Origin of the sequence: Pseudomonas sp. o96-267 (assembly GCF_003935465.1) — a bacterium.
In the GTDB taxonomy this organism is placed as follows: Bacteria; Pseudomonadota; Gammaproteobacteria; order Pseudomonadales; family Pseudomonadaceae; genus Aquipseudomonas; species Aquipseudomonas sediminis.
Genome location: NZ_RHQP01000026.1, coordinates 1 through 55,907, shown reverse-complemented (window position 1 = coordinate 55,907; position 55,907 = coordinate 1). Strand labels below are relative to the sequence as shown.

Here is a 55,907-nt window from a genome sequence, read left to right as displayed (position 1 = left end):
TGTCCGGCTGGGTGGTCGAGCTCAAGGTGCGTGACAACCAGCAGGTCAAGGCAGGTGATCTGCTGATGAGCATCGACCGCAATCGCTATCAGGCGGCGGTGGAGAAAGCCAAGGCGGTGGTGGATATTCGCCGCCAGCAGTTGAGCCTGCGCGAGCACGAAGCTTCGCGCCGCTCTCGCCTGGGTGCTCAGGCGATCAGTGCCGAGCTGCTGGAGAACGCGCAGATCAACGCCGAGATGGCGCGCAGCGAATACCGCGAAGCGCAGGCTGATCTGCGTGTAGCCGAGCTGAATCTGGCACGCAGCGAAGTGCATGCCCCGCGCGATGGGCAGATCACCAATCTGGTGTTGGCTCAGGGTAACTACATCAATGCCGGGCAAGCAGTGATGGCGCTGGTCGATACCGAGTCGTTCTACGTGCAGGCGTATTTCGAGGAAACCAAGTTGCCGCGCATACAGGTTGGCGCGCCGGTGGAAGTGTGGCTGATGGGCGGTGATCAGCAGATTCGCGGCGAGGTCGAAAGCATCAGTCGTGGCATCACCGACCGCAACGCCAGCCCGGATGGGCAACTGCTGGCCAATGTCGAGCCGACCTTCAACTGGGTGCGCCTGGCACAGCGCATTCCGGTGCGCATCAAGCTCGATCAGGTTCCCGAGGGCATGGTACTGAGCGCCGGCATGACCGCCAGCGTAAGGGTGGAGTAGGGCGGTTTCACAGTTGTAGGAGCGGCTTCAGCCGCGAGCTCTTCAAGGTGAATCGCGGCTGAAGCCGCTCCTACGGTCACTATTCGCATGAGTTAGTAGGGTGGACAACGCGAAGCTTGTCCTCCGCTTGGACTGACGCAATGGTGGATGAAAAAGCGTCATCCACCCTACGATCTAAAGCCCTTCCCTCGTTTCAGCGTCAGGCGCGCTCGATGCTGGCCGGCGTGCGCCGCATCAACACCTTGCCGTGGCGCACCGACACCAGCGCGTGGCCCTGGCTGCGCACCATCTCGTAATCGTCCGGCGCCGAGAGAATCAGCAGGTTGGCCGGGCGGCCCACTTCCAGCCCATACCCCTCACCCAGGTTCAGCGCGCGCGCCGAGTTGTCGGTGATCAGATCCAGGCTGCGCTTGAGGTCTTCGTAGCCAAGCATATGGCAGATATGCAGACCGGCTTCGAGGATGCGCAGGATGTTGCCGTTGCCCAGCGGGTACCAGGGGTCGACGATGGAATCCTGGCCGAAGCAGACGTTCATCCCCGCTCGATCGATCTCCGCCACGCGGGTCAGGCCACGGCGTTTCGGGTAGGTGTCGAAGCGGCCTTGCAGGTGGATGCTCTCGGTGGGGCAGGAGATGAAGCTGATGCCGCTCATTTTCAGCAGGCGGAACAGCTTGGAGCAGTAGGCGTTGTCGTAGGAGCCCATGGCTGTGGTGTGGCTGGCGGTGACGCGTGCGCCCATGCCGCGCACGCGGGCTTCCTCGGCCAGCACTTCGAGAAAGCGCGACTGCGGATCGTCGGTCTCGTCGCAGTGCACGTCCACCAGGCAGCCCGTGCGTTCCGCCAGGTCCATGAGGAACTTGATCGACGACACGCCCTGGTCGCGGGTGTTCTCGAAGTGCGGGATTCCGCCGACCACGTCGGCGCCCAACTCGATGGCTTGCTCCATCAGCGCGCGACCGTTGGCGTAGGACTCGATGCCCTCCTGCGGAAAGGCGACGATCTGCAGGTCGATCAGATGACGAGTTTCCTTGCGCACTTCGAGCATGGCCTTGAGCGCGGCCAGCGTCGGGTCGGTGACGTCGACGTGGGTTCGTACGTGCTGGATGCCGTGGTCGACCAGCATGTCGATGGTCTTCTTGGCGCGGGTCTTGGTGTCTTCATGGGTGACTAGCGCCTTGCGCTCGGCCCAGCGCTCGATGCCCTCGAACAGGGTGCCGCTCATGTTCCAGGCTGGCTCGCCGGCTGTCAGGGTGGCGTCGAGGTGAATATGTGGCTCGACGAAGGGCGGCACCACGAGGTTGCCGGCTGCGTCCAGATCGCCCTCGGCGATGGGATGCAGGGCGTGCTGGGCGTCGATGGCGGCGATGCGTTCGCCGTCCAGGGTGATGCGGTGCAGGCCGTCGCGGCCGCGCAGGCGGACATTGTGGATGATCATCAGGTTTCCTCTCAGGCAGGCGACGACAGGCGCCGGATCAACAGCGCAACGCTGATGTTCAGGCGGTCGTGCGGATCTTCGAATGAGCAGCCGGTCAGCGCTTCGATGCGCTGTAGACGGTAGCTCAGGGTGTTGCGGTGAACGTTCAGGCGTTGCGCGGCCAGGGCCAGATTGCCGTTTTCCTGGAACCAGGCTTCCAGGGTCGGCATCAGCACCGGCTGGTGACGCGAGTCGTCGCCGATCAGCGGGCCGACCACGCGCTCGACGAAGCGATCGAGCAAGCTGCGGTCGCGGATCGCGCCGAGCAGCTCCAGCACGCCCAATTCATTGAAACTGCACAGGCCCAGGCGCGCGGGAAACCGCTGCGCCACGCTCAAGGCCTGGCGTGCTTCACCCAGGCCCTGGGCGAAACGCGGCGCCTCGCAGCCGGCGCTGCCCAGGCCGAGGAACAGCCGTAGCGGGCCGAGCTGTGGGCGCAGTTCATCGAGCAGCGTGGTCATGGCCTGGCGGTTGCGCGCTTCGGCGTGGGCATCGGGGCAGGGCAGCAGGGCGATCCAGTGGCGGCCCTGGCTGACCAGCGGCAGCGCGTCACCGAGTTCGCCGAGGCTCTGCTCCAGGCGCCGTTGCAGCAGTTGTTGGCGACTCTGCAGTTGGCGCTCGGCGTCTTCGTCGGGCAGATCACCGAACAGTTGCTCGCTGCCGTCGAGGCGCAGCAGTGCCACCTGACGCGGCACATGCAGTGCCAGGCCAAGGCTGTCACCACGTTGCAGCAGCACCTCGAGCGACTGGTAATCGCCGTCGAGCACCTGCTCCAGCACGTGCTGGCGCGAGCGGCCGAGCTGCTGTGCGTGAACCAGGGCGGTGCCGATGGCCTGGGTGACCACTACCATCTTCAGCGCATAGGGCTGCTCGATCAGTGGCAGGTTCAGGCGCTCGGCTTCTGCGATAACGCTGGGCGGGATGGTCTGGATGAACTCGGCGCCGGTGAGGATGACCATGCCGGCGACCACTCGCTCATAGCCTTCGCGCACCAGGCGCAGCAGGTTGGCTTCGTCGCGCGGGGGGTTGATGCCGGTGACGAAAATCAGCTCGCCCCCCATCACCCAATCGGCGATGCCTTCGTTCTCGGCCACGTAGGGCCAGCGCACGGCATTCTCGCGCCCGGCCTGGCCGGCACGCAGCTGCATGCTGGCCAGGTCGGGCAGGGCGAGTACGTCGGCGACGGTCAGACTCACGCGCCGGCGACCTGCTGGCGGCCGACCAGGGCCTTGTTCAGTTCAAACAGCACGACGTAGGCCAGGGCAGCCACGGCGATGCCCACCAGCGGCGCGACCCAGGGCGAGAAGTAGGCGCTCAGCGCACCGATCAGGTAGGCGCCCAGGCCGACCCAGTTGAACGCTGGCAGGCGTACATCGGCCAGTTTCGGATAGCGCGCGCGGTGGCCGTAGAAGAAGTCGGCCATGATCACGCCACCAATCGGCGGGATGACCGAACCGAGCAGGATCAGGAAGGGAATCAGCATCTCGTACATGCCGCCAATGGCCAGCAGCGTGCCGATGCCGGCGCCGACCAGGGTCACGGTCTTGCGCTTGCCGGTGCGCAGCAGGTTGCAGCCGGCGGCGGCGAAGTTGTAGATGGTGTTGTCCTGAGTGGTCCACAGATTGAGGAAGAGCATGACCACAGCGGCCATGGACAGACCCTGCAGCACCAGCACCTCGACCACGTCCGGTTGCTGGTAGACGATGGCGCCGTAGGCCCCGGCGATGATCATCAGGCCGTTGCCGATGAAGAAGCCGAACAGGCTGGCCAGCACCGCGACGCGGCCGCTCTTGGCGAAGCGCGTCCAGTTGGTGGCCTGGGTGGCGCCGCTGACGAAGGTGCCGAACACCAGGGTGATGGCCACGCTCAGGCTCATGCTCTCCTTGGGCTCCACTGCGAGCAGGCCGGCCAGGCCGCCGATATCACGGGTGGCGATCCACAGCGACACCACCAGCAGCACCAGCATGGCCGGCACGGCGACGCGCGAGAGCAGATCCAGGCCCTTGTAGCCGACGAAGGCGGTGAGGCAGAAACCGAAGCCGAACAGCACCATCAACGGGATGGTCAGGCTTTCGGGCAGGCCAAGGATCTTCACCAGGACGATGGCGATGGTCGCCGTGCCCCAGGCGTACCAGCCGATCTGGGTGAAGCCCAGGAGCATGTCGGAAAGCTTGCTGCCTACCTCGCCGAAGCAGAAACGGCCCATCAGCACCGAGTTCAGCCCGCTGCGGCAGGCGATCAGGCCCAGCACGGCGGCATACAGACCGAGCAGCAGGTTACCGATCACTGCAGCCCAGAGCAGAGTGGTGAAGTCGAAGGCCATGCCGATCTTGCCGCCGGCGAACATGGTGGCGGTGAAGAAGGTGAAACCGAACAACAGGATGGCGGTGGAGAACAGCCCTTTGCGTGCGCCGTTGGGCACCTCGCTCAGAGGGTAATCGCTATCGGGGGTGGCGTTGCTCATGGACCTGGCTCCGGTAAGGGTGTGAAGCCTTGGCGATAGCAGGGGACGTGCCAGAAACCAGCGCAGCACGCTGCTTGGCGAGGTAATCAAAGGATTTTGTGCGAAATGCACAACGAAACGCACTTATGCAGTGCCAGGTCGCTCAAGGTTTGTGAGTGTAGAACAAAAGTGGTGCGCGACGCGGCGGGCGCGCACCAGCTTGCAGCGGATTTTTGTCGGCTGCAGGCGTTGGCTCAACGCGCGCTCCTTGTTTGTCTAAAGTGCAAACCTACTGCGCAGAGTCCGGAGTCATCTCAGGCTCTGGTTCTTCCGGCGTATGCAGATCGGCATAGATGCTCTCTGCTAGCGCAATATCCTCATCCGTCAGGTGCTGGAACAAGCTCGTCCGTTTACGCTTGGAGACACGCCCGCTGTTCTCGTAAATCACCGCAATAAGCAGCTCAAGATCCCGGTTCGACAGATCCAGCTCGCGATTCATTTGCTCTTTGAATCTATCGCGGCGGACCAGATGGTTGACCTCATCACGCATGAGTCCATCCAGGACTCGTGCAGCACTTTTATTAATCTCGCCCTGCAGGTCAGTGAAGTCCAGGTGGGCGAACAGATGGGTATGCGCCCCCTCCAGTTCAGGGTCGCTGGTCAAGTCCCTCCGGTGGTACTGCGTGGCGCTGAGTAACCGCCGTGACAACGCGTCGAGCGTACCGATGTAGCTGTCCAGGTTGACCAGAAGGCCGGCGGAGATAGGCAGGATGATGCCCTGCAGCTTGAGACCTTCGTTGGCCAGAATGTCCTGCATGATGAAGCGGGACAACCTGCCGTTTCCATCCATGAAAGGATGGATGTAGATAAAGCTGTGCGCGATCGCGTTTAGCTTCACTAGCGCTGGGGCATCACTGCGCATGACGCGTTCACGCATGACGAACCATTCTTCCATCATCTCAGGCACTGTTTCCGGCGCCGGCGGGATCAGATGGATCAGATCCCCGCGGCCGAGCCAGTTCTGCAGGTGCCTGTATGCACCAATGGACGGATCGGGTCGCCCAGTACCGAGGGCTATCCGGTGGATGTCGAACAGAAACTCCTCATCCAGCGGGCGTTGCCCTGCTTGTTCCAGCACTCTCACGAATCGCAAGATTCGATCGGGAGCTGGCCGCTCGTGCTCGATCTCGTATGAGCTACGAGTCTCGGTCGTCAGCAGGTACTGCGCCGCTCTGGCAATTTCGGTGACCGAGAAATCAACCATCTGGTCATGCATGCGCTCGACTATTTGCGCATTCAACAGGCTGTCGTCTGTCCAGCCCTGGCGGGTAATCAGCGCTGAAAGCTGAGGCGTTCCCAGGAGGTTCATCCGCACGCGATGTCTGCGCGACATCTCCTCTGGGCCGGTGAAATATTTATCCGGTGGGAGCAGGTGCTCATAGGGAATGTTCTGGGCTGCGTCAGGTAGAGGCAACTGGTGGCCTGCAATGTTCTCGCAGATATACCAGAGCCGACGCAGATAGCCGCTGGCTGGCTTCTCAGCGATTGCAGCAGCCAGGTCATCCCGGACAGCGGGAATCTGGAAGGCGCGCTCCAGGACACCCAGATTCACCCCTTCGTACGAGAGCGCAAACAGCATCTGGTCGATGGGGCGATGCTCTCTGGCGTACCCCTTGGCGAAGACCTCTACTTTCACGCCGCCGGCGGACTGAGAGAGCGCTGGGCGCGAGCCTATGACACACTCATGATCAAGCGACATGCAGCGAAGATCGAGGGCGTTGATCAGCCAGCTGTATCCGGCTCGCTCAATGGGTTGCCGCATGACAAATTTCCTATAGGAAGCGCGAGAAAACTATAGTTCACGCAGTTTCATGGGAAAAACTTATAGCTGATTGCCCGTGCTAAGTGAAGGGTAGAAGAGGGGCTGGAGGATTTAACTGCCTCGCCGCATGCGCAGAGGCCAGGCTTCACTTCCCGGCCATGAATACGTCCTACCTACCAATGCAATTGGCTGGCGTACGGATGCGATTGTGCAGGAGCTCGTCAACCGGCCTCTCTTCAGATGCAGACAGCCCTTGAACCGATCCTAAGCCAGTCATGCGATTACCCAGGGGATACCCGGTAGTTCAGCGTTTAAACACTATGCACCGACAGTCACCTGCGGCATCGGTGGCATAGTCACGGTCTGCTCGCTGGCCGGGGCGAGCACTTCGGCTTCGCCGTCGACCACTTGCTTGCCGTCCTGGTTGAACACGCGGGTGGCGATGCGCACGCGGTTCTTCGGCAGTTTTTCCAGCACTTCCAGCTTCACGGTGAGGGTGTCGCCAAGCTTCACCGGGCGGGTGAACTTGAGCTGCTGGCCGAGGTAGATGGTGCCCGGGCCGGGCAGGTTGCAGGCGATGGCGGCGCTGATCAGCGCGCCGGTGAACATGCCGTGGGCGATGCGCTCCTTGAACATGGTCTCGGCGGCGAAGGCGGCGTCCAGGTGTACCGGGTTGTTGTCGCCGGATACCGCAGCGAACAGTTGCACGTCGCGTTCTTCGACCTGTTTCTCGAAGCTCGCCTGCTGGCCGACTTCGAGGGCTTCGTAGGGGATGTTGGTTACCTGGGTCATGGACACTCCTTGATTGGGCTTCGACCATGGCTCAGCGCCTGCTGCAGCCAATCGATCAGGTGGGCGGTGACCTCGTCGCGATTGCTCTCGTTGAGCAGCTCATGACGGGCCTCGGGATAAATCTTCAGTTGCACGTCGCGCACGCCGCCCTCACGCAGGGCTCCTGCCAGATCACCCAGACGCTTGCCGTCGCTGACCGGGTCGCGCGAGCCGCCGATCACCAGCAGCGGCAGGTCGGCATCGATCTGCGCCAGATTGGCCATCGGGGTGATGTATTGCAGGCCATCGAGCAGGTCGCACCACAACTGCGTGGTGCAGACGAAACCGCACAGCGGATCGGTCACGTATTTGTCCACTTCGGCCGGGTCGCGGCTGAGCCAGTCGAAGGCCGTGCGGTTGGGCTTGAAGGCCTTGTTGAACGAGCCGAAGGAGAGAAAATCGATGACTTTGCTGCGGCCTTTGGGGCCCAGACGCCAGCGTTCGAAGCCAGCGATCAGCCGGGCGGCCTTGTACAGCATCACGGGCTGGTAGTTGGAGCCGGACAGCACGGCGCCCTGCAGGCTGCAACTGTGCCCCATCAGATAAGCCATGCCGATGTAGCTGCCCATGCTATGGCCGAACAGGAAGATCGGTGCTTGCGGGTAGCGCTGGCGGATATGGTGATTGAGCGAGGCCAGGTCGCCTACCACCTTGTCCCAGCCGCCTTCGTCGGCGTAGTGGCCGAGCGTGCCCTGAGCGGCGCTCTGGCCGTGGCCGCGCTGGTCCAGTGCATAGAGGTCGAAGCCGGCGGCCACCAGGCTTTCGGCCAGGCGTGCATAGCGCAGACTGTGTTCGGCCATGCCGTGGGACAGCATGACCACCGCGCGCGGTGGCTGATCACCGTGCCAATGGTTGACGTGCAGGTGCAGACCGTCCTGGGTAGCCAGGGGAAAGGCGTTGTGGCGCATGGCGAATCCTTGTGCCGGAAGTTGGCGGCATTGTGCACCTTGGTCATCAACAGGCATAGCTCCCCGGTTTTCTTCGCAGCGGTAAAGATCGGTTACGAATCACTGCATTTATTGCGAAATTCAGCCCATCAATGACGCCTTCGAGCTATTTGCGGCTCGGCCCTAAGCTGCTACTTTCCGGGCAGTCAGATCACTTCAGGGGAAGAGGACAAGAACAATGCAACCTGATTTCTGGAACGACAAACGCGCCCCTGGCGTGCCCAACGATATCGACCTGTCCAGCTACAAGTCGGTGATCGAAGTGTTCGAGCGCTCGTGCAAGCGCTTTGCCGACCGTCCTGCCTTCAGCAATCTCGGCGTTACGCTGACCTATGCCGAGCTGGATCGCCTCTCCGCGACCTTCGCCGCCTACCTGCAAAAGCACACTGACCTCAAGCCGGGCGATCGTATCGCGGTGCAGATGCCCAACGTGCTGCAGTATCCGATCGCGGTATTCGGCGCCATGCGCGCCGGGCTGATCGTGGTCAACACCAACCCGCTGTACACCGCGCGTGAGATGCGCCACCAGTTCAAGGACGCCGGTGTGCGTGCGCTGGTGTACCTGAACATGTTCGGCAAGCTGGTGCAGGAGGTGCTGCCGGATACCGAGATCGACTACCTGATCGAAGCCAAGATGGGCGACCTGCTGCCGAGCCTCAAGGGTTGGCTGGTCAACACCGTGGTGAAGAAGGTCAAGAAGATGGTGCCGGACTACCATCTGCCCCAGGCCATTGCCTTCAAGCAGGTGCTCAAGCAGGGTCATGGCCAGGCACTGGTGCCGGTCAAGGCCAGTCACGACGACATCGCCGTGCTGCAGTACACCGGCGGCACCACCGGCGTAGCCAAGGGCGCGATGCTCACTCACGGCAACCTGGTGGCCAACATGCTGCAGGTCGATGCCTGCCTGTCGCAGCTCGGCCCGGACGGCACGCCGCTGATGAAGCAGGGCCAGGAGATCATGATCGCGCCGCTGCCGCTGTACCACATCTATGCATTCACCGCGAACTGCATGTGCATGATGGTCAACGGCAACCACAACGTACTGATCACCAACCCGCGTGACATCCCCGGCTTCGTCAAGGAGTTGGGCAAGTGGAAGTTCTCCGCACTGCTGGGCCTGAACACCCTGTTCGTCGCGCTGATGGATAACCCCGAGTTCAAGAACCTCGACTTCTCCAACCTCAAGGTCACCAACTCCGGTGGTACCGCGTTGGTCAAAGCCACCGCCGAGCGCTGGCAGCAGATGACCGGTTGCACCGTGGTCGAAGGCTATGGCCTGACCGAAACCTCGCCGGTGGCCAGTACCAACCCCTACGGTGACAAAGCGCGTCTGGGTACCGTCGGCATTCCGGTGCCGGGCACGGCGTTCAAGGTCATCGACGACGACGGCAACGAACTGCCGACGGGTGAGCGCGGCGAGCTGTGCATTAAGGGTCCGCAGGTGATGAAGGGTTACTGGCAGCGTGAAGAAGCCACCGCCGAAGTGCTCGATGCCGAAGGCTGGTTCAAGACCGGCGACATTGCCGTGATCGACCCGGACGGTTTCGTGCGCATCGTCGATCGCAAGAAGGACATGATCATCGTCTCGGGTTTCAACGTGTATCCCAACGAGATCGAAGATGTGGTCATGGCGCATCCGAAAGTCGCCAGCTGCGCGGCCATCGGTGTGCCTGACGAGAAGTCCGGGGAGGCGGTCAAACTGTTCGTGGTGCCGCGTGACGGCGGTGTCACCGCGGAAGAGCTCAAGGCCTACTGCAAGGAAAACTTCACCGGCTACAAGGTGCCCAAGCACATCGTGTTCAAGGACTCGCTGCCGATGACCCCGGTTGGCAAGATCCTGCGTCGCGAGCTGCGCGACATCGCCTGACTCCAGAGTCCCTTCTCGCGGTAGAGAAGGGGCTTCCCGCCTCCCGCTGCCATCGGCAGTCCAATTGTTGTGATTTCGTAACCGCCAAAGCCTGTTGCATGCGCTACCGCACTGCATCGGTCACACTTACGCGCTAGGCTCCAAACGCTGCAATATGCGAGCTAGAGGCTTTTCGCGGATTATCGGCGGAAAATACAGGTCGTGACTTTTTGGTCTTTTTTGGTCACTTTTGCGACTGCGTGGGCCGTGCTTGGTGCTGGTGGGCCTCTGGCAAAGCTGCTACTCTCGGCGCGCTTCCGGGCCCTGGGGTCAGCGGGAAAGCGAGCTATACACACAACAAACAACCGCCTTCGCGCGGTGAAGATCAGCTGTTGCTTAGGAGTGGGCTTCCATGACCGAAAACTTCTGGAAGGACAAGTATCCCGTTGGGGTTGCTGCCGAAATCAATCCCGACCAGTACCTGAACATCCTTGCGGTACTGAAAGAGTCCTGCCAACGCTTCGCCGACAAGCCTGCTTTCAGCAACCTGGGCAAGACGCTCACCTACGGCGAGATGTACAAACTCTCCGGGGACTTCGCCGCCTACCTGCAAAAGCACACCGGTCTCAAGCCCGGCGACCGCATCGCCGTGCAACTGCCCAACGTGTTGCAATACCCCATCGTGGTCTTCGGTGCCATGCGCGCCGGCCTGGTGGTGGTCAACACCAACCCGCTGTATACCGCGCGGGAAATGGAGCACCAGTTCAACGACTCCGGCGCCAAGGCGCTGATCTGCCTGGCCAACATGGCCCACCTGGCCGAGCAGGTCGTACCCAAGACCGGCGTCAAGACCGTGATCGTCACCGAAGTTGGCGACATGCTGCCGACCTTCAAGCGTCTGCTGGTCAACTTCGTGATCAAGCACGTGAAGAAGATGGTGCCGGCCTACAACCTGCCGCAGGCCGTCAAGCTCAACGACGCCCTGGCCAAGGGCCGCGGCCAGGGCTTCAGCGAAGCCAACCCGAGCAACGACGACATCGCCGTGCTGCAGTACACCGGCGGCACCACCGGCGTGGCCAAGGGCGCCATGCTCACCCATCGCAACCTGGTGGCCAACATGCTGCAGGTCAAGGAGCTGATGGGCGCCAACCTCAATGAAGGTTGCGAGGTGCTGATCGCGCCGCTGCCGCTCTATCACATCTACGCCTTCACCTTTCACTGCATGGCGATGATGCTGATCGGCGGCCACAACATCCTGCTGACCAACCCGCGCGATCTGCCGGCCGTGGTCAAGGACCTGGCCAAGTACCGCTTCACCGGCTTCGTCGGCCTCAATACCCTGTTCGTTGCCCTGTGCAACAACGAGGACTTTCGCAAGCTGGACTTCTCCAGTCTGAAGCTCACCGTCTCCGGCGGCATGGCCCTGCAGCTGGCCACGGCCGAGCGCTGGAAGGAAGTCACCGGTTGCGCCATTTGCGAAGGCTTCGGCATGACCGAAACCAGCCCGGTGGCTACGGTCAACCCGTTCAGCGCCATCCAGCTCGGCACCATTGGCATTCCGGTGCCATCGACCCTGTGCCGCATCATCAATGACGACGGCCAGGAGCTGGCCATCGGCGAAATCGGCGAGCTGTGCGTGAAAGGCCCGCAGGTGATGAAGGGCTACTGGCAGCGCCAGGAAGCCACCGATGAAATCCTCGATGCCGATGGCTGGCTGAAGACCGGCGATATCGGCCTGATCCAGGAAGACGGCTACCTGCGTATCGTCGACCGCAAGAAGGACATGATTCTGGTGTCCGGCTTCAACGTCTACCCGAACGAACTGGAAGACGTGCTGGCAACCCTGCCGGGTGTGCTGCAGTGTGCCGCCATCGGCATCCCGGACGAGAAATCCGGCGAGGCGATCAAGGTGTTCGTGGTGGTCAAACCAGGCGAGAGCGTGACCAAGGAGCAGGTGATGGAACACATGCGCGCCAACCTCACCGGCTACAAGGTGCCCAAGGCCGTCGAGTTCCGCGACGTGCTGCCGACCACCAACGTCGGCAAGATCCTGCGTCGCGAATTGCGCGACGAAGAGCTGAAGAAGCTGGGCAAGAAGTGATTCGATCCAGCTGAAACGAAAACCCGCCACGGCGGGTTTTTTGTTGCCTGCCGTTCAGGGCCCATCACTCAGTCCGACTCAACGGCACAGGCGTTGCAGCAGCTGCGCCAGCTTCTTCACGGCCGGCTCCAACTCGTGCGGTGCATGGGCGGCGAAGCCCATGAGGAAGCCGGACATGCGACGCTCGGTGGCGTGCAGGGCGCTGAGCCCGAGCAGGTCGATTCCGGCCTGTCGCGCGGCGGCCACCAGTTCGTCTTCGTCGATGTTGCGGATGAACGTGCAGGGCATCTGCATGCCGCCACCGGGTACCTGTGTTTCGACGAATTCGCTGAGGTGCTCACGCACCAGGCGCGCCAGCACATCACGGCGTTCGGCATAGACGGCGCGCATGGTACGAATGTGCGCGCCGAAGTGGCCGCCCTCGATGAAGCGAGCGAGGGTGAGCTGCGGTATCGGTGCGCTGTGCCCGTCGAGCAGGGTGCGGGCGACGGTCATCGGCGCGACCAGCGCGGGCGGCAGCACCATATAGCCGATGCGCAGGCCGGGAAACAGCGACTTGGTGAAGGTGCCGATATAGATCGTGCGTTCGTGCGGATCGAGCCCTTGCACGCAGGCTGTGGGTTTGCCAGCGTAGTGGAATTCGCTGTCGTAGTCGTCTTCGATGATCCAGCCCTGCTGGCGCTGCGCCCACTCGATGATGGCCAGGCGGCGATCCAGTGCCAGCGTCGCGCCCGTCGGGAACTGGTGCGATGGGGTGAGGAACACCGCCCTGGCGGATTTGCCATCGTGACTCAGCCGCTCCACCTGCATGCCGTGCTCATCCAGCGGCACCGGTACACACTCGAGGCCGGCGGCCTCGAAGGCTTTGCGTGCACCGTGGTAGGCCGGGTCTTCGATGAAGATGCGTTCGCCCGCATCGAGCAACATGGTGGCGCACAGCGTCAGCGCCTGCTGCGAACTGGTGAGGATCAGCACGCGTTCCGCCGTGGCGCTGGCGCCCCGTTCGAGGTTGATGTAGTCGGCGATGGCGCGGCGCAGTGTCTCCACACCTTGCGGCGGGCTGTGCAGCAGCGCTTGATGGCCATACTCCTTGAGTACCTGGCGCTGCAGGCGCTCCCAGGTCTGCAGGGGAAAGTTGCGAGGCTCCGGCACGCCAGGGGCGAATGGACGTGGCATCAGAAAATCGCGCACACCACCATTCGCGAACATGGCATCGCCGCGCTGGCTGAGACGTGGCGGTGCCTGGCGCGATGGCGTGCGCCTGGCCTTGCCACGCCCCGGCAGGCGTTGTGTGCGTGGCGAGACGAAACTGCCGCTGCCCACACGACGTTCGATGAAGCCCTCGGCATGCAACTGGCCGTACGCCGCTTCGACCGTATCGCGCGATACCTCCAGGGATTTGGCCAGGGCGCGTGATGCCGGCAATGGCTTGCCCACGTCGAGCACGCCATCGAGGATCAACTGGCGAATCGCCCGCTGCACGCGCAAGTGCAGGGGCTGGCCGTCATGCGCCGGGTCGCCGATCCAGGCTTTGACGGATTCGAGCTGGGCATGTTTGAACAATTGGTCGGTATCTCTTTGTGAAAATGGCAGGATAAATCAGGCCATTCTAGGCCTATAACGGTGCCTCGCAAGCCTTCTCCCCATTCTTTCAGGAGTCCTTGTCAGGCCATGTCTGCCAACCCTTTGTCTTCGTCTATCCACTTTGGCGATCTTGCTCATCCCGTCGTGGCGGGGCTGATCTCGGTCATCGTCAACTACGGCGGCACCTTCATTCTGGTATTCCAGGCCGCCAAGATGGCAGGCCTCAGTCCTGAGCTGACGGCCTCCTGGGTGTGGTCGATCTCCATTGGTGTGGGTGTGACGGGCATCCTGCTGAGTTGGATTGCCCGAGCGCCGATCATCACCGCCTGGTCGACGCCGGCCGCAGCATTTCTGGTGACGGCGCTGGCGACCACGCCTTACGCCGAGGCCGTGGGCGCCTACCTGATCTCGGCGGCGGCCTTCGTCCTGCTGGGCTTGTCCGGCTGGTTCGAGCGGGTCATCCGCCTGATTCCGAACGGGGTAGCGGCCGGGTTGCTGGCGGGTATCCTGCTGCAGTTCGGAATCGGCGCGTTCGCCAGCGTCAGCCTCGATCCGCTGCTGGCCGGAGTGCTGATCGTCAGCTACCTGCTGTTCAAGCGCTTGAGCGCACGCTATGCGGTGGTCGGCATCCTGTTGCTGGGCCTGGCCTTTCTGCTGTTGCAGGCGCGTGTCGACCTGTCGGCAGTGAGCCTGACACTGGCGGCGCCGGTATTCACCTTGCCGGCGTTTTCGCTCAACGCGCTGCTGAGCGTGGCGCTGCCGCTGTTCCTGATTACCCTGACCGGGCAATACATGCCTGGCATGCTGGTGTTGCGCAACGATGGCTTCACCACCAGCGCCAATCCCATCGTCACCATCACCGGGCTCGGTTCCCTGCTGATGGCGCCATTCGGCTCGCATGCCTTCAATCTTGCCGCGATCACTGCAGCCATCTGTACCGGGCGTGAGGCTCACGAAGACCCGTCCAAACGCTGGATCGCCGGGATCGCCGCCGGCGTGCTGTACATCCTGGTCGGCGTATTCGGCGTCACCCTGGCGGCGGTGTTCATGGCCTTTCCGGCGACCTTCATCAGCACGCTGGCTGGGCTGGCACTGCTCGGCACCATCGGCGGCAGCCTGGCCGGTGCCATGGTCGACGCGAAGACTCGCGAGGCATCGTTGATCACCTTTCTGGCAGCGGCTGCCAACATCAACCTGCTAGGGATCGGTGGCGCGTTCTGGGGACTGGTGATCGGCTTGCTGGCTTACGCCTTGCTCAACGCACGTTGGTCGCAACCGGTGGCGCAGCCCTCGGCGGTAGAGCTGCCCTTGAACAAGGAGGCGAACTGATGCCGGTACCTGGCGCGACAGCGACTCACCACGACAACCACGGGCGTTACCCCGAGGCCGCCTCGGTCGAGGATTTTCGCCACAACCTGGCCGAGGTACAGCGGCGCATCGAGGCGGCTTGCCGGCGTGTTGATCGTGCCCCGGCCACGGTGCGCCTGCTACCGGTGAGCAAGACCAAGCCCGAAGCCAGCCTGCGTATGGCCTATGCCGCCGGTTGCCGGATGCTCGGCGAGAACAAGGTGCAGGAGGCGCATGGCAAGTGGCAGGCCATGAAGGATCTGAGCGATCTGCAATGGTCGGTGATCGGTCACCTGCAGACCAACAAGGCCAAGCTGGTGGCGCGCTTTGCCACGGAATTCCAGGCGCTGGACAGCCTGCGCCTGGCCGAGGCGCTGGATCGCCGCCTGCAGGTCGAGGGCCGTGCGCTGGACGTGTTCGTGCAGGTCAACACCTCCGGCGAGGCCAGCAAGTACGGCCTGGCCCCGGAAGATGTAGCGGCCTTCGTCCAGGCACTGCCGGCATTTTCCGCCTTGCGGGTGCGCGGGCTGATGACCCTGGCGCTGTTCTCCAGCGAGGCCGAGCGGGTACGCCAGTGCTTCGTGCGTCTGCGTGAGCTGCGTGACCGACTGCGCCAGGACGCGCCGTCCGGCGTCGAGTTGGAGGCGCTGTCGATGGGCATGTCCGGGGATTTCGAGATCGCCATCGAAGAGGGCGCCACGGTGGTGCGCGTCGGCCAGGCGATCTTCGGTGCGCGGTCATTGCCGGATAGCCACTACTGGCCGGGCGCCGTGCCCGCTGAATAACCCTGATCCTTTCCACTGCTGCCGTGAGGTTCGATCCATGTCCACCGCTCATTCCCATCTGATGCGTGCCTATGCCCGCCAACCGCTGTCCTTCGTTCGTGGCAGCGGTGCGCTGCTGTGGGACGAGCAAGGCGTGGAGTACCTCGATGCCATCGCCGGCGTGGCGGTCACCAGCCTCGGCCATGCGCACCCGGAGATCACTGCGGTCATCGCCGAGCAGGCCGGGATGCTGCTGCACACCTCCAACGTCTTTCGCATCGACTGGCAGGAGCGTCTGGGCGAGCGCCTCTGCGCGCTCACCGGGATGCAGCGGGCGTTCTTCTGTAACTCGGGCGCCGAGGCCAACGAGGCGGCCCTCAAGCTGGCGCGCCTGCATGGCCAACGCAAGGGCGTCGCCAGGCCCACCGTGCTGGTGATGGATAACGGCTTCCATGGGCGCACCATCGGCACGCTGTCCGCCTCGGGCAACCCGGCGAAGCAGGCCGGCTTCGAGCCCTTGCTCGATGGCTTCGTGCGCGTGCCCTACGACGATATCGAGGCCGTGCGCCAGGCCGCCGAACAGCACCCGGACATCGTCGCGGTGCTGCTCGAGCCGGTGCAGGGTGAGGGCGGCATCCGCGTCGCCAGCATCGCCTACCTGCGCGAACTGCGGGCCCTGTGCGACCGCCATGGCTGGCTGCTGATGCTCGACGAGATCCAGGCCGGCATGGGCCGTACCGGCGCCTGGTTCGGCCACCAGCATGCGGGCATCACGGCCGACGTGATGACCCTGGCCAAGGCCCTGGGCAATGGCCTGCCCATCGGCGCCTGCTTGGCGCGCGGTGAGGCCGCCGAGCTGTTCTCTCCGGGCCTGCATGGCTCCACCTTCGGCGGCAACCCGCTGGCCTGTCGGGTGGCCTGCAGCGTGCTCGACATCATGCAGCGCGACGACCTGCCACTGCGCGCCGCCGTGCTCGGCGAGCGTCTGCTCGGGCGTTTGCAGCAGGTGCTGGGCGATCACCCGGACGTCATCGCCATTCGTGGCCGAGGCCTGATGGTCGGCATCGAGTTGAGCCGCCCCTGCAAGGAACTGGTGGGGCGTGCACTGAGCGAACAACGCCTGCTGATCACCGTGACCCGTGACAGCACCATCCGCCTGCTGCCGGCGCTGATCTGCAGCGAAGCGCAGATCGACGACATCGCCCAGCGCATTACCCAGCTACTGAAACCTGCGAACTGACCCACGAGGAAATAACCCCATGTATGACGCTGCCCTGAGCCTGGCCGATTTCGACCCCGAACTGGCCGAGGCCGTGCGCCTCGAAGAAGGCCGCCAGGAGGATCACGTCGAGCTGATCGCCTCCGAGAACTACGCCAGCCCGCTGGTAATGGCGATCCAGCACTCGGTCTTCACCAATAAGTACGCCGAAGGCTACCCCGGCAAGCGCTACTACAGCGGTTGCGAGCATGTGGACGTGGCCGAGCGCCTGGCCATCGAGCGGCTCAAGGCGTTGTTCGATTGCGACTACGCCAACGTCCAGCCGCACGCCGGGGCCCAGGCCAATGCGGCAGTATTCCTGGCGCTGACTAACCCAGGCGACACCGTGATGGGCATGAATTTGGCGCAGGGTGGCCACCTGACGCATGGCAACCCGTCCAACTTTTCCGGGCGGCATTACCGCATCGTGCCCTATGGCCTGAACCCCGAAACCGGGCTGATCGACTACGACGAGATGGAGCGCATCGCCCTGGAGACCCGGCCGAAAATGCTGATCGGCGGCTTCTCCGCCTATTCGCGGCCCAAGGACTGGGCGCGCATGCGCGCCATCGCCGACAAGGTGGGTGCCATTTTCTGGGTGGACATGGCGCATGTCGCCGGCCTGGTGGCGGCGGGTGAATACCCCAGCCCGTTGCCCCATGCCCATGTGGTCACCAGCACCACCCACAAGACCCTGCGCGGCCCGCGCGGCGGCATCATCCTGGCCAAGGGGCAGGGCGAGGACTTCTACAAGCGGCTCGATTCCGCGGTATTCCCCGGCATCCAGGGCGGCCCGCTGATGCATGTGATCGCCGCCAAGGCGATCGCCTTCAAGGAAGCGCTGCAACCCGAGTTCAAGACCTATCAACGCCAGGTATTGAGCAATGCCCGGGCCATGGCCGCTGTGCTGCAGCAGCGTGGCTATCGCATCGTCTCGGGCGGCACCGACAACCACCTGATGCTGATCGACCTGTCCGACCGGCCCTATACCGGCAAGGAGGCGGATGCAGCCCTGAGCGACGCGCACATCACCGCGAACAAGAACTCGGTGCCCAATGACCCACGCTCGCCATTCGTGACCTCGGGGCTGCGCATCGGCACGCCGGCCGTGACCACGCGCGGCTTCGGCATCGCCGAATGCGAGCGCCTGGCCGGCTGGCTGTGCGACGTGCTGGATGCCCTGGTGGCAGACAAGGAAACACATGTGGCCGTGCGTGACCGAGTGCGCCAGGACGTGACCGAACTGTGCCGGCGCTTTCCGGTGTACGGACAATAGGGCCGTAGGGCGCACCGGCGCACCTGCTGCTCGGAAGCGTACGCCACTGGAGTTTCGAGTGGTTGCCCTGGTGCCAGGCGTGGCATGGTCTGGCGGGCTACTCGCTTCGCTCGTGAGGCCGGCCTACGCGCTGGGTTCGGAGGGCGTCGTATGGAAGCGTCCGCTGCCCGGCTTGAACTGCGTTGCCATGGCCAGCAGCACCAGGGTGGCTACGGCCATCGCCAGCCAGCTCAGGCGCAGGTCGGCGGTGTACTGGCGCAGCAGGCCGGCCAGGAATGGTGCCGTGGCGGCGATCAGGTAGCCGCCACCCTGCACGAAGGCCAGCAGGTCGCCGGTCTGGCGCGGGTCGTCCAGATGATCCTGGGCTACCACCAGCGACAGCGGGAACAGCGCACCGATGCCTATACCCAGCAGGATGCAGATCGGCACCACCAACTGCAGCGGCGCGAAGATCAGGCCGAGCAGGCCGACCAGCAGCGCAACCAATACTACCGCCAGCAGCACACGCCGATCCGGGTAGCGCGGTAGCAGGCTCGATACCAGCAAGCCGGCGAACACCTCGCACAGCGTCAGCGCCGCCAGCAGCAGACCGCTCGACTGCGCGCTCCAGCCCAGCCCGGTGTAGTAGGGCGGCAACCAGGCCAGCACCAGGGTGTAGCCGGCGGTACCGACACCGAAGAAGCTCATCAGCAGCCAGGCTCTGGGTGAACGCCAGACGTTCAACTGAGGCACATCGGCCGATGCTGCCAGCGCTTGCTTGGGGGCTGCGCGTTGCCAGAGCGCGGTTGCCAACAAGGCCGGCAGCGTCCAGCTCGCAAGCGCCCATGACCAGCCCAGCGACTGCGCCAGCCAGGGCGTCAGCGCCGCACCGAAGGCCGCGCCACCCATGATCGCGCAGCTGTAGAAGCCGATCAGCCGGCTACTGTCCGCGGCGAAGCGCGACTTGATCAGGCCCGGCACAAGCGCCTGCACGAAAGCGATCCCCGCGCCGGCCAGCAATGCGGTGACGATCAGGATGCTGGAGTCGGGTAGCACGCCGCGCGTCAGGCAGGCGAGGGCGATTAACAGTACGCCCACGAAAATCCCGTTGCGCTCGCCCAGGCGTTTGCGCAGCAGGCCGGCGGCCAGAGCGCCGAGGCCCATGATGACGACTGGCAGGCTGGTCAGCAGGCTGGCGCCGATATGATCCAGGCCGGTGTCGAGCTGGATGCGGTCGAGCAGCGGGCCGATGGCCGCCAACACCGGGCGCAGGTTCAGGCCGAGCAGGACGATGGCTATCAGCAACAGTGTCTGGCGCTTCATGCCTTGGCATCCTGCGCGCCCCGCCAGGCCACCAGCAGCACGCCGCCGACGATGCACAGCGCCGCCAGTAGCATCGACAAGCTGCCCTGTTCGCCGAGCAGGCCGATGGCGATGGCCGCGCCAGTGATCGCCGCTACCGAGCCGATCTGGCTGAGAAATACCGTGCCAGCCAGGTTCTGTAGAACGAAGAACAGCGCATAAACGGCCGCGAACAGCAGCATCTGCAAGGCCAGCAGGCCCACGGCCGCAGTACCTTGCAAACGCGGCGCGAGGTCGACGCCGAACAGGCCCAGCGGCACCAGCAGCAGTGCGCCGCCGAGCAGCATGCCGGGGGCCAGGGACAGTGGGCTGGCGCCCTGCGGCCAGTAGCGGGCGCGGTAGATGTTGCCGAGTGCCAGAAACACGGGCACGCAGAGCGCCGCCAGCACCCACAGCAGGGGGCTGTCACCGGCGTTGAGCTTACCCAGTGCCAGTAGCAGGCTGCCGGCCAGACCGATGCAGATGCCCAGCAGACGAATGCGGCTCAGTCCCTCCATGCGCAAAGCCAGGGCCAGCAGGTAGGTGATCAGAGGCGGGAAGGCCAGGCACATCGAGGCGAACCCGGCGCCGACATGGCCGATGGAGCTGAACAGCAAACCATTCGGCACTGCGATGCTGAGCAGCCCGGAGGCCAGGTAATACCCCAGCAACCCGGGGCTGATGCCGGGGCGCTCGCCGCGTATCCAGGTGAACAGCAACAGCAGCAAACCGCCGCCCAGCAAGCTCCAGAGCAGGTAGGCCATGGCCGGCCAGCCGACGTTGCCGGCCAGTTTCACCAGGATGCTGGTCAGTCCCATCAGAGCCCCGATGGTCACCAATAGTGACAAGGCGAGAACAGGACGAAATTGGGAGCCGGGCATGCAGCTGTCTCCTGAGGATGGATGCGTTACGATGCAAACATTCTTTTTGAAAAGTATCTTGATAGCAAGATAAAAGGGGCAGCATGCAAGACCGCGCACAATTGGCTGCCGAGCAGTGGCTTCGACAGCGCCCGGATCTGGATGGTTTTTCCATGGCGGTGATTGGCCGTCTGGCTGAGCTGAGCCAGGTGATCAGCCGCGATCACCTGTTGCCGTTCTTCGCCGAACACGGGCTGCAGGCCGGCGAGTTCGACCTGCTCGCTACCCTGCGTCGCTCGGGTGAGCCCTATGCGTTGATGCCGACAGCGTTGTACGAGAGCGCGATGATTTCCTCGGGCGGCATGACCAGTCGTATCGACCGCCTGGAAAAGGCCGGGCTGATCGAGCGGCGCAAGCATCCGTCCGACCGCCGTGGCGTGCTGGTGGCGCTGACCCCAGCTGGCTTCGAATTGATCGACGGTATGCTCGCGGCCCATGTGGCCAATCTGCAGCGCGTGCTCACAGGATTGACCGCTGCCGAGCAGCGCACGTTGCATGATTTACACGGCAAGTTGTTGGCGGGGTTGGCGCAGCAGGGTGCCGAGTGATTGAACTGTGGGAGGCTGTTTTCGATCTCACCCACACTACGCGAGTGCGCGTCCATGACGCTCTCCGTGCTGCTACCAGTACGCGGATGCTGGAGCACGTGTAGAGCGTGGCATTGATCAAAGTGGACTTGAAGGTCGAAGCATCCGAGTTGACGCTTCAGCGTTTTGAGCCACGATCTTCTGGCGGTATAGCGAAAAGGCGCACATATGGAATCGGTCTGGATCGCTGCGGGTGTCTTCGTATGTCTGCTGTCGGCATCCCTGCTCATGATGCATTGGTATCCCAAACTCTCGGCTCGCCACCGAGACGAAGAAACCAACACGGTGGTTCGCCTGGTCGCCAACATCTTTGTGGTCATGACCTCGCTGGTGTTCGGCCTGATGATCAATTCGGCCAAGAACACTTTCGAAGCGATCGACAGCAACATGCACACCTATGCAACCAGCCTGATCGATCTTCGATCGAACACTGAAGACCTACGGTGACAAGGCGCAGGACACGCGCCAGCACCTGGCCGCCTACGTGGAGCACGCTATCGCCAATCCTTATCGCGGCGATGAAGCACTGCAGCATCGAGCGAGCCCCGCTACTCAGTTTCTGGATGAGATCGGTGTGGTCCTGGCTGCCATCAAGCCCGAAACCCGTTATCAAGAAACCATGCTCAGCGACCTTCGTCAGCAGTACCACTCACTCATAGAACAGCGCTGGCGAATCGTGGAGCAGTCCGAAGGGACGATACCGATGCCACTCATCGGCATGCTTGTCGCGTGGATGACGCTGATCTACGCCAGCTTTGGCTATCGCGCGCCGAACAACCCGATGGTGATTGGCATGTTCGCCTTGTCTGCGCTGCTGATTGCCGCTTCCGTGTATCTGGTTCTGGACATGGATATTCCTTTCCATGGGCCGATACAGATATCAGACGCGCCATTGCGTAGAGCCTTGGCGGAAATGCAGATGTAGTGCGGGTTTCGCAGGGAGAGAGTCACCAGGAAAAGCGACTGATTTATTTTCGGTGTGGCTGGTCTGATTCAGTGCTCATTCCTTTTTTGTTAGCGGTAGGGATCGGTCGCTCTGTTCTCTACGACGAGACTAATGGAAATATGCCATGCATCTTCTACGCATCCACGCCATCGCCTTGGGCGTTATGTTTCTGGTCGGCCCTGCCGCGGCACAGGTGAATATCGGTATTTGGGGCAACGGTATTCTAGGCCAGGCCGCTCTTCGGAATGCCCAGGAGGCAGCCGGCCAGGGCGCTGACGATGACGAGTCTGAAACCTCTGCGCGGGCTCGACCGGAAGAGCCTGCCGCGCTGTCCTTTACTCGTTCAGGTGATTTGAGCCGCCAGATCGAAGAGGGTGTCGCACAGCGCCTGTCCGAGATGGTCTCGGTGCAGTTCCAGATGAAAGACCCGTCATCTCTGGTAAGAACTGCAGGCACTCGCGCCATATACCGGCAAGAGCTGAAGAAACGCGGCCTACCGGAGAATTCTCTCAGTGGCGCTACGGCGCTGTTCCTAGCCGTCGGTTGGGAGTTGGCTAACGGGCGCCCGTTGTCGGAGGCGCAAACAGCAGCCATTTTCCGGCAGACCGCTGGCGGGCTGCAGCGGTCCCCTCTGGCTCGCAAGAGTGGGCCTGAGCTCCAGCAGGAGTCCGAGATACGCTTGATAATCACCGCGTTGTGGCTGGAGGAGGCACGTGTACGTTCATCGTCATCTCGGTCGACACAGGACCTAGCCGATGCGGTCAGGAGCGACTTGAAGGCGATCACTCGCAATGACATGCGCGCCTATGAAGTGACCGAGAACGGGTTCACCGGGCGCTAGTGTCTCGGTAGTCGGGTGACCCGCTTACATCCGATGCTGTTCCACCAGGTAATCCACGAACACCCGCACCCGCGCTGGCATTGTCGGGCCGCCGATGAACACTGCATGAATTGGCTCCCGGTCGTCGGGGTTGAAGGCTTGCAGCAGCGGCACCAGATCGCCGCGCTGCAGGTCTTCGGCCACGCTGAATTCACCGATGCGCGCGATGCCGGCGCCGACCCGGGCAAATTGCGCCAGTGCCTCGCCGCTGCTGCATTCGATATTGCCGCAGACCTTGAGCGAGAACACCTGGCCATCGCGGATGAACGGCCAGTTGGGTTCGGCACGGCGGAAGTTGAAGCGCAGGCAGTTGTGCTGCAGCAGGTCTTCCGGCCGCTGCGGCGTTCCATGGCGTTGCAGATAGTCGGGGGAGGCCACCACCACTTGGCCGGTTTCGCCGACTTTTCGTGCGGTCAACGGGCTGTCCGGCAGATGGCCGAAGCGTATGGCCACGTCGGCCTGGCCGCCGAGAATGTCGACCACTTCGTCGCCCAGGCTGAGGTCGACGGTGATGTTCGGGTAACGCGCGCTGAAGGCCGCCACCAGCGGCACGATGGTCATCCGCCCATGGCCGAGCGCGGCACTCACGCGCAAGCGGCCCCGTGGCACGCCCTGATCGGCGATGGCTTCTTCGACCTCCGCCATATCGGCAAGGATGCGCCGTGCACCACGCAGGTACGCCTCGCCCTCGGCGGTAAAGGTGATCGCGCGGGTGGTGCGCAGCAGCAGGCGTGTGCCAAGGCGCTGCTCGGTACGCGCGATGATCCGGCTGACCGCCGAGGGCGTCAGCCCCAGTGCACGTGCGGCGGCCGACAGGCTGCCTTCCTCCGCCACGGTGGCGAACACCACCATGTCGCCTGACCTGCCGTTGAAATCCATTTGTGCTCCGTAAGCAAAGGTGTTTGCCAGAAATGCCATCTACCGCCGCCAAGGTTTGGATCCTAGCATTCGCGGCATAGATGAGGAGCCTTTCCATGCGTATCAATCCACCACTCGTTGCACTCGCCATCGGTGCCTTTGGCATCGGCGTTACCGAGTTCGCCCCCATGGGCATGTTGCCGGGCATTGCCAGCGATCTCGGCGTTTCCATTCCTGCTGCCGGCCTGCTGGTCAGCGCCTACGCGCTGGGTGTGTTGCTCGGCGCGCCACTGATGACGCTGACTACCGGCAAGATTCCCCGGCGCTACCTGCTGATCGGGCTGATGGCCATCTTCACCCTGGGCAACCTGATGTCGGCCCTGGCCACCGATTACTACAGCCTGCTGATCGCGCGGGTGGTGACCTCGCTTAACCACGGCGCCTTCTTCGGCGTCGGCTCCATCGTTGCCGCCAGTGTGGTCGCGCCAGACAAGCGCGCAGGGGCGGTGGCAGCGATGTTCATGGGTCTGACCCTGGCGACCATCGGCGGCGTACCGCTGGCGGCCTGGTTCGGTGAGGTACTTGGCTGGCGCACGGCGTTCTGGGGCATCACTGGGCTCGGTGTGCTGGCGATGGTCTCGCTATGGTTCGCGCTGCCCAACGTGCCGCTGCCGAAGAGCGACGGCGTGCTGGCGGAAATCCGCGTGCTGGGCCGTGGCCCGGTGCTGGCGGCACTGGCTCTGACCGTAATCGGCTCCAGCGCGATGTTCACCGTGTTCACCTATATCGCGCCGATCCTCAGCAGCGAGACCCAGGCGTCCACCGCCTTCATCACCGCTATGCTGGTGCTGTACGGCATCGGCCTGACACTGGGCAATGTGTGGGGCGGCAAGGCGGCGGATCGCTCCGTCGACCGCACCCTGATCGTCTCGCTGAGTGCGCTGATCCTGGTCTTGCTGGCCTTCACCGTACTGATGCGCTGGCCGCTGCCGGCCGCCGTGGCCATCCTGATCTGGGGCATCGCCAGCTTCGCCATCGTGCCGCCACTGCAGATGCGCGTGATGGAAGCGGCCAAGGAAGCACCCAACCTGGCCTCGGCGGTGAATATCGGCGCCTTCAACCTCGGTAACGCCATCGGCGCGGCACTGGGCGGAGCGGTGATCAAGGCGGGGTTAGGCTACCCGGCGATCTCGCTGGCTGGCGCGGCGATGGCCGGGCTGGGACTGCTGATGGTGCTGGGGTTTGCCTGGCGCTCCAGGGCAGTGACGGCTGCGGCGATCTAAGAGAGCGGCAATTGGGAAGGGGAGGATTAAATGAATCCACCCCTTTCCGGTTTACGCCTTCGCAGCAGGGCTCAAGCGAAAGCTGACGCCCATGCGGTTGAACGCGTTCATGGCTGCGATAGCGGCCGTGAGGTCGACCAGGTCTTTCGGATTGAATGCGGACGATGCTGCGGCATAGGCCTCGTCAGAAGCATGCGTTTCGCTGACCATCGTCACTTCTTCCGTCCAGGCCAAGGCGGAACGTTCCTGCTCGGAAAACAGATGCGCGGCCTCATGCCAGACCGGCACCAGAACGAGCTTATCTACTGACATACCTCCCTTAATCAGATCTCGCGAATGGATATCGATGCAGTGCGCGCATCCATTGATTTGCGATGTCCGCAAGAACACGAGATGGATGAGCTGAGGCGGCAGGTTCGTTCCGGTGGTGACGAAATGGTGCAGCCCTCCCAGCGCTTTGGCTGCAGCGGGTGAAGCCTCAAACCAGTCAAGACGAGTCATAGAGCAGTACCCTTTATGGATGGGGGAGTCGGTAAGGTCTGCTCAATTAAGGCAGTTAAGAGGATTAAGGTATTGATCCAATTAAAGGCTTAATGAATGGTCCACTTTGCGGCGTGGCCGTTGTTGCTTTTGATGCCGTGTGGAGCGGCTGATCTTCTGTTCAGCGTCCATCGCTCAGCCATTAGCCTAGAGGAGAGCGTTGCGATGCTTGGGCTTCGGGCTACATGAAAGCCTTGCAAGCGGGTTCGTGGCCGCTCAGCTCTGTGACCGGAGTACGATGGCTCCCGCGCCCGGCTTGGAAGCAAGCCCATGGCGCTCTGCGTCGCAGCGCAGCACGCAACTGCCCGTGGTAGACGCGGGAGCATCGAGGGCTGCATCCCCACGCAGAGCGTGGGAACGATCATGGTTAGCCCGGGAAAGGGACGCTAACCGGCCAGAAGCGGACTGTTGCCCAGTAAATAAATCTGTCCTCTTTTCCCGCTAGTGTTCCAGGGTGGCAGCGGTGATGGAGGTGTGCAGGTGATGTGAGAGCGTGATTGACGGTGCTGGGCGCACCGGCGACGCAGTACGCTTTTTGCTATATCTGGTGGAATGCTCGCCGGCGCTCCTAGGTCTATTCTGTGCGTTAATGGCTCCCTCGGGAGGCTCACGTTTTAAACCTAGCGTGCTATGCTCGGCTACGTTGCGTCGCAGTCTTACATGGCGATCACTACCGATGCTTATATGTTAATTGGAAAAGACATGTCGAAAGTTATAAAGGAAAGCTTAAAACGTCACACTGCTCCCTCGTTGGTTTCTGGGTTCAAAGCTGCTCAGACCTCAAGCGTGATTATCGTTGATTTCATTACTGCACTTCCTGAGGAACCTCAAGCTATCTTTGATTCAGTGGCTTTGACTAGAGATGTTGCTGAGAATTTAGTTAATGCTCTAACGGGATTCTTGGAAGATAGTGATGGCGAAGAAAATTGAGGCTGATGCGCCTGCTACAAGCTTTGATCATTCTTATATAAGTGGTCATATTGTAAGGTTCGTGGAATCATCGCGTTTGCAGAAAAAGAAAGCTCAGGAAACTATTGGGTCTGAGTTTAAGTCTCGTTTTTTCTACACTGAAAGTCTTACCGAGGTATGCGGGCAAAGGGATCGTTATTTTGTAGATGAAAGATTGTCTTGGTATGATGCTATTGAAAGTGGGGGGTTAAGGCCGAGCATAGATAGAGACGGAAATGTTAGGCTTTTTAGTGAAGGGGTCAAGAATTCTCAGCATGCAAAGTGGTGTGAGATTATTGAGGTAATGGCTAGTCAATGGATTGAAAGAGAGAGTTTTAGGGGGGGGCAAGCGGCGGAACACAAAAGCGTTGATTTAATATTGCAGGCTTTGACGCAGCTCACTCGTTATCTTCCGGAGTTGCAACAAAGGCAGCCAAACTATTTTTTGGACGTTGAAACTTACAAGATTGGGGTTACCTTGCAGGGTGAGGGGACACTGACTCTTTTGATAGGTGGGAATTCTGAGGTTGAGTATTCTTATGCTCAGCGCCAAGAAAAAGGCACAGTGCGAATCTCAGGGATTGCCAAGCTTACAACTAATATAAGAAATTCAAAGAATATATGGAAGTTGCTGAATCTTCAGGGGGTTTTGGGGTGACTGAATGCAATGCGGAAGCTCTGGTATATCGATATTTGAAGCCAAGTGATATCCGTTGTCAGTTGTGCTGGTCGCAGGTTGATAGTAGTGTGATCTTGGCGGAGTCGAAAGGTGGGGAGTTTGTCGAGTCTGCTACGTTTGACTTGCGTGCTGCTAGAAAGGAAAGTGCGGTGTCGTTTTTTAAGTCATTTAAAATGGATGATGCTAATAGAATACTGGATGTTTTGAATGAGTTGCGCTTTCGGAGGACGAGAGGTGGGAAGCTTGAGGATAAAGGCTTTGCTGTTAATGCGGGAATGATGCGAATAAATTACGAGCGTGCTCATGAAGATCTGAATGAAGAGCAGATAGTGGTTTTATTTGAGGATGATGATGGTGAGGATTCAGATAGAGAGTGTCGTCACTATGGTTTGAGTATTATTCCTAATGCAACTACTCCGCGAATTGAAATAATTAACGCATTGCTTGAGTTGTCTAGGTTTTTTGCACTAAAGCAAAGGTCAAAGAAGCCAGATACTCGTGAAATAATGGAATTCAGTGATGCGGAATCCGCATTCTTTACAATCGCTAGCAGTGTTGTTGTGGGAGGGTTGCCAACGGCCAGCTAGGTCATTGATGGTTATGTAATAGAAATTGGTTTTAGAAATTTATTTTTGTGTAATTTCTGTGATTTTCTTTGGGGTTATTGACTGGTCGTGCCGAGGGCGATTTCTTGCCTGCTGGAGAAGAGTTTGTCACTTCGTTATTGTTTTTTATTAAAATAATTGCCCTGTTTTCCTTGTGAGTGCCCGCGACATCACGGCGAACATTTGGCCTAGTAGTCACTCAACGCTAGTGCCTTTTTTGCTGCAAGCATGGCTCCAGCTCCTGAGACAGTACGCCTTTTGTTCTGGCTGGTGAACTGTTGGCTGGCGCTCCTGAGTCCACCCTACGCGCTGAACTCTCTCTCGGCAGCGGGCAGGGCTCGAATCTGCGACAATCCCGCCTTTGCCTTGATTGCCCCGATCCAGATGACTGACCTCGCCACGCTGCAGAACAACCTCGACCACGTCATGATCGCCGAGCGTCACCGCTTGCGTCGGCAGTTGCATGAGCTGCAGAAGCACCCTGACGAGGCCAAGCTGGCGCAGTGGCTGGAGCGTTTTCAGGCGGCCAGTGACAAGGTGGCGGCGCGGCGTAGCAGCATCCCCACGATGCGCTACGACGATGCGTTGCCGATTGCCGCCAAGCGCGATGAGATCAAGGCCGCGCTGGAGAAGAGCCAGGTGGTGGTGATCGCCGGTGAGACCGGCTCGGGCAAGACCACGCAGTTGCCGAAGATTTGTCTGGAGATCGGCCGGGGCGTGCATGGGCTGATTGGTCACACTCAGCCGCGTCGGCTGGCGGCGCGCAGTGTGGCCACGCGGGTGGCGGAAGAGATAGGCACGCCGCTGGGCGAACTGGTCGGTTATCAGGTGCGTTTCGAGGATCAGAGCAAGGACGGCACGCTGATCAAGCTGATGACCGACGGCATTCTGCTCGCCGAAACCCAGCACGACCGCTTTCTGGAGAAGTACGACACCATCATCGTCGACGAGGCGCACGAACGTAGCCTCAACATCGACTTCCTGCTCGGCTATCTGAAGACCCTGCTGCCGCGTCGCCCGGATCTGAAGCTGATCATCACTTCGGCGACCATCGATCTGGAGCGGTTCAGCAAGCACTTTAATGATGCGCCGATCATCGAGGTCTCCGGTCGTACCTATCCGGTGGAAACCTGGTATCGCCCGCTGGCGGCTGAGGTGGACGAGGAGGGCGAGCGTCTGCTCGATGACCTGTCCATCGACCAGGGCATTCTCGCCGCGCTGGACGAGATCACCGAGCACGAGCGCAGCGTGGGCCAGCGCCCCGGCGATGTGCTGGTGTTCCTGCCCGGCGAGCGCGAGATTCGTGAGGCCGCCGAGGTGCTGCGCAAGGCCAATCTGCGTTTTACCGAGGTGCTGCCGCTGTATGCACGGCTGACGCCGGCCGAGCAGCAGAAGATTTTCGCGCCCATGGCCGGGCGCAAGATCGTGCTGGCCACCAACGTCGCGGAAACCTCGCTGACCGTGCCGGGTATCCGCTACGTGATCGACAGCGGCACCGCACGCATCAGCCGCTATAGCTACCGCGCCAAGGTACAGCGCCTGCCCATCGAGCCGGTGTCGCAGGCCAGCGCCAACCAGCGCAAGGGCCGCTGCGGCCGGGTCGAGCCGGGTATCTGCATTCGTTTGTACAGCGAGGAAGATTTTCTCGGGCGCCCTGAATTTACCGACCCGGAGATTCTGCGCACCAACTTGGCGGCGGTGATTCTGCAGATGCTGCACCTGCGTTTGGGCAGCATCGAGGACTTCCCCTTTATCGAGCCGCCAGATGGCAAGGCCATCAGCGACGGCTTCAACCTGTTGCAGGAGCTGTCGGCGGTCAATCGCGAAAGCCAGCTCACGCCCATCGGCCGGCAACTGGCGCGCCTGCCCATCGACCCGCGCCTGGGGCGCATGGTGCTGGAAGGCGCCAAGCAGGGCAGCCTGGAGGAAATCCTTATCGTTGCCGCCGCGCTGTCGGTGCAGGATCCGCGCGAGCGACCGATGGATCGCCAGCAGGCCGCCGACCAGGCGCACGCGCAGTGGAAGGATGTCGATTCGGACTTCGCCGCGCTGATCAACCTGTGGCGCGGTTTTGAGGAAAAACGCCAGGAGCTGGGCAGCAACCCGCTGCGCACCTGGTGCAAGAAGAACTTCCTCAACTACATGCGCCTGCGCGAATGGCGCGATGCGCACCGGCAACTGGTGCTAATCGCCCGTGATCTGCAACTGATGGGCAAGGGCAGCCAGAGCCGCTCGGAGGCGCAGGGCGAGCAAACGGCTAACACGCCGCAGCCGACCAAGGACACCCGTGTCAACGCCATCGCCCGCCAGCAGGCCGAAGCCAGTGAGGCGGCGGTGCGGGCGAAGAATTACGCCGCCGTGCACAAGGCGATTCTCGCCGGCCTGCTCAGCCAGATCGGCCAGAAGACCGAGGAGGGCGACTACCTCGGCGCGCGCCAGCGGCGTTTCTGGATTCACCCGTCGAGTGTGATCGGGCGCAAGAAGCCCAACTGGATCATGGCCGCTGAGCTGGTGGAAACCACCAAGCTGTTCGCCCGTATGGTGGCGAAGATCGAGCCGGACTGGATCGAGCCGCTGGCCGGCCACCTGGTGAAGAAGAACCATCTGGAACCGCACTGGGAGAAGAAGCGCGGCCAGGTGGTGGCGTACGAGCAGGTCACCCTGTACGGCATGATCATCGTCGGTCGCCGCCCGGTGCATTACGGCCCCATCGACCCGCCTGTTTCGCGCGAGATGTTCATTCGCGAGGGGCTGGTGCGCGGCGAGATCAACAGCCGCGTGCGCTGCCTGACCGCCAACCGCCAGTTGCTCGAACGTCTCGACGAGCTGGAGGCCAAGTCGCGTCGCCGCGACATTCTCGCCGACGAGGAAACCCTGTTCGGCTACTACGATGCGCGTATCCCGCAGGACATCTACCAGGCTGCTAGTTTCGAGAGCTGGTACAAGAAAGGCAGCGCCGCCGACCCGCAGCTGTTGATCATGCGTGAGGAAGACGCCCTGGCTCGCGATGCCAAGGAAGTCACCGCCGCGCAGTACCCGGACACCTTGCGCATTGGCGAGCTGCAATTGCCGCTGAGCTATCACTTCGAGCCCAACCACCCGCGTGACGGCGTGACCCTGCGCGTGCCGGCGCCGCTGCTGCCGCAACTGCCGCCCGAGCGCCTTGAATGGCTGGTGCCGGGGCTGCTGGAGGCCAAGTGCATCGCCCTGGTGCGCGGCCTGCCCAAGGCGCTGCGCAAGAACTTCGTGCCGGTGCCGGACTTCGTTGGTGCGGCGCTGGACAAGCTGGTGTTTGGCCAGGGCTCGTTGCCGCAGGCGCTGGGGCATGAACTGCTGCGCATGACTGGCGCGCGGGTGTCCGACGAGGCCTGGGCGGAGGCTGCTGAAAGCATCGAAAACCACCTGAAGATGAACATTGAGGTGGTCGACGCTCAGGGCAAGTTCCTTGGCGAAGGTCGCGATCTGGCCGAGCTGACCGCACGTTTCGCCGAGGCCAGCCAGGCGGCCTTGGCCATCCCGCAGCAGAGCGACAAGCCGAAGGCGGTGGAGGCCAAAGCCTTTGCCGAAGTGGCCGAGAAGACGCAGCAGAAGATCGCCGGGCTTTCCATGACGGTCTACCCGGCCTTGGTGGAAGAAGGCGGAGTGGTCAAGGAAGGGCGCTTCCCGACTCAGGCCGAGGCCGACTTCCAGCACCGCCGCGCCCTGCAGCGCCTGCTCTTGCAGCAACTGGCCGAACAGGCCAAGTTCCTGCGCGGCAAGCTGCCGGGGCTGACCGAGCTGGGGCTGCTCTATCGCGACATCGGCCGCGTCGAGGCGCTGGTCGAGGACATTCTGTTGGCCAGCCTGGATGCCTGCATCCTCGAAGGCGAAGCCACGCTGCCGCGCGATGGGGCAGCTCTGGCGCAACTGGCCGAGCGCAAGCGCGGCGACTGGACGACGCATGCCGAACGTATCGCCCGCCAGGTGCTGGAAATCCTCAAGCTCAACCATGGCCTGCAGAAGCGCTTCAAGGGCAAGATCGACCTGGCCCAGGCGATGGCGCTCAACGATATCAAGCAGCAGCTCGCGGGCCTGGTGTATGCCGGCTTCGTGCGCGAGACGCCGGGCGAGTGGCTCAAGGAGATTCCTCGTTACCTCAAGGCCATCGAGCAGCGCCTGGACAAGGTGGGTGCGCAGGTGCAGCGCGACCGTGTGTGGACGGGTGAACTGGCCGGCTACTGGGAGCAGTACAAGGCCCGCGCTGCCAAGCATGCCCAGGAAGGCAAGCGTGATCCGGAGCTGACGCTGTACCGCTGGATGCTGGAGGAATACCGCGTGTCGCTGTTCGCCCAGCAACTGGGCACGAAGATGGCGGTATCGGACAAGCGCCTGAGCAAGCAGTGGACGCTGGTTGAAGGTTGATGATCGGCGCTCGCCCCGGTGCAGGGGCGAGCTATCCACTGATGAATGCGGAAACTGAAGAACGATGAGTGTGAATGATGAAAACGTCGGGCTGGGACGCCGTGGCTGCCTGGGCCTTTTCCTGGTCGGCCTGGCCTTTGTCGTACTGATTTTCGCCGGGCTGATCTACATCATGACTCGCCCGCAGGACAGCGAGATCGAGGCCGGCGAGCGTGCGGCCATCGAGGCCTGCTGGAAGAGCGCGCAGGCCACCGAGCGCAGCTTCACCGAGGAAAGTTGCCAGGAGATGGAGAAGCAGTTCCTGCGCAAGTTCGGCCATCAGCCATGAACCTGCTGCAACGCCTGAGCTTCAAGCATCTGGTGGTGGGCTTCTGCGTGTTGGCGCTGGGGAGCGTGGTACTGATCTGGTGGCTTAGCGGCGCGGCCTATTTGCGGCCCTATGCCGAGCAGACGGTGATCTTCGGTCAGGGTGAATTGAAGCTGCCGCCTGAGCTGGCCGGCCCCGGGCCGATCCGCGTGGTGCACTTCTGGGACCCGGACTGCCCCTGCAACGCGGAAACCGACGCGCACCTGCGCTACCTGATCGGCCTGCACCGTAACGCCGATGTCGAGTTCTACAGCGTGCAGAAGCCGGGCAGCACAGGTGAGATCGCACCGTTCTTGCGTGGGCGGATGAAGCCCTTGCCGGGCATCGAGGGCATGGAGTCGCTGCCAGCCAGCCCGGCCCTGGCGATCTGGGATCGCGACGGCAAGCTGGCTTATGCCGGGCCTTACAGCGAAGGGCTGGTGTGCAACTCCAGCAACAGCTTCGTCGAGCCGGTGCTCGATGCGCTGACCCAGGGGCGCCAGGTGTCGCTGGCCAGTGGGTTGGCGGTGGGCTGTTATTGCACCTGGAAGTAGTAGCGTAGGCAGTAGGTAAAGCTATCGCGGCTGAAGCCGCTCCTACAGACATTCACCTACTCCGTGGGAGCGGCTTCAGCCGCGATGCTTTTTGACTGAGCTCGATTGCCCCGGATTGCATCCGGGCTACAACACCAGCCGTCCTCTGTCTCTACTTGACTCCGCTCTATGCTCAGCCTTTCGCAAGGCTGACGCTCCTCGTGTTCGAAATTCTTGAAATCTCATCAATGTCAAGGCCTGGCGCGCTGGCGGCGGACAGCATCTTTCGTGTCATTGATTCCTGTCAATTTGCTGACAAAAAGCTCTAAACCTGGGCTGTGATCTTTTGTCGCACCCATCCGGTTCTTTGCCGGCTTCTGCTGGCAAAGTGTTTCAAATCATTGCGTATATGTTGCGAAATATGTCGAGAAGAGGCGGCCAATCGCCCCTTAAGTAGGCTGCTAACTAATTGTGCGAGGCTGTCAGAGCCTGCAACATCCGCGCTTCCCACGGTTTACCGCTTCGCTTGCACGGATGCTCAAGCTCTGAGTTCTCGCTGCCGGCCTTTTACTCGATGGGCCGCACGGCAACTGAAGCCGATTGTGGGGCTCACTCAGTTGAAGGTCGTGACATGAAAGAAGAGAAATACCATCGTTGTGTGCGCTGGCTGGTGATGGCGATTGCCTTCTCGGCGCTCGGTGGATGTGACTGGGCACTGTTCAACTCGAAAGGGCAGATCGGTGTCGAGCAGGGCAATCTGATCCTGATCTCCATCGGACTCATGCTGATCGTGGTGGTACCCGTGATCATCATGACCTTCCTGTTTGGCTGGCGTTATCGCGAGTCGAACGAGAAGGCCACCTACATGCCCGACTGGGCACATTCGCACAAGATCGAACTGGTCGTCTGGGGCGTTCCCCTGATCATCGTCGCCGTTCTGGCAGTCATCATCTGGCAAACCTCGCACTCGCTCGACCCCTATCGCCCGATCGAATCGGACAAGCCGGCGCTGAACATCGAAGTCGTCTCGCTCGACTGGAAATGGCTGTTCATCTACCCGGATCAGGGCGTGGCCGTGGTCAACGAGCTGGTGATTCCGGAGAAAACCCCGGTGACCTTCCACATCACCTCCGACACGGTGATGAACGCGCTGTCGATCCCGCAGCTCGGCGGGATGATCTACGCCATGGGCGGCCAGCGTACCCAGCTCAACCTGATCGCCAACGAACAGGGCGAGTTCTTCGGCCAGTCCGGCAACTTCAGCGGCGAAGGCTTCTCGGCCATGCGCTTCACCACCCACTCGGTCAGCGATGAAGGCTTCGCGCAGTGGGTCGACAAGGTCAAGCAGTCGCCCGAGGTCATGGACTTCGCCGCCTTCAAAGAGGTAGGCGAGCCCGGCGAGATGGTCAACCACCGCTATCCGATCTACCCGATTCGCTACTTCGGCCAGGTCGAGCCGAACCTGTTCAACAAGGTGATCGGGCAGTACGTGACCTTGAAAGATTCCCACAGCACGGCCATGCACGAAGCAGCGGAGGTGCAGGAGTGAATATGTTTGGAAAACTGACTCTGGACGCGATTCCGTACCACGAGCCCATCATCATGATCACCCTGGCCATCGTGGCGCTGGGTGGTCTGGGACTGTTCGCGGCGGTGACCTACTTCAAGAAGTGGGGCTACCTGTGGAGCGAGTGGCTCACCTCGGTGGACCACAAGAAAATCGGCGTGATGTACATCCTCGTCGCGCTGGTCATGCTGGTGCGTGGCTTCGCTGACGCGATCATGATGCGTACCCACCTGGCGATGGCCCACGGTGACGGCCAGGGCTACCTGCCGCCCGAGCACTACGACCAGATCTTCACCGCGCACGGCATCATCATGCTGATCTTCGTGGCCATGCCACTGGTCACCGGCCTGATGAACATCGTCGTGCCGCTGCAGATCGGCGCACGTGACGTGGCCTTCCCCTACCTGAACTCGCTGAGCTTCTGGCTGTTCGTCGGCGGCGCGCTGCTGATCAACCTGTCGCTGGGCCTGGGCGAGTTTGCCAAGACCGGTTGGGTGGCTTATCCGCCTTTGTCAGGGATTCAGTACAGTCCCGGCGTGGGGATGGATTACTACATCTGGAGCATGCAGCTATCGGGCTTGGGCACGACGCTGACGGGGGTCAACTTCATCGCCACCATCCTCAAGATGCGTGCACCGGGCATGAGCCTGATGAAGATGCCGATCTTCACCTGGACCATTCTGGTTACCTGCGTGCTGATCTGCGGCGCCTTCCCTCCGCTGACCGCGACCCTGGCGATGCTGTCGCTGGACCGCTACCTGGATTTCCACTTCTTCACCAATGAACTGGGCGGCAACCCGATGATGTACGCCAACCTGTTCTGGATCTGGGGTCACCCGGAGGTGTACATCCTCATCCTGCCGGCGTTCGGTGTGTTCTCCGAAGTGGTGGCGACCTTCTCGCGCAAGACCCTGTTCGGTTATGCCTCGATGGTCTGGGCAACTGCGGCCATCGGCGTGCTGTCGTTCGTGGTGTGGCTGCACCACTTCTTCACCATGGGCTCGGGGGCCAGCGTCAACGCCTTCTTCGGCATCATGACCTCGATCATCGCCATCCCCACCGGGGTGAAGATCTTCACCTGGCTGTTCACCATCTTCCGTGGCCGTCTGCAACTGAACGCCATGACCTGGATGACCCTGGGCTTTCTGGTGACTTTCTCCATCGGCGGCATGACCGGCGTGTTGATGGCGGTGCCGGCGGCAGACTTCGTGCTGCACAACAGCCTGTTTTTGATCGCCCACTTCCACAACGTGATCATCGGTGGTGCGGTGTTCGGCTACCTGGCCGGCATCATCTACTGGTTCCCGAAAGCCTTCGGCTTCAAGTTGCTCGATCGTTTCGGCCGCTACTCGTTCTGGTGCTGGCTGCTGGGCTTCTACTTCGCCTTCATGCCGCTGTACGTGCTGGGCTTCATGGGCATGACCCGTCGCCTCAACCACTTCGACAACCCGGCCTGGGTGCCGTGGGTGCAGGTGGCCGTGGTTGGCGCCGTGCTGATCGGTATCGGCATCGTCTTCACCGTGGTGCAGTTCGTCACCAGCTACATCAAGCGCAAGGAAAACGTCGACGTGAGCGGCGACCCGTGGGATGGCCGCACCCTGGAGTGGGCGACGTCCTCGCCGCCACCGTTCTACAACTTCGCGGTCATCCCGACGGCGGACAAGATCGACGCCTTCTATGAGGCGAAGAAGAACGGTGTCGAGCTGATGCCTGCGCCGGAGCACTACGAGCCGATCCACATGCCGAAGAACACCGGCAACGGCCTGGTCGTCTCGGCGTTCGTCATCGCCTTCGGCTTCGCCATGATCTGGCACATCTGGTGGCTCGCCATCGTCGGTCTGGTCGGCGCCGTGGTCAGCTTCATCGTGCGTTCCTACGACGAAGACATCGACTACTACGTGCAGCCCGAAGAGATCGCGCGGATCGAGCAGGCGCACCACCAAACCAAAGCCAACGCAGTCGTACAGGCCTAACCATGACCGCTTACGAACCCCATTTTCCACATGACGCTCATGGCCACGGCCATGAGCACCACCACGACACCAGTGGGATCAAGCTGTTCGGCTTCTGGGTTTACCTGATGACCGACCTGCTGATCTTCGCCACGGTGTTCGCCACCTTTGCGGTGCTGAGCAACTCCTTCGCCGGTGGCCCCACCGCGAAGGAAATGCTCGGCGGCGGCTTGCACCTGGTGCTGGTGGAAACCTTCGCACTGCTGTTTTCCAGTATCACCTACGGCATGGCCATGCTCGCCACCTACCGTGGCGACAAGGGCGCGGTGCTGCGCTGGTTGGGCATCACCTTCCTGTTCGGCGTGGCCTTCATCAGCATCGAACTGTACGAGTTCCGTCACCTGATCCATGAAGGTGCCGGGCCGCAGGTCAGCGCCTACTGGTCGGCGTTCTTCACCCTGGTTGGCACCCATGGTCTGCACGTCAGTGCCGGTCTGCTGTGGATGCTGGTGCTGATGTTCCAGGTTGGCAGCCGTGGCCTGACCGACACCAACAAGACCCGCGTCGGGCTGCTCAGCCTGTTCTGGCACTTCCTCGACGTGGTGTGGATCTGCGTATTTACCGTCGTCTACCTGCTGGGGGTGCTGTAAATGGCTCACCAAGACAATCACGCCGCCCACGCCGTGGGCTTCAAGGATTACCTGACCGGTTTCATCCTGTCGGTGATCCTCACCGTGATCCCTTTCATGCTGGTCATGCATCCTGACGTGCTGGGCCTGAGCCGTGGCGCGACCCTGATCACCGTGGTGCTCTTCGGCCTGGCGCAGGTGCTCGTTCACCTCGTGTATTTCCTGCACATGAAGACTGACGCGGAAGGCCGCTGGAACGTCGTTTCGATGATCTTCACCGTGCTGATCATCGCGTTCGTGGTCGGCCTGTCGGTCTGGATCATGTGGAGCATGCACTATCACATGATGATCAACTGATGCTGGCGCTCCTGAAGCAGTACCTCAACCTCGCCAAGCCGGGCATCGTCTTCGGGAATCTGATTTCCGTGACGGGCGGTTTCTTCCTGGCTTCGCGCGGCGATGCGAACCTGGTGCTGTACTTCGTGACAGCGCTGGGGGTTTCGCTGGTGATCGCCTCAGGCTGTGTGTTCAACAACTACATCGATAGGGACATCGACCAGAAGATGGAGCGCACCCGTAACCGGGTGCTGGCGCAGGGGCTGGTGTCCCCTGTGCACGCCATCGTCTATGCCTTCGCGCTCGGGGTAGCCGGGGTGGCCGTGTTGTACGCCGCCACCAACACCCTGGCGGTGATGCTGGTGCTCATGGGTTTCGTGGTCTATGTCGGCCTCTACAGCCTGTGGCTCAAGCGTGGCTCGGTGTACGGCACCCTGGTCGGCAGCCTGTCCGGGGCGGCTCCGCCCGTGGTCGGCTACTGCGCGGTGAGCAACGAGTTCGATGCCGGCGCCGCCATCCTGTTGTTGATCTTCAGCCTGTGGCAGATGCCGCATTCCTATGCCATCGCCATCTTCCGTTTCAATGACTACCAGGCCGCGAACATCCCGGTGCTGCCCGTCATCAAGGGGATCTCGGCTGCCAAGCGGCAGATCGTGCTGTACATCGCCGCCTTCGTGGTCGCGACCCTGATGCTGACGCTCAGCGGCTACGCCGGCTACAGCTACTTCGTGGTCGCCGCACTGAGCGGTGCCTACTGGTTGTGGATGGGCGTGTCGGGCTACAAGGCCGTCGATGATCGGGTGTGGGCGCGCAAGCTGTTCACCTTCTCCATCATCAGCATCACCATGCTCAGTGTGATGATGTCGGTGGATTTCATCTCCTCGCCCGAGCAGGTATTGGTGACCTCCATCAATCACCTGTGCAGCCAGTTCGCCGGCAGCGCGCAGGGCATCTGCGCGGTGGTGGCGGGTATCTGACCTTGGCTCCGTGGGAGGGGCTTTAGCCGCGATTGTCGCCGCTAAAGCGCCTCCCTCGGTGTTTCTGTCGTAGGGTGGATGTCGCTCTTTACATCCACCAGCCGGTGGATCGGTAAGGCGTGATCCACCCTACGGCAGCACCTTCAGCTTGGGCCAAGTCGCCAGCCAATTCTTGCTGCGCAATCGTTCCTGGTAGATCGGCTGTTTCTCGTCCTTGAACCTTCCGACCGGGCGCACGATCAGGCCGAACAGGTCTTCCAGGCCGAGCGGTGCGGCAACTTCAACCTCACCTTGCACATCCAGCCGCACGGCTACTGCCGTCGCAGTCTCCGGCCAATACCGCATCGCTTCGGTGGCCGAGGTGTAATGCGCATCGCCATTGCGTAGATGCATGCGTGCCTGATTCTTCACCGACCACTGCAGCGATTCGTCCCGGTGGCGCAGGATCGTCTCCAGCTCAGCATCGCGAGTAGGGGAGGGCTGACAACGGTCGAACCAGATTACGTCGATATCTTCTGGCAGCGGCGAATCGCTGCGTTGGTGCAAGTGATCCCAGACGGCGCTGCGTACGAAACCTGCCGCCACCCAGCAGTCGGGCAGGTCGAGCCCGCGCACCTGCTGCAGGATGCGCAGGCGCCGAGGGTCGTTGGTGATGAGGGCCTGCAGGCGAGCAACGAGGTTCATGCGCACAGCCTATCAGTGGTGCCTGTTGCCGCTCCACAACGTAGGAGCGGCTTCAGCCGCGATTGTCGCCGTACTGAAGCGCTTCAGATACTGCGCTGATTGACCCGCTGTGACAGCGCCTCGGCTGACTCCTTGCGCTCGGAATAGCGGTCCACCAGCTCGGGATGGTCGCGTAGCAGCCAGGTGAAGCGCACCAGCTCTTCCATTACGTCCACCAGGCGGTCGTAGTACGGCGACGGCTGCATGCGGTCGTCATCGCCGAATTCGAGAAAGGCCTTGGGTACCGACGACTGGTTGGGGATGGTGAACATGCGCATCCAGCGGCCGAGTACGCGCAACTGATTGACCACGTTGAACGACTGCGAGCCGCCGCAGACCTGCATCACCGCCAGGGTCTTGCCCTGGGTCGGGCGCACCGCGCCCATGGCCAGCGGCACCCAGTCGATCTGCGCCTTGAACACCGCCGACAGGGCACCGTGGCGTTCCGGCGAGCACCACACCTGGCCTTCCGACCACTGCATCAGTTCCAGCAGCTCCTGCACCTTGGGATGCTCGACTGGAGCGTCGTCCGGCAGGGGCAGGCCGGACGGATCGAAGATGCGCGTCTCGCAACCCAGGTGCTGCAGCAGGCGCGCCGCTTCCTGCACCAGCAGGCGGCGGACCGAGCGCGGCCGGGTGGAGCCGTACAGCAGCAGGATGCGCGGCGCCGGGGCCGCGTCGCTGGGTTGGGCCGGCAGCAGGTCGAGGTCGAGATTGGGCAGGTTGTCGTTCATGTGGGTGTCCTCACTCCTGGCCGATACGGTTGAGCGCCTGCTGCAGCTCATCGCGGCTCATGTCCGCCAGGGGCAGGGCGAGGAAGGCGCGGCAGCGCCGTTCGATATGCGCCAGGGTGGCGTGAAAGGCGGCGTCGATACTGGTCTCGTCGCCTTCCACGTGGGACGGATCTTCCAGGCCCCAGTGGGCTTTCAGCGCCGGGCCGAAGTACACCGGGCAGGCTTCGCCGGCCGCCTTGTCGCAGACGGTGATGACGATATCCGGCGGGCAATCTTCGAAGGCGTCGTTGCCCTTGCTGCTCAGGCCCTCGGTGTCGATGCCGGCGTCGCGCAGCGTTACCAGCGTACGCGGCAGCACCTCGCCGCGCGGGAAACTGCCGGAGCTGACTGCCTGGTGCTCGCTCGGCGCCAGGTGGTTGAACATGGCTTCGGAAAGGATGCTGCGGCAGCTGTTGGCCGTGCACATGAACAGGACTTTCATCTTGAAGGCTCCAGGTCAGAGGCTCAGGCGCAGGGCCAGGGCCGAAAGGGTAAGCAGTAGTACCGGCAGGGTGAGCACGATGCCGACCTTGAAGTAGTAACCCCAGGTCACACGGATGCCCTTGCGCGCCAATACGTGCAGCCAGAGCAGGGTGGCCAGGCTGCCGATGGGGGTGATCTTCGGCCCCAGGTCGCAGCCGATCACGTTGGCGTAGATCATCGCCTCACGCACCGCGCCACTGGCCTGGCTGGCGTCGATGGCCAGCGCGCCGATCAGCACGCTGGGCATGTTGTTCATCAGCGACGACAGCAGCGCGCTGAGCAGGCCGGTGCCCAGCGCCGCGCCCCAGATGCCGTAGCCGGCGAAGGCGTCGAGCAGGCGCGTCAGCTCGGCGGTCAGGCCGGCATTGCTCAGGCCGTACACCACCAGGTACATGCCGAGGGAGAAAATCACCACCTGCCAGGGCGCCTCGCGCAGCACCTTGCCGGTGGCGATGCGTTTGCCATGGGCAGCGACGGCGAATAGCAGCGCGGCGCAGGCTGCGGCCACAGCGCTGATCGGGATGCCCAGCGGCTCCAGGGCGAACAGCCCGACCAGCAGTGCCAGCAGCACCGCCCAGCCGACCTTGAAGGTGCTGAGGTCACGGATCGCCTGGCTGGGTGCCTGCAACGCCGCCACTTCGTAGCGCGCCGGAATGTCGCGGCGGAAGAACAGCCACAGCACCAGCAGAGTGGCGGCGACGCTGACCAGGTTCACCGGCACCATCACTGCGGCGTAGGCGCCGAAGCCGATGCCGAAGTAGTCGGCCGAGACGATGTTGACCAGGTTCGACACCACCAGCGGCAGACTGGCGGTGTCGGCGATAAAGCCGGCAGCCATGACGAAGGCCAGGGTCGAAGCCGGCGAGAAACGCAGCGCCAGCAACATGGAAATCACGATGGGGGTGAGGATCAGCGCCGCGCCATCGTTGGCGAACAACGCCGACACCGCCGCGCCGAGCAGGATGCTGAAGGCGAACAGGCGCGCGCCGCTGCCATTGGCCCAGCGCGCCACGTGCAGCGCCGCCCACTCGAAGAAGCCGGCCTCATCGAGCAGCAGGCTGATGATGATCACGGCGATAAAGGTCGCCGTGGCGTTCCACACGATATTCCACACGGTAGGGATGTCGGCCAGGCTGACCACGCCGGCGGCCAGGGCCAGCACGGCGCCGAGCGAGGCGCTCCAGCCAACGCCGAGGCCTCTGGGTTGCCAGATGACCAGGATCAGGGTGAACAGGAAGATGGCGACGGCGATCAGCATGCGGTGTACTCAGCAGCAGGTGGCGAGGCGGGCAGGGCGGTCGCCCATATTGGCGAGGCGGCTGGTGTCCTGCTCCAGCCAGGTGCGGTTGGCGGCCAGGGTGGCGGCCAGCACGTCGCGCACCCACTGCGGCAGATCGGGCGCAAGACGGTAGTAAACCCATTGGCCCTGGCGACGATCCTGCAGCAGGCCGCTGCTGCGCAATTGCGCCAGGTGGCGGGAGATCTTCGGCTGGCTGTCGCCCAGCGCGCAGACCAGCTCGCAGACACACAACTCGCCCTGATCGACGATCAGCAGCACGGCGCGGGCGCGGGTTTCATCGGCCAGGGATTTGAACAGAGTGGGCGGGGATAGGTACTCGGACATTGGGTAAGTTCATATATATGGAATTTCGAATATACGTAAATCCATATGTATTGAGCAACCCGGTGGTGGTTGAGCGGAGCTTTGCACTACAGTCCCCGAGCCGGTCGCCGGGACGGATTTTCCCGGCCAGAGATTTTCGAGGGAGGCGCTTGATGCGTTTACCACGCATGCGCAACGTGATGGCCTGGACGCTGGTAGTGCTGTTGTTGATCGTGGTGGCCTTGCTCGGCATTCGTATCGCCGGGCTGTCGTCGTTGCCCGAACTGGAACCCTGGCACCGCCTGGTGCCGCAGGAGCTGGAGGTCAGCGAGCTGGACGCTGCCGACTGGCAAGCCTATCTGGCCGCCGAGGCGGCCCTGTTCGAGCGCCTGCAGAGTGAGTTGATCGAGCCGGTCACGGCCTCCGGCACGGCGCCATACAGCCGCTACGCCAGCGACAGTTCGGTCTACCCCGGCAACCTGCCGCGCGACTGGAATCGCTCCTTCACTCTGCAGCCGCCAGGTCCGGCGCGTGGCGTAGTGGTGTTGCTGCATGGCCTGACCGACTCGCCATACAGCCTGCGCCATATCGCCCAGCACCTGAGCGAACAGGGGCTGTTAGCGCTGGTGCCGCGCATGCCTGGCCATGGCACGGTGCCGGCGGCGCTCACTGCTGCGCACTGGGAGCAATGGCTGGCCGCTACCCGCCTGGCCGTGCGCGAGGCGCGGCGCCAGGTGCCGGACGGGCCGCTGTATCTGATCGGCTATTCCAATGGCGGTGCGCTGGCGCTGCGCTACAGCCTGGCCGCGCTGGAGGACGAGCAGCTGGCCATGCCGCAACGCCTGGTGCTGATCTCGCCGATGATCGGCGTCACCAGCTACGCGCGTTACGCCGGGCTGGCGGCCCTGCCGGCGTTGCTGCCGGCCTTCGCCAAGTCGGCCTGGATGAACGTGCTGCCGGAGTTCAACCCGTTCAAGTACAACTCCTTCCCGGTGCACGCGGCGCGGCAGACCTATGAGCTGACCAGCGAGGTGCAGTCTGCCTTCGATGCCGCCGAAGCCGATGGCCGTCTGTCACGATTGCCACCGGTGCTGGCCTTTCAGTCGCTGGCCGACAGTACCGTGAGTACACCGGCCGTGGTGCGCCATTTGTTCGAGCGTCTGCCGGCCAATGGCAGTGAACTGGTGATCTTCGACATCAACCGCTCGCAGGCGGCCAGTTCGCTGCTGCGGGCGGACATGAGCGGCTTGCTCGAGACCTTGCTGCCACCGGCTCAGCGTGACTACGACCTGACGGTGGTGGGCGTTGCGCAGAGCGGTGGCCGTCAGGTCGAGGCGCGGCGAATCACCGCCGGCGAGCGTGAGGCGCTGGGGACGCCATTGAACGTCGAATACCCGAGCCAGCTGTTCTCGCTGTCACACGTTGCACTGCCGTTTCCTACGGACGATCCGCTGTATGGCAGCGAACCGACCTCCGAGGAGTTCTACGGCGTAGCCCTTGGCACGCTGGCACCGCGCGGTGAACACGGCGTGCTGGTGGTGGGGCTCGATAGTTTGCAGCGTATGACGTCCAACCCCTTCTACACCTATTTGCGCGAGCGCATCGACGAAGACTTGTAGGTGGCTCGATGCGCACGGCGTCCGACCGCAGGGGCGTCGTGCGCACCGAGTGGTTTGAGGGGTTACAACCGGAAACGCCCGACCAGGCCATCAAGCTGGGTCGATAGCGCCTGCAAATCGCTGCTGGCCTGGTTGAGCTGGTCGGCGATATGGGTGGTGCCGACGGTCAGCTCGTTGATGTCGACGATGTTGCGGTTGATGTCTTCCACCACGCTGGACTGTTCCTCGGTGGCGGTGGCGACCTGGATGTTCTGGTCGCTGATCTGGCCGATATGGCTGTTGATCTGCTCCAGTGCCGCCGACGCCTTGCTCGCATATTCCACCACCAGCGCGCTCTGCCGTTGGCCCTTGGCCATGGCCTCGACGGCCGAGCGTGATTCGTTCTGCAGGCGGTCGATGACCTGCTGGATCTCCTCGGTGGAGGCGCCGGAACGGCTGGCCAGGGTACGTACCTCGTCGGCCACGACAGCGAAGCCGCGGCCTTGCTCGCCAGCACGCGCCGCTTCGATGGCGGCGTTGAGCGCGAGCAGGTTGCTCTGTTCGGAAATGCTGCGGATGGTGTTGAGCGTGGTGCTGATGGCGTCGGTCTGCGCGGCCAGTGCCTCGATCACCTTGGCGGCCTGCTCCAGTTCGCCGTTGAGGGCATCGACCTGGCGATGCGCCTGGCTGACCACGGCGCTGCCGTCGCTGGCATGCTGGGTGGCCTCGCGGGCGACTGCTGCGGCGTTCTCGGCGTTGCGCGCAATCTCGTTGACGGTCGAGCCCAGTTCGTTGATCGCTGTGGCCACTTGCACCGTACGGGCGCTTTGCGCGGTGCAGTTGCTCTGGGTCAGGCGCGCGCGCTCGGCCACATCGCGGGCCATGCCCGAGAGTTGGCGCGAGTTGTCGGCGAACTGACGCATGGCGCCATGCACCTTGTCGATGAACTGGTTGAAGCTGCGGGCGATCTCGCTCAGCTCGTCCTGGCCGTGCAGGTCGATACGGGTGTCCAGGGCCAGGTTGTCGGCAGCCTGGCCCAGGCTGCTCTGCAACACCGCCACACGGCGACGTAGCTGCACCACGATCAGCCAGGAAATGATGATCGATACCAGCAGGCCGATGGCGATGATGGCGATCTGACGGGTAATGCCTTGGTCGTAGCTCTCGGCACTGTGCTGGTTCTGCTGCTCAGCCTGCTGCAGCAGGGCATCGAGCAGGTCGTTGGCGCCCTGGCGCATCACGCCGTAGGTCTTGGCGTACTGGTCGCGGTAGATCTGCTGGGCCTTGGCCATGTCGCCGGCGTCGAAGGCGGCGAGCATCGGGTTCAGTTCATTGCTGACCATGGCCTCGAACTGATCAAGCAGTTGCTGCGCCTGGACCTTGCGCTCCGGGTTGACCTGGGCCGCCACGGCCTGGCGCATCGCTTCGCGCATGCCGGGCACATCTTCGTTGCGGGCATCCTGCACGCGCGATTTCACGCCGCGTTCGTCGCGTAGCGGAGTTTCCTGCAGCAGCATCATGTCGAGCCCGACGCGCATACGCGGGATGCGCGAGGCGACCTCGGCCATGGCGCGCATCGGCGCAGCCGTATTGAGATAGAGCACCTGCGTGTCCCGATGCATGCTCGACATGCTGCTCAGGCTGGTCAGCGCCACCAGCAGCAGGGCGATGCAGGGAATCGCCACCGCGATGATCAGGCGGGTTTTCAAAGAGAGGGCGTCGAGACGCATGGGCAGACTCCATTTCGAGATAGGGCGCAGGGCGACGCTCAGCCTATCGGGCCGATGTTGCCGCTTTTGTATCGGCAGCGATGGCCAGGTGCATGAGGGCAAAGACGAGCGCTTTGACGAAAAGGAGTAGGCCGGCACAGCTGTCGGCGCAGAAGGGGTGATGGCCGCCGGCAAGGTCGGCCATCAGGGTTCAGGCTTGCAGCAACGCATCCAGTTCGCCGCCACGTTCCAGTGCGGCGAGGTCATCGAAGCCGCCGACATGATGCTCGCCAATGAATATCTGCGGCACGCTGCGGCGCTTGCTGCGCTGCAGCATCTCCGCCATACGCTCGGGCGAGCGACTCACGTCGATTTCCTCGTAGGTCACGCCCTTGCGTGTCAGCAGCGCCTTGGCGTTGATGCAGTAAGGGCAGTATGCGGTGGTGTAGAGGGTGACGGCTTGCATGGTGTACCTCCGGCGTCATCAGACGGCTACTGGTGGAAAGTCGACAACGGTTTCGGCCAGGTTGTTGAGGTAATTGGTCAGCGTCATCAAGGCGACGTTGGCCACCACTTCGACGATAGCGGCCTCGCTCAGCCCTTCATCGCGCGCGGCTTGCAGCTGCGCATCGCTGAGGCGGCCGCGGCTGTCGATGATCTGCCGGGTCAGGCGCGCTACGGCATCGAACTCGCCATCGCGGGCGCTGCGAATGTCCGCTGCGCTCAGGCCAGCCTTGCCGGCGAACAGGGTGTGCGCGGCCAGGCAGTATTCGCAGCCGTTGACCTGCGAGCTGGCCAGCGCCACCACTTCGCGCGCCTTGGCGTTCAGTGTGCCTTTGCCGAGCGCCTGGGACAGTGCCAGGTAGCCGCTCAGCGCGGCCGGGGCGTGGGCCAGGGTGGCGAAGGTATTGGGGATGAAACCGAGGCCCTTGCGGATGCCTTCCAGTTGCGTCTGGGCGCTGGCAGCGGTTTGTTCGAAGGGCAGTGCGGCGATACGAGTCATGGTGATTCTCCAGTCTTGGGTGGGAAGCTTGTCGTTCAAGCCTGGAGCCATGCTAGGCAATCGATCTGGCTTTTCGGATTCAGATCGTCGATGTTATGCGACAGATCGTCCAAGAGTGCGAGATGACCATGGATCGCCTGTCCAGCCTGCTGCATCACTTCAACCTGCACGCCAGCACCTTCCACCGCGGTGGGTTCTGCGGCACCAGCAGCCATGGCGAGCATGAGCCGCATGGTTACATCCATCTACTGCGTGCCGGGCGCATGAGCTTTCGTGAAGGCGATGGCCGCGAACTGCGTCTGGAAGAGCCGAGCCTGATGCTGGTGGCCAGGCCGCGCTTGCACCAGATGACAGCCAGCGAGGCTGACGGTGCCGAACTGGTCTGCGCGACCCTGGCCTTCGACGGCGGCATCGACAATCCGCTGTCGCGGTCACTGCCAGGCGCCATCGTCAAACCGCTGCGCGAGTTGCCGAGCCTGAGCGGTTGCCTGGACTGGCTGTTCGCCGAGGCGGCGGGGGAGGATTGCGGACGCGAACTGGTGCTCAATCGCCTGTTCGAGCTGATGGTGATCCAGCTGCTGCGCCATCTGATGAACAGCCGCGAGCTGGCCTCGGGGATGATGGCGGGGCTGGCCGAACCACGCCTGGCGCGGGCGCTCAATCAGCTGCACGAGAAACCGCAGCACGGCTGGTCGGTGGCCGAGCTGGCGGCGCTGGCCGGCATGTCGCGCGCCAGTTTCGCTGCGCATTTTCACGATGTGGTCGGTGCTACACCGGCGGATTATCTGGTGGGCTGGCGCGTCAGCCTGGCGCAGAAGCGTCTGCGCGAGGGCCGGCCCATGGCGCTGATCGCCGACGAGGTCGGCTATGAAAGCCCCTCGGCCCTGGCCCGTGCATTTCGCCGCAAGGTGGGGGCGAGTCCCAGCGAGTGGCTGCGTCAGGTCGCTCAATAGGCGAAGTGGGCGATGGCTTGCCTGACCTTGTCCAGCGCGTCTTCCAGTTGCGCCAGGGTAACCGAGCCAAGGGCCAGGCGCAGCGCATGGGGCACCTGCTCCGAGGTGCTGAACGGCTCAGCGGTGGAGACCGCCACCTGCTCGTGCAGCAGGCGCGCCACGACCTGATCGGCGCGCACCTCGGCCGGTAACGGCAGCCAGAGGAAATAGCTGGCCTCATGCCCGATCGGTTGCAGGCCGGCCAGCACGCGCCGCGCCAGTGCTTGCCGGCAGCGGGCGTCCTCGCGCTTCTGCGTTTGCAGGCGGGCCAGTGTGCCGTCTTCGATCCAGGCGCAGACCAGCGCCGTCATGATGCCCGGGGTGTTCCAGGTGCTGGCGCGGATGCTGCGCTCCAGTGCGGCGACCCAGACGGCAGGCGCAGTCAGGTAGCCAACCCGCAAGCCGGTGGCGATGTTCTTCGAAAATCCCGACACATGCACCGTGCGTTCGGGCGCCAGGGCGGCCAGTGGCGCTGGTGCCGAGCTGGCCAGGAAGGCGTAGGCGGCATCCTCGATGATCAGCAGATCGTGCTCGCGGGCGATGTCGATCAGGCGCTTGCGCTGCGGCCGGTCGAGTACCCAGCCCAGCGGGTTGTGCAGGGTCGGCATGCTGTAGATCGCCCGTACCCGGCGCGTTCTGCACAGTGCTGCCAGGGCATCGAAATCGGGGCCGCTGGCGTCGCAGGGCAGCGCCAGCAATTCCACGCCGCGCGCGGCGGCGGCCGCCTTGAAACCGGGGTAGGTGAGGGCATCGACCGCGACCACGTCACCGGGCTGGAGCAGGGTCTGCAGGGTCAGCGCCAGGCCGTGCTGGGCGCCGTTGACGATCAGCACCTGTTGCGCCGTGACCGGGAGTCCCTGATCCGTCAGGTGCCTGGCCAGCAATGCCCGCTCATGGGGGCGCCCGGCATGCGGCTGGTAGCGCAGCAGCGCCTCCAGGTCACCGGACAATGCCAGCTGGCGCAGGGCCTGGCGCAGCAGATCGGCTTGGCCCGGCAACGTGGGGTAGTTGAAGTTGAGGTCGAGCATGCCGCCCTCGGTCGCCGGCTGGTCGATACCGTGGCCAGGCGCGAGGCTGGTCTCGCGCACGAAGGTGCCGCGTCCGGTTTCGCCACTGACCAGGCCCATGGCGTGCAGCTCGGTGTATACCCGTGACGCGGTGACCAGGGCGATGCCGTGCTGCGCGGCCAGTTCGCGGTGCGTGGGCAGGCGTGTGCCGGGCGCGAGCGCGCCGCAGCGGATGTCGGCGGCCAACTGATCGACCAGTTGCTTGTAGCGCGCGCGGGGCATGGGTTGTATCCATGACAATTATTTGATTGTCATGATCATTGCCCCGAAGCTGCGTGGCAACCCGTTTCATCACAGGAGCTGCCATGCACATCGCCATTCTGACCTTCGAGGGGTTTAACGAGCTCGACTCGCTGATCGCCTTCGCCATTCTCAACCGCGTCCGCCGGCCCGGCGGGCGCGTCAGCATCGCCAGCCCAGTTGCACGCGTGACATCCATGAACGGGTTGGTGATCGATAGCCACATCGACCTGCAGCAGGTCTCCGCGGCTGATGCGGTGATCGTCGGCAGTGGCATGCGCACCCGTGAGGTGGTGGCGGATCAATCGCTGATGGCACAGCTGCGCCTCGACCCGGCGCGCCAACTGCTGGCGGCGCAGTGTTCCGGCACGTTGCTACTGGCCCGGCTCGGCCTGCTCGACGGCGTCGCCGCCTGCACCGACCTGACCAGCAAGCCCTGGGTGCAGGAGGCGGGTGTGCAGGTGCTCGACCAGCCGCTGTTCGCCCGTGGCAATGTCGCCACGGCGGGCGGCTGCCTGGCGTCGACCTATCTCGCCGCCTGGGTCATCGCCCGTCTGGTCGGCCTCGACGAGGCGCGCCAGGCGCTGCACTACGTGGCGCCGGTGGGTGAGAAGGCGCAGTACCTGGCGGGGGCGATGGCGGCGATCGGTCCTTATCTTCAGTACCGTACAGAGGCGTGACGGGTTCGTGCATCGCGGCAAGCTGTCGTACCATCGCCGACTGACCCCGCCACGAGCCTTCGCGCATGTTCGAAATCCAGCCCATCGACCCCGCCTACTACCGCCAGCAGACCCGCCGCAGCACCATGGTGATCGCGGTCATCTTCGTGGCGCTGGCCATGCTCTGCGCCACGGCGAGCACGCAGCTTTTCGGCACGCCCGGTGGCGACAACTTCAAGTGGAACCTGCTGGGTGTGCTGGCGGGGCTCGGCCTGACCATTGCCCTGGTGCGCCAGCGACTCTGGTCGCGGCCGTTCATGGCGCCGGCCGTTTACGGTTGGCGCCTCAAGCGCAGCCTGATGCGCGTGACCAACGTCATGCATCACGTCAAGGCAGGCGTGGCCCAGGGCGATGAAACGGCGATGAAGCTGCTGCGCTTCTACCACCTGGGAGTGACCCAGATGCATCAGCTCGACGGCAACTCCAGCGAGCTGAGCCAGATGGTGCGCGAGATCGACAGCCATCTTGAGGCGATGGAGCAGCAGGGGCTGGATATCGAGCAGACGCGGCTCGACCTAGCCTGGCTGGAGCGAGTGAAGGCGCTCAAAGCGGCCTGATCAGTTGTCCAGCGACAACTCCAGCGTCTGACCTTGCCAGATGCCCTGGCGGCGGCGCGCAATCACCAGGTAGTCACCCGTGCCGACTGCACTTACCACCTGTCGCCCACCGGGCGCCCAGAACGCGCTGCGCCCGGCGCAGGCCCAGCCGCCGGAAGGACCGCCGTGGTTGGCCATCAACACCCCGAGGGACAATTCACTGGCATAGCCTTCGAGCAATTCGCTGTCATGCGGGTAACCGTTTTCGCTGATCAGCACACTGGTCGCGTAGATCCCGGCGCCGCGCTCGACGGCAGCCCTGGCATGGCTGGCGTGGGCGAAGTCCGCACAGATCGACAGGGCGATGCGCTCGTTGCCGAGGTGCAGCGGCGCACCACCGGTGCCTGGGCTGAACACCCGCTCTTCACCCGCATGCAGGTGCTGCTTGGTATAGATGGCCTGCGAACCATCGGCGCCGCACAGCACTGAGCCGATCAGGACGGCGTCGCTTTCGGCTGTTCGCAGCGGTAAGCCGACCACCGTAGTCATGCACAGCTGCTTGGCCAACGTGCGCACAGGCTGCAGCAGTGCAGTGTCCGTCGCCTGCGCCAGCTCGCGTGCCAGCGAGGGCTCGTATCCGGTCAACGACAGTTCGGGGAACAGCAGAAAATCGATGCGCTGCTCGGCGGCGAGTCGCATGACCTGCAGATGCCGCTGGAGGTTGGCGTCGAGGTCGCCGGCGATGGCGCAGTATTGGGCGGCGCAGAGATCGAGGTCGGTCATGGGGTTTGCTGTCACCTTGGGTCGCGACAGTAGAGCATGGATTGCTCTCGCAGGGACTTGCGCTTACTCGCACTCGCGAGCTCTACCGCGGCTGTCCCAGTCAGGATTGGGTGGTAGGCAAGGGCTACACCCTGCAATAAATGACGTCGGGGCGGCAGGGCTGCCGCCCCGATTCTGCGACATATCCACTGACATTTAGCGAGGCGCATGTTCGCCGCTTAAAGGTTTTTGAAAGGTTCGCCTCTTAGCCTCCTCACGCGCCTTTTGCGTGCTTTACAAGAAAAAGAGGAGAAAGCGGTTTGTTGACCTTGATTGGCCTGTTGACCATCTGCAGCCTGGTTGTGCTGCTGCTTGTTGGGCGCATGTCGCCTGTTCTGCCATTGATCATAGTGCCGCTTTTGGGCGCTCTGGCCGCGGGCTTTGGCCCAGAGGCGATTTCCGGTTTCTTCACTGATGGCATCGGCCGCGTGACGGCGATCGCCACCATGTTCGTGTTTGCCATCACCTTTTTCGGCGTGCTGCAGGACACCGGGCTGTTCCGCCCGCTGATCAATGGCATGGTGCGCCTGACCCGCGGCAACGTGATCGCCGTCACCGTGGCCACCGCTGTGATCGGCATGCTGGCGCACCTCGACGGTGCCGGCGCCACCACCTTCCTGCTCACCGTTCCCGCCTTGCTGCCGCTGTACAAGCAGTTGCGCATGAGCCCGTACCTGATGCTGCTGTTGCTGGCGATCGGCGCCGGCATCTTCAACATGCTGCCTTGGGCTGGACCGCTGGGCCGTGCCTCGGCCGTGACCGGCATCGAGGTCACCGAGCTGTGGCGTCCGCTGATCGCCGTACAGGGTGTCGGGGTGGTGCTGTTAATTGCCCTGGCTGCGTTGCTGGGCTGGCGTGAGCAGCGTCGTATCGCTGCCGGCAAGAGCGGGGACGAGGGTGTACTGGTGGAAACCAGCACTGACTTGCATGAGCCAAGCGCCGAGGAGCTCGCTCTGGAGCGCCCGCGTCTGCTCTGGGCCAACTCCGCGTTGTTCCTGGCGGTGCTGGTATCGCTGTTTTCTGGCGTGCTGCCGGCCGGCTATATCTTCATGGTCGGCCTGTGCCTGGCGCTGCTGATCAACTACCCGGGCGGCAAGGCGCAGATGCAGCGGATCTCGGCGCATGCCCCGGCTGCCCTGAGCATGGGCATGATCATCCTGGCGGCTGGCTCGATGCTCGGCATCTTCACCGGCACCGGCATGCTCACCTCCATCGCCCAGGACCTGGCGCGTGTGCTGCCGGCGCCGCTGGTAGGGCAGATGCACATCGTGCTGGGCCTGTTCGGCCTGCCGATGGAGCTGATGCTGAGCACCGACGCCTACTACTTCGGCCTGCTGCCGGTAACGCTGGAAGTGGTCGGTGCCCAGGGCGTCGAGCCGGCCAGCGTGGTCTATGCGCTGACCATCGGTAACATCATCGGCACCTTCATCAGTCCGTTCTCGCCGGCGCTGTGGCTGGCACTGGGTCTAGCCGGGCTGGATCTGGGCCGGCACATCCGCTACTCGCTGTGGTGGATGTGGGGCTTCTCGCTGGTGCTGTTCGGTGCGGCCTGGGCACTCGGGTTGTTCTGACGACCCCAGCTTGTATCGCATCTCACGCCCGGGCTTGCCCGGGCGTGTTGCATCTGGAGGCAGGTGTTTAGCTGATTTCCACCTGATAGCGGAAGTTCTCCGCCGCCGCGCGTGACAGGCGATATTCCAGCGGCGTGCGGTCGTAGCCCAAGGCGGTGCGTTCGATGACCACGCTCGGGCTGGCCTCGGCCACATCCAGAACGGCAGCGAGTTCGGCATCGGCGGAGGAGACGGTGAGGGTCTCCTGGGCCGAAGCGATGCGCTGGCCGCAATGCTGCTCGTAGAAGGGGTAGAGCAATTGCGGGAAGTCGTCCGGCGCGAGCTCCAGCAGAGCGCCGAAGCGTGAAGCCGGCAGCCAGATACGTTCATGGAACAGCGGGCGGCCGTCGATCAGGCGCAGGCGTTGGAGGAAGACGCAGGGTTCGCCTTCGCTCAGCTTCAGTGCCTGGCTGACGGCGGCATCGGCAGGTACCTGGCGGCAGTCAAGGATGCGACCCTGCGGCACCTGAGACTGGCCACTGGCGCTGACCTGGCGGAAGAAGCGAAACAGCGAGCCGTCGAAGTTCGGCCGGCGTACGAAGGTGCCGCGTCCCTGAGCACGCAGCAGCAGGCCTTCTGCGACCAGGGTTTCCACTGCCTTGCGCACCGTACCAACGGCCACGCCGTAGTGGCGGGTCAACTCCGCTTCGGTAGGGATGGCCTCACCCGGCAACCATTCGCCTGCGGCAATTTTCCCCAGCATTTCGTCGCGCAACCGCTGGTATAGCGGCAGGCGTTCGTCCTGTCCCAGAGCCGTGGTGCTCATAAACCTCAAATCCAAAAGTCGACCGGCCGTCACTTTACCACTGGCCTGCAGATTGACAGCACTCGATCTCTGTAGATACAGTCATCTAATCATATATATGAATATATGACTTACAAGAAGGAGTCGCTCGTACCGGCGGCTCGTACAAGAATCGACAGAGGTATCGCTTCGTGACGCCCATGCCTTATGCCGCTATCACCGGCATCGACACCCACGCGCACATCTTTCGCCAGAACCTGCCCATGGTTCCCGGCCGCCGCTACAGCCCCAGCTATGACGCCACCGTGGAGCAGTACCTGGCCCACCTGGACGCCTGCGGCCTGTCCCAGGGGGTGCTGATCCAGCCCAGCTTTCTCGGCACCGACAACCACTACATGGTCGAGGCGTTGCAACGCTTCCCTGAGCGCCTGCGTGGCGTGGCGGTGGTGGATGCGCAGGTCAGCGATGCCGAGTTGGACGAGTTGGCCGCTGCCGGCGTGGTGGGCGTGCGCCTGAACCTGATCGGCAAGGCGCTGGAGGATTACACCGGCCCGGCCTGGAGTGGTCTGTTCCGCCGTCTGGCGCGCCGTGGCTGGCAGGTGGAGATCCAGCGCGGCTTCGACGACCTGGCGCTGATCGTGCCGGCGATTCTCGAATCCGGCGTCACCGTGGTGATCGATCACTTCGGCCTGCCTGCGCCGAGCGTGCAACTGGATGCTGCGCAGCATGACGTGTTCTTCGACCTGCTGGGCCAGGCGCCGGTATGGATCAAGCTGTCGGCAGCCTACCGCAGCCAGTCCGACCTGAGCCGTGCCCAGGCCATCGAGGCACGTCTGCGTGAGGCTTGTGGTGGCGTCGGTCGCTTCCTCTGGGGCAGCGATTGGCCCAACACCCAGTTCGAGTCGCAGACCCGCTACGATCAGCAATTCGCGCTGCTCGAGGCTCTGCTGCCCAACCCCGAGGAGCGCCGTCGCGTTCTGGTGGACAACCCCGCAACCCTGTTCGGTTTCGCTTCGGCGTAACCACTGCTCACATCAGAACAACAAAAGGAGTCAAACCATCATGATGAGCTTGCTCGTCGTCGCCGCGATCGTCCTCGCCGTCGCGCTGGGGTATACCACCAAGATCAACATCGGCCTGTTCGCCATTGCCTTCGCCTACCTGCTGGGCTGCTTCGGCATGGGCATGAGCCCGGGCGATATCATCAACATGTGGCCGCTGAAGATCTTCTTCGTGATCTTCTCGGTCTGCCTGTTCTACAGCTTCGCCACCGTCAACGGCACCCTGGAAAAACTCGCCGGGCATCTGCTGTATCGCTGCCGTGGCGTGCCGCACATGCTGCCCTATGCCATTTTGCTGACCTCGGGGGTGATCGCTGCCATGGGCGCCGGTTACTACACCGTGCTGGCCTTCATGGCGCCGCTGACCCTGCTGCTGTGCCAGCGCACTGGCATGAGCCTGATTCTCGGTGGCATGGCGGTGAACTACGGTGCGCTGGCCGGGGCGAACTTCGTTTCCAGCCAGAGCGGCATCATCTTCCGTGGCCTGATGACCGGCGCCGGCATGCCCGAGAGCGAAGCCTTCGTGAATGCCCTGGCGATCTTCGCCAGCACGGCGATCATCCCGGTGCTGGTGATTTCCGCCTTCGTCTTCCTCGGTGGCCACGGCCGCAACCTGAAGAATGCGGTGCTCGCCGCCGATCTGCCGGAGGCCTTCAACCGTGAACAGAAGCTGACCCTGCTGCTGACCGTGCTGATGATGGTTCTGGTGCTTGCTGCACCGCTGGCGCTGCTGGCCTTCCCGGACAATGCCACGATCAAGTTCATCAACAGCAAGGTGGATATCGGCCTGATCGCCAGCGTGTTCTCGGTGATCGCCCTGTTGCTCAAGCTCGGTGACGAGCGCAAGGCCATCGCCTCGGTGCCCTGGGCCACGTTGATCATGATCTGCGGCGTCGGCATGCTGATTACCGTCGCGATCAAGGCCGGCACCATCGATGCCCTGGCGTCCTGGATCGGCGGCAATATCCCGCCGTTGATGATTCCGGTGGCCTTCGGCGTGGTGGCTGCGCTGATGTCGATCTTCGCCAGCACCCTGGGTGTGGTGACGCCGGCGCTGTTCCCCATGGTCTTGCCGCTGTCGGCGTCGATGTCGATCGATCCGATGATCCTCTTCATCGCCATCGTGGTCGGTGCCCAGGCTACCTCGATCTCGCCGTTCTCCTCCGGCGGCAGCCTGCTGTTGGGTTCCTGCACGGACGACAAGGTACGCTCGACCCTGTTCTCGCAACTGCTGCTGCGCGCCGCGCCCATTGGCTTCGTTGCGGCGATGCTGTTCAACCTGGCGCTGACCTTCCTGTTCTGATGAGAAAAGGTTCTTTGCCTAGTTTGGGGAAAGTGCGAGTTGATACTGGACTGGTAATTAAGTGTTAGCCGTCGATGACTTGGCACTATCCGTTAGCGCGTCGTCTGATCTGAAGGGTTTCGCCCCTTACGGGCGAGTCACTTTCTCTTGCTTGCCCAAGAGAAAGTAACCAAAGAGAAGGGCACCCCACCATCCGGCCCCGGCTGCGCCGGGGTT

52 protein-coding genes (1 of these 52 running past the window's edge) are annotated in these 55,907 nt (G+C 62.9%); 30 read left to right on the top strand and 22 right to left on the bottom strand.

Features of this window, described 5'->3' with window-relative positions:
• Positions 1–704, top strand: partial view of an HlyD family secretion protein gene (locus tag EGJ86_RS17500; RefSeq protein WP_125835979.1) — the 3' portion only. Its footprint begins 148 nt before the window's first position; only the last 704 of its 852 coding nucleotides appear in the window; the start codon falls outside the window, past its left edge; the stop codon is at positions 702–704.
• A 199-nt stretch (positions 705–903) separates the two neighbouring features.
• Here EGJ86_RS17500 and codA read toward each other — a convergent pair whose 3' ends face one another.
• The 6 genes from codA to EGJ86_RS17470 form a co-directional block, all read right to left on the bottom strand.
• Entirely contained in the window at positions 904–2,139 is a 1,236-nt protein-coding gene (gene codA, locus EGJ86_RS17495) for a cytosine deaminase (RefSeq protein WP_125835978.1), read from the bottom strand.
• Between the two features lie 11 nt (positions 2,140–2,150).
• The gene (locus EGJ86_RS17490; RefSeq protein WP_125835977.1) at positions 2,151–3,374 is read right to left on the bottom strand and encodes a PucR family transcriptional regulator; all 1,224 of its coding nucleotides are present in this window, start codon (positions 3,372–3,374) and stop codon (positions 2,151–2,153) included.
• Positions 3,371–4,642 carry a cytosine permease gene (gene codB, locus EGJ86_RS17485; RefSeq protein WP_125835976.1) on the bottom strand — a complete coding sequence of 424 codons (1,272 nt, stop codon included), beginning with the start codon at positions 4,640–4,642 and terminating at the stop codon, positions 3,371–3,373. The genes EGJ86_RS17490 and codB overlap by 4 nt, the downstream gene beginning before the upstream one ends.
• 268 nt (positions 4,643–4,910) lie before the next feature.
• Positions 4,911–6,443 (bottom strand): Fic family protein, encoded by a 1,533-nt coding sequence (locus tag EGJ86_RS17480; protein WP_125835975.1) that lies wholly within the window; start codon positions 6,441–6,443, stop codon positions 4,911–4,913.
• Between the two features lie 318 nt (positions 6,444–6,761).
• Positions 6,762–7,235 carry a MaoC family dehydratase gene (locus tag EGJ86_RS17475; protein WP_106732917.1) on the bottom strand — a complete coding sequence of 158 codons (474 nt, stop codon included), beginning with the start codon at positions 7,233–7,235 and terminating at the stop codon, positions 6,762–6,764.
• Entirely contained in the window at positions 7,232–8,182 is a 951-nt protein-coding gene (locus EGJ86_RS17470) for an alpha/beta hydrolase (RefSeq protein ID WP_125835974.1), read from the bottom strand. Before EGJ86_RS17470 ends, EGJ86_RS17475 begins: the two co-directional genes overlap by 4 nt.
• 217 nt (positions 8,183–8,399) lie before the next feature.
• Between EGJ86_RS17470 and fadD2 the strand changes: the two genes are divergently transcribed.
• A complete protein-coding gene (gene fadD2 / locus EGJ86_RS17465; RefSeq protein ID WP_125835973.1) occupies positions 8,400–10,088 on the top strand; it encodes a long-chain-fatty-acid--CoA ligase FadD2 in 1,689 nt (562 codons plus the stop codon).
• A 391-nt stretch (positions 10,089–10,479) separates the two neighbouring features.
• Positions 10,480–12,168 (top strand): long-chain-fatty-acid--CoA ligase FadD1, encoded by a 1,689-nt coding sequence (fadD1, locus tag EGJ86_RS17460; protein WP_125835972.1) that lies wholly within the window; start codon positions 10,480–10,482, stop codon positions 12,166–12,168.
• 78 nt (positions 12,169–12,246) lie between these two features.
• On the opposite strand, the gene EGJ86_RS17455 is transcribed toward fadD1, so the two are convergent.
• Entirely contained in the window at positions 12,247–13,731 is a 1,485-nt protein-coding gene (locus tag EGJ86_RS17455) for a PLP-dependent aminotransferase family protein (RefSeq protein ID WP_125835971.1), read from the bottom strand.
• A gap of 108 nt (positions 13,732–13,839) precedes the next feature.
• Here EGJ86_RS17455 and EGJ86_RS17450 point away from each other — a divergent pair, with 108 nt between their 5' ends.
• The 4 genes from EGJ86_RS17450 to glyA are packed head-to-tail and all read left to right on the top strand — an operon-like array spanning position 13,840 to position 18,397.
• Entirely contained in the window at positions 13,840–15,081 is a 1,242-nt protein-coding gene (locus tag EGJ86_RS17450; RefSeq protein WP_125835970.1) for a benzoate/H(+) symporter BenE family transporter, read from the top strand.
• The gene (locus EGJ86_RS17445) at positions 15,081–15,884 is read left to right on the top strand and encodes a YggS family pyridoxal phosphate-dependent enzyme (protein ID WP_125835969.1); all 804 of its coding nucleotides are present in this window, start codon (positions 15,081–15,083) and stop codon (positions 15,882–15,884) included. The genes EGJ86_RS17450 and EGJ86_RS17445 overlap by 1 nt, the downstream gene beginning before the upstream one ends.
• Before the next feature lie 37 nt (positions 15,885–15,921).
• Complete coding sequence (locus EGJ86_RS17440) at positions 15,922–17,103, top strand: aspartate aminotransferase family protein (RefSeq protein ID WP_125835968.1); 1,182 nt, start codon at positions 15,922–15,924, stop codon at positions 17,101–17,103.
• A 19-nt stretch (positions 17,104–17,122) separates the two neighbouring features.
• Complete coding sequence (gene glyA / locus EGJ86_RS17435; RefSeq protein ID WP_125835967.1) at positions 17,123–18,397, top strand: serine hydroxymethyltransferase; 1,275 nt, start codon at positions 17,123–17,125, stop codon at positions 18,395–18,397.
• Between the two features lie 123 nt (positions 18,398–18,520).
• Here the strand turns inward: glyA and EGJ86_RS17430 are convergent, their stop codons facing one another.
• Together EGJ86_RS17430 and EGJ86_RS17425 are read right to left on the bottom strand one after the other, a co-directional pair.
• A complete protein-coding gene (locus tag EGJ86_RS17430; RefSeq protein WP_125835966.1) occupies positions 18,521–19,699 on the bottom strand; it encodes a cyanate transporter in 1,179 nt (392 codons plus the stop codon).
• Positions 19,696–20,598, bottom strand: a complete 903-nt coding sequence (locus tag EGJ86_RS17425; RefSeq protein ID WP_125835965.1) for a DMT family transporter — start codon at positions 20,596–20,598, stop codon at positions 19,696–19,698. The genes EGJ86_RS17430 and EGJ86_RS17425 overlap by 4 nt, the downstream gene beginning before the upstream one ends.
• Positions 20,599–20,681: 83 nt before the next feature.
• Here EGJ86_RS17425 and EGJ86_RS17420 point away from each other — a divergent pair, with 83 nt between their 5' ends.
• The 4 genes from EGJ86_RS17420 to EGJ86_RS17410 all read left to right on the top strand — a co-directional run bounded on the left by EGJ86_RS17420 (position 20,682) and on the right by EGJ86_RS17410 (position 23,011).
• Positions 20,682–21,185: a MarR family winged helix-turn-helix transcriptional regulator gene (locus EGJ86_RS17420; RefSeq protein ID WP_125835964.1), complete on the top strand. Its 504-nt coding sequence runs from the start codon at positions 20,682–20,684 to the stop codon at positions 21,183–21,185.
• Between the two features lie 207 nt (positions 21,186–21,392).
• Entirely contained in the window at positions 21,393–21,671 is a 279-nt protein-coding gene (locus EGJ86_RS25395; RefSeq protein WP_256672470.1) for a hypothetical protein, read from the top strand.
• Positions 21,672–21,708: 37 nt separating this feature from the next.
• Positions 21,709–22,149, top strand: coding sequence for a hypothetical protein (locus tag EGJ86_RS25390; protein ID WP_256672469.1), 441 nt, complete (start codon positions 21,709–21,711; stop codon positions 22,147–22,149).
• Positions 22,150–22,294: 145 nt separating this feature from the next.
• Complete coding sequence (locus EGJ86_RS17410) at positions 22,295–23,011, top strand: DUF6683 family protein (RefSeq protein ID WP_125835963.1); 717 nt, start codon at positions 22,295–22,297, stop codon at positions 23,009–23,011.
• A 24-nt stretch (positions 23,012–23,035) separates the two neighbouring features.
• Here EGJ86_RS17410 and EGJ86_RS17405 read toward each other — a convergent pair whose 3' ends face one another.
• Positions 23,036–23,929: a LysR family transcriptional regulator gene (locus EGJ86_RS17405; protein ID WP_125835962.1), complete on the bottom strand. Its 894-nt coding sequence runs from the start codon at positions 23,927–23,929 to the stop codon at positions 23,036–23,038.
• A 95-nt stretch (positions 23,930–24,024) separates the two neighbouring features.
• On the opposite strand from EGJ86_RS17405, the gene EGJ86_RS17400 reads away from it, so the two are divergent.
• On the top strand, positions 24,025–25,191 hold the full coding sequence (locus EGJ86_RS17400) for an MFS transporter (RefSeq protein ID WP_125835961.1): 1,167 nt from the start codon (positions 24,025–24,027) through the stop codon (positions 25,189–25,191).
• 51 nt (positions 25,192–25,242) lie between these two features.
• On the opposite strand, the gene EGJ86_RS17395 is transcribed toward EGJ86_RS17400, so the two are convergent.
• Positions 25,243–25,692, bottom strand: a complete 450-nt coding sequence (locus tag EGJ86_RS17395; RefSeq protein ID WP_125835960.1) for a carboxymuconolactone decarboxylase family protein — start codon at positions 25,690–25,692, stop codon at positions 25,243–25,245.
• Positions 25,693–26,391: 699 nt separating this feature from the next.
• On the opposite strand from EGJ86_RS17395, the gene EGJ86_RS17390 reads away from it, so the two are divergent.
• The 11 genes from EGJ86_RS17390 to cyoE all read left to right on the top strand — a co-directional run bounded on the left by EGJ86_RS17390 (position 26,392) and on the right by cyoE (position 38,704).
• Positions 26,392–26,661: a hypothetical protein gene (locus EGJ86_RS17390; RefSeq protein ID WP_125835959.1), complete on the top strand. Its 270-nt coding sequence runs from the start codon at positions 26,392–26,394 to the stop codon at positions 26,659–26,661.
• The gene (locus EGJ86_RS17385; RefSeq protein ID WP_125835958.1) at positions 26,645–27,337 is read left to right on the top strand and encodes a hypothetical protein; all 693 of its coding nucleotides are present in this window, start codon (positions 26,645–26,647) and stop codon (positions 27,335–27,337) included. Before EGJ86_RS17390 ends, EGJ86_RS17385 begins: the two co-directional genes overlap by 17 nt.
• Complete coding sequence (locus tag EGJ86_RS17380; protein ID WP_218565887.1) at positions 27,334–27,945, top strand: hypothetical protein; 612 nt, start codon at positions 27,334–27,336, stop codon at positions 27,943–27,945. The genes EGJ86_RS17385 and EGJ86_RS17380 overlap by 4 nt, the downstream gene beginning before the upstream one ends.
• A 402-nt stretch (positions 27,946–28,347) precedes the next feature.
• On the top strand, positions 28,348–32,364 hold the full coding sequence (hrpA, locus tag EGJ86_RS17375; protein WP_125835956.1) for an ATP-dependent RNA helicase HrpA: 4,017 nt from the start codon (positions 28,348–28,350) through the stop codon (positions 32,362–32,364).
• Positions 32,365–32,428: 64 nt separating this feature from the next.
• Positions 32,429–32,692 carry a hypothetical protein gene (locus tag EGJ86_RS17370; RefSeq protein WP_017677725.1) on the top strand — a complete coding sequence of 88 codons (264 nt, stop codon included), beginning with the start codon at positions 32,429–32,431 and terminating at the stop codon, positions 32,690–32,692.
• Positions 32,689–33,264: a DUF6436 domain-containing protein gene (locus tag EGJ86_RS17365; protein ID WP_125835955.1), complete on the top strand. Its 576-nt coding sequence runs from the start codon at positions 32,689–32,691 to the stop codon at positions 33,262–33,264. The genes EGJ86_RS17370 and EGJ86_RS17365 overlap by 4 nt, the downstream gene beginning before the upstream one ends.
• Positions 33,265–33,874: 610 nt before the next feature.
• The gene (gene cyoA / locus EGJ86_RS17360; RefSeq protein ID WP_125835954.1) at positions 33,875–34,792 is read left to right on the top strand and encodes a ubiquinol oxidase subunit II; all 918 of its coding nucleotides are present in this window, start codon (positions 33,875–33,877) and stop codon (positions 34,790–34,792) included.
• 2 nt (positions 34,793–34,794) lie between these two features.
• Positions 34,795–36,783, top strand: a complete 1,989-nt coding sequence (cyoB, locus tag EGJ86_RS17355; protein ID WP_045734505.1) for a cytochrome o ubiquinol oxidase subunit I — start codon at positions 34,795–34,797, stop codon at positions 36,781–36,783.
• A gap of 2 nt (positions 36,784–36,785) precedes the next feature.
• Complete coding sequence (gene cyoC, locus EGJ86_RS17350; protein WP_099526515.1) at positions 36,786–37,412, top strand: cytochrome o ubiquinol oxidase subunit III; 627 nt, start codon at positions 36,786–36,788, stop codon at positions 37,410–37,412.
• On the top strand, positions 37,413–37,748 hold the full coding sequence (gene cyoD, locus EGJ86_RS17345; protein WP_037004643.1) for a cytochrome o ubiquinol oxidase subunit IV: 336 nt from the start codon (positions 37,413–37,415) through the stop codon (positions 37,746–37,748).
• A complete protein-coding gene (gene cyoE / locus EGJ86_RS17340) occupies positions 37,748–38,704 on the top strand; it encodes a heme o synthase (RefSeq protein ID WP_125835953.1) in 957 nt (318 codons plus the stop codon). Before cyoD ends, cyoE begins: the two co-directional genes overlap by 1 nt.
• 129 nt (positions 38,705–38,833) lie before the next feature.
• Here cyoE and EGJ86_RS17335 read toward each other — a convergent pair whose 3' ends face one another.
• From EGJ86_RS17335 to EGJ86_RS17315, 5 genes are all read right to left on the bottom strand, one after another.
• The gene (locus EGJ86_RS17335; protein ID WP_125835952.1) at positions 38,834–39,388 is read right to left on the bottom strand and encodes a nucleotidyltransferase family protein; all 555 of its coding nucleotides are present in this window, start codon (positions 39,386–39,388) and stop codon (positions 38,834–38,836) included.
• An 83-nt stretch (positions 39,389–39,471) separates the two neighbouring features.
• Positions 39,472–40,161, bottom strand: a complete 690-nt coding sequence (gene arsH, locus EGJ86_RS17330; protein WP_125835951.1) for an arsenical resistance protein ArsH — start codon at positions 40,159–40,161, stop codon at positions 39,472–39,474.
• A 10-nt stretch (positions 40,162–40,171) separates the two neighbouring features.
• On the bottom strand, positions 40,172–40,642 hold the full coding sequence (locus tag EGJ86_RS17325) for an arsenate reductase ArsC (protein ID WP_125835950.1): 471 nt from the start codon (positions 40,640–40,642) through the stop codon (positions 40,172–40,174).
• 15 nt (positions 40,643–40,657) lie between these two features.
• On the bottom strand, positions 40,658–41,941 hold the full coding sequence (locus tag EGJ86_RS17320; protein ID WP_125835949.1) for an arsenic transporter: 1,284 nt from the start codon (positions 41,939–41,941) through the stop codon (positions 40,658–40,660).
• 9 nt (positions 41,942–41,950) lie between these two features.
• On the bottom strand, positions 41,951–42,307 hold the full coding sequence (locus EGJ86_RS17315) for a metalloregulator ArsR/SmtB family transcription factor (protein WP_125835948.1): 357 nt from the start codon (positions 42,305–42,307) through the stop codon (positions 41,951–41,953).
• 152 nt (positions 42,308–42,459) lie between these two features.
• Here EGJ86_RS17315 and EGJ86_RS17310 point away from each other — a divergent pair, with 152 nt between their 5' ends.
• Entirely contained in the window at positions 42,460–43,905 is a 1,446-nt protein-coding gene (locus tag EGJ86_RS17310; RefSeq protein ID WP_125835947.1) for a carboxylesterase, read from the top strand.
• 62 nt (positions 43,906–43,967) lie between these two features.
• Here EGJ86_RS17310 and EGJ86_RS17305 read toward each other — a convergent pair whose 3' ends face one another.
• The 3 genes from EGJ86_RS17305 to EGJ86_RS17295 all read right to left on the bottom strand — a co-directional run bounded on the left by EGJ86_RS17305 (position 43,968) and on the right by EGJ86_RS17295 (position 46,596).
• The gene (locus EGJ86_RS17305) at positions 43,968–45,614 is read right to left on the bottom strand and encodes a methyl-accepting chemotaxis protein (protein ID WP_125835946.1); all 1,647 of its coding nucleotides are present in this window, start codon (positions 45,612–45,614) and stop codon (positions 43,968–43,970) included.
• 190 nt (positions 45,615–45,804) lie between these two features.
• A complete protein-coding gene (gene grxC / locus EGJ86_RS17300; RefSeq protein ID WP_017677713.1) occupies positions 45,805–46,059 on the bottom strand; it encodes a glutaredoxin 3 in 255 nt (84 codons plus the stop codon).
• 18 nt (positions 46,060–46,077) lie between these two features.
• Positions 46,078–46,596 (bottom strand): carboxymuconolactone decarboxylase family protein, encoded by a 519-nt coding sequence (locus EGJ86_RS17295; RefSeq protein WP_017677712.1) that lies wholly within the window; start codon positions 46,594–46,596, stop codon positions 46,078–46,080.
• Positions 46,597–46,718: 122 nt separating this feature from the next.
• On the opposite strand from EGJ86_RS17295, the gene EGJ86_RS17290 reads away from it, so the two are divergent.
• Positions 46,719–47,549, top strand: a complete 831-nt coding sequence (locus EGJ86_RS17290) for an AraC family transcriptional regulator (protein ID WP_017677711.1) — start codon at positions 46,719–46,721, stop codon at positions 47,547–47,549.
• On the opposite strand, the gene EGJ86_RS17285 is transcribed toward EGJ86_RS17290, so the two are convergent.
• Entirely contained in the window at positions 47,543–48,877 is a 1,335-nt protein-coding gene (locus EGJ86_RS17285) for a PLP-dependent aminotransferase family protein (protein ID WP_125835945.1), read from the bottom strand. The two genes, EGJ86_RS17290 and EGJ86_RS17285, sit on opposite strands and share 7 nt — an antisense overlap.
• A gap of 83 nt (positions 48,878–48,960) precedes the next feature.
• On the opposite strand from EGJ86_RS17285, the gene EGJ86_RS17280 reads away from it, so the two are divergent.
• Both EGJ86_RS17280 and EGJ86_RS17275 read left to right on the top strand, forming a co-directional pair.
• Positions 48,961–49,575, top strand: a complete 615-nt coding sequence (locus EGJ86_RS17280) for a DJ-1/PfpI family protein (RefSeq protein WP_125835944.1) — start codon at positions 48,961–48,963, stop codon at positions 49,573–49,575.
• Between the two features lie 65 nt (positions 49,576–49,640).
• Positions 49,641–50,171 carry a DUF3087 domain-containing protein gene (locus tag EGJ86_RS17275; protein WP_125835943.1) on the top strand — a complete coding sequence of 177 codons (531 nt, stop codon included), beginning with the start codon at positions 49,641–49,643 and terminating at the stop codon, positions 50,169–50,171.
• On the opposite strand, the gene EGJ86_RS17270 is transcribed toward EGJ86_RS17275, so the two are convergent.
• A complete protein-coding gene (locus EGJ86_RS17270) occupies positions 50,172–50,933 on the bottom strand; it encodes a carbon-nitrogen hydrolase family protein (RefSeq protein ID WP_125835942.1) in 762 nt (253 codons plus the stop codon). It lies immediately after the preceding gene.
• Between the two features lie 299 nt (positions 50,934–51,232).
• Between EGJ86_RS17270 and EGJ86_RS17265 the strand changes: the two genes are divergently transcribed.
• The gene (locus tag EGJ86_RS17265; RefSeq protein ID WP_125835941.1) at positions 51,233–52,543 is read left to right on the top strand and encodes a CitMHS family transporter; all 1,311 of its coding nucleotides are present in this window, start codon (positions 51,233–51,235) and stop codon (positions 52,541–52,543) included.
• 67 nt (positions 52,544–52,610) lie between these two features.
• Here the strand turns inward: EGJ86_RS17265 and EGJ86_RS17260 are convergent, their stop codons facing one another.
• On the bottom strand, positions 52,611–53,348 hold the full coding sequence (locus EGJ86_RS17260; protein ID WP_125835940.1) for a GntR family transcriptional regulator: 738 nt from the start codon (positions 53,346–53,348) through the stop codon (positions 52,611–52,613).
• A gap of 179 nt (positions 53,349–53,527) precedes the next feature.
• Here EGJ86_RS17260 and EGJ86_RS17255 point away from each other — a divergent pair, with 179 nt between their 5' ends.
• Both EGJ86_RS17255 and EGJ86_RS17250 read left to right on the top strand, forming a co-directional pair.
• Positions 53,528–54,349 carry an amidohydrolase gene (locus tag EGJ86_RS17255; protein WP_177432876.1) on the top strand — a complete coding sequence of 274 codons (822 nt, stop codon included), beginning with the start codon at positions 53,528–53,530 and terminating at the stop codon, positions 54,347–54,349.
• Between the two features lie 40 nt (positions 54,350–54,389).
• Positions 54,390–55,691: an SLC13 family permease gene (locus tag EGJ86_RS17250; protein WP_125835938.1), complete on the top strand. Its 1,302-nt coding sequence runs from the start codon at positions 54,390–54,392 to the stop codon at positions 55,689–55,691.
• Positions 55,692–55,907: the final 216 nt, after the last annotated feature.

Coding starts and splice junctions, on each gene's coding strand:
- EGJ86_RS17290 (WP_017677711.1), top strand. CDS start 46,719: ATGACCATGGATCGCCTGTCCAGCCTGCTGCATCACTTCAACCTGCAC.
- EGJ86_RS17450 (WP_125835970.1), top strand. CDS start 13,840: ATGTCTGCCAACCCTTTGTCTTCGTCTATCCACTTTGGCGATCTTGCT.
- EGJ86_RS17270 (WP_125835942.1), bottom strand. CDS start 50,933: ATGACCGACCTCGATCTCTGCGCCGCCCAATACTGCGCCATCGCCGGC.
- EGJ86_RS17440 (WP_125835968.1), top strand. CDS start 15,922: ATGTCCACCGCTCATTCCCATCTGATGCGTGCCTATGCCCGCCAACCG.
- EGJ86_RS17365 (WP_125835955.1), top strand. CDS start 32,689: ATGAACCTGCTGCAACGCCTGAGCTTCAAGCATCTGGTGGTGGGCTTC.
- EGJ86_RS17280 (WP_125835944.1), top strand. CDS start 48,961: ATGCACATCGCCATTCTGACCTTCGAGGGGTTTAACGAGCTCGACTCG.
- codB (WP_125835976.1), bottom strand. CDS start 4,642: ATGAGCAACGCCACCCCCGATAGCGATTACCCTCTGAGCGAGGTGCCC.
- EGJ86_RS17405 (WP_125835962.1), bottom strand. CDS start 23,929: ATGGATTTCAACGGCAGGTCAGGCGACATGGTGGTGTTCGCCACCGTG.
- EGJ86_RS17250 (WP_125835938.1), top strand. CDS start 54,390: ATGATGAGCTTGCTCGTCGTCGCCGCGATCGTCCTCGCCGTCGCGCTG.
- EGJ86_RS17315 (WP_125835948.1), bottom strand. CDS start 42,307: ATGTCCGAGTACCTATCCCCGCCCACTCTGTTCAAATCCCTGGCCGAT.
- EGJ86_RS17445 (WP_125835969.1), top strand. CDS start 15,081: ATGCCGGTACCTGGCGCGACAGCGACTCACCACGACAACCACGGGCGT.
- EGJ86_RS17385 (WP_125835958.1), top strand. CDS start 26,645: ATGGCGAAGAAAATTGAGGCTGATGCGCCTGCTACAAGCTTTGATCAT.
- arsH (WP_125835951.1), bottom strand. CDS start 40,161: ATGAACGACAACCTGCCCAATCTCGACCTCGACCTGCTGCCGGCCCAA.
- EGJ86_RS17260 (WP_125835940.1), bottom strand. CDS start 53,348: ATGAGCACCACGGCTCTGGGACAGGACGAACGCCTGCCGCTATACCAG.
- EGJ86_RS17295 (WP_017677712.1), bottom strand. CDS start 46,596: ATGACTCGTATCGCCGCACTGCCCTTCGAACAAACCGCTGCCAGCGCC.
- EGJ86_RS17390 (WP_125835959.1), top strand. CDS start 26,392: ATGGCGATCACTACCGATGCTTATATGTTAATTGGAAAAGACATGTCG.
- EGJ86_RS17335 (WP_125835952.1), bottom strand. CDS start 39,388: ATGAACCTCGTTGCTCGCCTGCAGGCCCTCATCACCAACGACCCTCGG.
- EGJ86_RS17285 (WP_125835945.1), bottom strand. CDS start 48,877: ATGCCCCGCGCGCGCTACAAGCAACTGGTCGATCAGTTGGCCGCCGAC.
- EGJ86_RS17325 (WP_125835950.1), bottom strand. CDS start 40,642: ATGAAAGTCCTGTTCATGTGCACGGCCAACAGCTGCCGCAGCATCCTT.
- cyoC (WP_099526515.1), top strand. CDS start 36,786: ATGACCGCTTACGAACCCCATTTTCCACATGACGCTCATGGCCACGGC.
- fadD1 (WP_125835972.1), top strand. CDS start 10,480: ATGACCGAAAACTTCTGGAAGGACAAGTATCCCGTTGGGGTTGCTGCC.
- hrpA (WP_125835956.1), top strand. CDS start 28,348: ATGACTGACCTCGCCACGCTGCAGAACAACCTCGACCACGTCATGATC.
- codA (WP_125835978.1), bottom strand. CDS start 2,139: ATGATCATCCACAATGTCCGCCTGCGCGGCCGCGACGGCCTGCACCGC.
- cyoE (WP_125835953.1), top strand. CDS start 37,748: ATGCTGGCGCTCCTGAAGCAGTACCTCAACCTCGCCAAGCCGGGCATC.
- EGJ86_RS17430 (WP_125835966.1), bottom strand. CDS start 19,699: ATGAAGCGCCAGACACTGTTGCTGATAGCCATCGTCCTGCTCGGCCTG.
- EGJ86_RS17410 (WP_125835963.1), top strand. CDS start 22,295: ATGCATCTTCTACGCATCCACGCCATCGCCTTGGGCGTTATGTTTCTG.
- EGJ86_RS17305 (WP_125835946.1), bottom strand. CDS start 45,614: ATGCGTCTCGACGCCCTCTCTTTGAAAACCCGCCTGATCATCGCGGTG.
- EGJ86_RS17310 (WP_125835947.1), top strand. CDS start 42,460: ATGCGTTTACCACGCATGCGCAACGTGATGGCCTGGACGCTGGTAGTG.
- EGJ86_RS17370 (WP_017677725.1), top strand. CDS start 32,429: ATGAGTGTGAATGATGAAAACGTCGGGCTGGGACGCCGTGGCTGCCTG.
- EGJ86_RS17480 (WP_125835975.1), bottom strand. CDS start 6,443: ATGCGGCAACCCATTGAGCGAGCCGGATACAGCTGGCTGATCAACGCC.
- EGJ86_RS17255 (WP_177432876.1), top strand. CDS start 53,528: ATGCCTTATGCCGCTATCACCGGCATCGACACCCACGCGCACATCTTT.
- fadD2 (WP_125835973.1), top strand. CDS start 8,400: ATGCAACCTGATTTCTGGAACGACAAACGCGCCCCTGGCGTGCCCAAC.
- glyA (WP_125835967.1), top strand. CDS start 17,123: ATGTATGACGCTGCCCTGAGCCTGGCCGATTTCGACCCCGAACTGGCC.
- EGJ86_RS17475 (WP_106732917.1), bottom strand. CDS start 7,235: ATGACCCAGGTAACCAACATCCCCTACGAAGCCCTCGAAGTCGGCCAG.
- cyoA (WP_125835954.1), top strand. CDS start 33,875: ATGAAAGAAGAGAAATACCATCGTTGTGTGCGCTGGCTGGTGATGGCG.
- grxC (WP_017677713.1), bottom strand. CDS start 46,059: ATGCAAGCCGTCACCCTCTACACCACCGCATACTGCCCTTACTGCATC.
- EGJ86_RS17425 (WP_125835965.1), bottom strand. CDS start 20,598: ATGCCCGGCTCCCAATTTCGTCCTGTTCTCGCCTTGTCACTATTGGTG.
- EGJ86_RS17470 (WP_125835974.1), bottom strand. CDS start 8,182: ATGCGCCACAACGCCTTTCCCCTGGCTACCCAGGACGGTCTGCACCTG.
- EGJ86_RS17395 (WP_125835960.1), bottom strand. CDS start 25,692: ATGACTCGTCTTGACTGGTTTGAGGCTTCACCCGCTGCAGCCAAAGCG.
- cyoD (WP_037004643.1), top strand. CDS start 37,413: ATGGCTCACCAAGACAATCACGCCGCCCACGCCGTGGGCTTCAAGGAT.
- cyoB (WP_045734505.1), top strand. CDS start 34,795: ATGTTTGGAAAACTGACTCTGGACGCGATTCCGTACCACGAGCCCATC.
- EGJ86_RS17400 (WP_125835961.1), top strand. CDS start 24,025: ATGCGTATCAATCCACCACTCGTTGCACTCGCCATCGGTGCCTTTGGC.
- EGJ86_RS17320 (WP_125835949.1), bottom strand. CDS start 41,941: ATGCTGATCGCCGTCGCCATCTTCCTGTTCACCCTGATCCTGGTCATC.
- EGJ86_RS17420 (WP_125835964.1), top strand. CDS start 20,682: ATGCAAGACCGCGCACAATTGGCTGCCGAGCAGTGGCTTCGACAGCGC.
- EGJ86_RS25395 (WP_256672470.1), top strand. CDS start 21,393: ATGGAATCGGTCTGGATCGCTGCGGGTGTCTTCGTATGTCTGCTGTCG.
- EGJ86_RS17275 (WP_125835943.1), top strand. CDS start 49,641: ATGTTCGAAATCCAGCCCATCGACCCCGCCTACTACCGCCAGCAGACC.